Raw genomic sequence first — 49,247 nt, forward strand, 5'->3', positions numbered from 1 at the left:
TTGTAGGTTCCGGGCATAGCCGCTACCTTGCCGCCTACCGCAAAGCTGCCCTGTCTGTGTATGATAAGAGGACCAGCCTGATCCGCTGTCTGGCTCAATGCTCCGGTCATGCCGACTTGCAACGACAGCAGCAGAAGTAGAGCGAGCTTAGTAAGACGTGTTTTCACGATATCCATCCCCATGGCGCTATGTGGGAAGGGTACGCCAGCAACCATGGGCTGATTAGGTGGCGAAAATCGCATGAAGCCATTAGCAAGGCTTATTAATCAAAAATCGTTTATCGGAATGTGATCTGAAACTCGCGATTTTCGAGGCGGATGTCATGCGTGAACGCTTGAAAGTACTTCGTCTGCAGCTCTCAAGCCGCTTTGAAACGCTCCATGCGCCGTAGAAAAGTCCCTCGGATCGGTGGCCTCGCCTGCGAAGAAAATCCGTCCATCGAATGAACGGGCTAACTGGCGACGAGCATCGCTCTGACCAGGGAGCGCGTGGCTGTAGGCACCGCCGACCGATGGAGTGGATGTCCAGTTCGAACACACAAGCGGGCGAAGGTTATTCCTTACTTCAAAACCAAAGAGATGCGCGAGTTCGCCGATCGCACCAGCAAACGCAATGTCTGGCCCAGCATCCACCGCCTCCTTGGCAGAGGCTCCGCCGAGGAAGCATTCGATAACAGGCCAGCCGAAAGGTCGGATGTAGTAGGCTCCGGTCCTTGCGTCTCGCGGATCACCTAGCACGAGCGTTTCTGCCTCGAATGGGCTGCTGCCTGAGACTTCGAGAAACAGTTTTTCGTTGTAGCCGAGCGGAAGGGACGCCGCAGCGTTCCGCCACGGATCGAGGCCCGAGGGCCACCTGATGGTGTCGCCCGCGAGAATGTTTGTCGAACAAGTCACCACGACCCGTTCCGCATTGATGGTCCCGAATGCCGTTGTCAAACCGACTTTGCGATCGGCAACCGAAACCGCCTCCACGGGTGTCGCGAGAAAGAGTTCGGCCTTAGCGGGAATAGCAGAACTGACCAGGGTGCCATACCCTTCGCGGATCCGGTAGTCGATGTGGCTGGACGCTTCATCGTAGGAGAGGTAGTCGCGGACGGAAATACGTTCCAACCCGTCGCCGCTCGTGAAGCCGCTCAGAGCCTCAATATAGCCGGTCCATTCGCCGTCTTCCAAAGCGTCTGAAGCAGAGTCACTTTCGGGCGAGCGCTCGGAAATGCGTTGGTACCAAGCCGTGTAGGCACCCCGCGCGGCCTGTTGCTCAGGTGGAGAGAAGCCGAGGTTGCGAAACTGAGTTCCCCAAGCGGGAGGGCTCCGATCAACAGATAGTCCTGCCTCCACCGCGATCTCGGTCCACGGGTTTCGATCCGCCGAATGGAGCCATCCGCATCCAAGATCAAGCCGTAGCCCTGCGGCCAAACTTGTGTAAGCCCGTCCTCCGCTTCGAGGCAGAGCCTCCAGGATAGTGACCGACAGACCAGCCCCTGAAAGTCTTCGAGCGGCTGCGACCCCTGCCGCTCCGGCACCCAAAATAATCACGTCGGCGTCTTGAACCATGCTCTATCCTTCCGCGTCGGCGGCGCAGCATCAGGGTACCGCCTCAATTCAATGAAGGCATTCTAGTGGAACACCAGGCATTCGTTTAGGTATCGAATAGTGCTTGTGGCCATGTCTGGAATTCATGAATGTGGTTCGCCCGGCTCAGTCTTTGAAACGAAGCGCGTCCACCACCAATGCGAAAGCGGGAGAGGCATGGCGTCGGTTCGGATAGTACAGGTGGTATCCTGGAAACGGCGGACACCAGTCCTCTAGCACCCTGATCAACTCGCCCTTTTCGAGATGGTCCACGACCTGGTCTTCAGGAATGTACGTAAGGCCGAGGCCGCGCAGTGCCGCGTCCCGCCGCATCGCGAGATTGTTGAATACCAGCTGCCCCTCCACCCGCACCCGGAGTTCGCGCCCGTCCTTTTCGAACTCCCATGCGAATATGTTGCCATGTGTCGGGAGCCGCATGTTGATGCAGTTGTGTTCCGTCAGGTCCTGAGGCGTTTCCGGCCAGAGGTGCTCCCGGAAGTAAGAAGGGGCCCCGACGACCGCCATTCGCATTTCCGGGCTGATGCGGACGGCGATCATATCCTTGGCGACCTGCTCTCCCAAGCGAACGCCCGCGTCGAAACGTTCTGCGACGATGTCAGTGAGGCCGTAGTCGACGATGATTTCGACCGTAACATCGGGGTTATCAGGCAGGATTTTCTCCAGTGCGGGCGCAAGAACCGAGATCGCTGCATGCTCGCCGGTGGTGATACGGATGGTGCCCGTCGGCCTATCGCGCATTTCGCCCAATGCCGCGATCTCAGCCTGAATTTCCTCGAAACGTGGGCCTGCTGTCTCCAGAAGACGCTGCCCTGCCTCTGTGGGCGACACACGCCGCGTGGTTCTTGTCAAAAGTCTGATGCCCAGCCTCTCCTCCAGTCCGCGGATGGTTTGGCTCAATGCTGACTGGGAAACGCCGAGTTTGACAGCGGCTTTCGTAAAGCTTTCCTCACGGGCGACGGTGACGAAGGCAACGAGGTCGTTGAAGTTTTCCTGCGGCATTCATTAGCGGTCCTTATAGCTTCATCCCGATTACTGCATCTAATCGGAAGGATCGACAAGGGCTAAGTTTCCATCATCAGCGCAGCCTCGCTGGGAGGACGGCTCTGCAAATCGCCAGATGGAAACAGCCATGCCAGACGTTCGACCAGCCGCCTCCAATCCAAATAAATCCGCCATTCTCGCGATCATATTGATTAGCTACGTGATGATTGTCCTGGATCTCTCCGTGGTGCTCACGGGCCTGCCCAAAATTCATCACGAACTCGGTTTCTCGGATGCAAGCCTCGCGTGGGTGCAGAGCGCCTATACCCTGGCGTTCGGTGGCTTCCTCCTCCTTGGGGCACGAGCTGGCGATATTCTTGGCCGACGCCGCATGTTCATTGTCGGGATGGCGATCTTTACGGTCGCCTCGGTTGCCATCGGTGCCTCGCAGTCGTCCCCATGGATGTTGTCCTGGCGTGCGATCCAGGGACTAGGCTCTTCAATCGTCGCTCCCTCCACACTTGCGCTGCTGCAAACGAACTTCGAGGATGGCGAGGAACGGACACGCGCGGTATCCTATTACAGCGCGGCCGCAGGAGTTTCCGCAACGGTCGGCCTCATTGCGGGCGGCCTGCTGGCCGATTGGCTGTCCTGGCGCGTGGGCTTTTTGATCAACCTGCCGATCGGGATCGCAATGATCTTCGCTTCGCGCACCTACATCACTGAGACAGAGCAACGTCCCGGCAAACTGGACGCCCCTGGTGCCATAGCGTCGACGCTCGGCATGAGCGGACTGGTCTACGGTTTCATACGGTCGGCCCAGCATGGTTGGGACCTGGTAACGTTCGCTTTGATTATCGCAGCTACCGTATTGCTGACGCTCTTCGTCCGCATCGAAAACCACGCCGCGCAGCCGATCCTGCCGCTCCGCCTGTTTGCCGACGCGGAGCGCTCGGGAGCTTACGCGGCGCGTGTCCTTTACCTCGGAGCGATGGTCGGTTTTTTCTTCTTCACGACGCTATACCTTCAGGAAGTCGCGGGCTTCCGCCCTGCGCTCACCGGCCTCGCCTTCGTGCCGGCGACGATGCTTCACGTTCCCTTTGCCATCGTCGTGCCTCGCCTCATACGCCGCTTCGGCCGCAATGCGATCCTCCTTGTCGGAATGGTCATCGGGATCGTCGCGATGGCATGGCTCAGCCGTGCGGGCGTCGGATCGAACTACTGGACGACAGTGGCGTTGCCAATGGTGCTGATCGGCGTGAGCCAGGGCCTCACTCTCAGCCCGTTGACATCGTCGGGCGTCGCCAGGGTTTCCACCGAAGATGCAGGTGCTGCGTCCGGCGCTGTCAACGTCGCTCACCAAATGGGAAGCTCGGTCGGCCTGAGCGTTCTGATCGCGATTGCCGCGGTGGGGTCGGTCGGCCTGACAGGTACCGAACTAACCGCATACCGGGCTTCTCATGCGTTCGACGCCGGTACGGTGATGCTGATATTCGCGCTGGTCGTGGCTGTGACCACCATCGTGCCGGCCGCATCTCGTCAACAGTCTGACGCCCACGAAGCTGAATCCTTGGCCGCCGAGAGCGCGGCATAACTCAAGGAGATAAGCGAATGAATTTCCCGCACATCTGGCCGCCCGTGTCGGCAAGCAACCATAGGAGATGAACATGAAGATCAGGAAGATTGGAGACCTCGAAGTTTCCGCCCTCGGGCTCGGCTGCATGAGCATGAGTTCGGCTTACGGTCCGCCCGCTGACAAGGCCGAGATGATCAAGTTGATCCGTTTCTCCCACGAACGAGGCGTCACCCTTTTCGATACCGCCGAAGCCTATGGACCGTTCGTCAACGAAGAGCTGGTCGGAGAAGCGATCGCGCCGATCCGGGAACAGGTCGTCGTGGCGACGAAATTCGGTTTCGATATCAACATGGAAACAGGCGAGCGTAGCGGGGGTACAAACAGTCGTCCCGAGCACATCAGGGCCGTCGCCGAGGCAAGCCTCAAAAGGCTCAAGACAGACCGGATCGACCTCTTCTACCAGCATCGCGTTGACCCGGCCGTCCCGATCGAGGACGTCGCTGGAGCGATCAAGGACCTCGTCACCGTCGGCAAGGTGAAGCACTTCGGCCTCTCCGAGGCAGGCGTCAACACCATTCGCCGCGCACACGCTGTTCATCCGGTGACGGCAGTCCAGAGCGAGTATTCCTTGTTCTGGCGAGGCCCCGAAGCAGAGTTGCTTCCGACACTCGAAGAACTTGGAATAGGCTTCGTGCCGTTCAGCCCGCTGGGCGCTGGTTTCCTGACCGGCAAGATCGACGAGAACACCAAGTTCGATGCCAGCGACTTCCGCAACCTCGTGCCGCGCTTCACGCCGGAGGCTCGCAAGGCGAACCTCGCTCTCGTAGACCTGCTCAAGGCAATTGCGGACAGGAAGAATGGAACGCCAGCCCAGATCGCACTGGCTTGGCTGCTTGCTCAGAAGTCCTGGATCGTCCCCATCCCGGGGACGACGAAACAGCATCGGCTTGAGGAAAACCTTGGCGCAGTCGAACTCGAACTCGATGCGACCGATCTCCATGAAATCGAGGCCGCGCTGTCCAAGATTGAAGTCGTCGGCGAGCGGCTGCCTGAAGCCGTCCTCAAGATGACCGGTCTCTAAGGTTGGAGTTTCCGATGTCCCGGTTCGAATTCGATGCGATCGGCACCTCCTGCGAAATCGACACGCCGACGCCGCTGTGTCACCAGACCCGGCGGCAAATCCTCGAACTCGTCGAACGGTTCGACAGGAACTATTCGAGGTTCCGCGACGACTCGTTGATCACGAAGATCGCCGAGGCTGAGCACGGCGGCACGTTCGTTTTTCCGGCTGGGGCCGCGCAGATGTTCGACCTCTACGACCGGCTTCACAAGATAACCGGAGGCGGCCTCGATCCCCTCGTCGGACGCGATCTGGAGCTTCTGGGCTACGATCGTCGATACTCGCTTGTGCCGCAGCCAGCGGAAGTGTCGACTTATGCAAGCAAGCGCACGAGCTGGGGCAGCGACGTTTTCCGCCAGGGCTCGACGCTGATCACTCGAAGTCCGCTTTTGATCGACCTTGGCGCGGTAGGCAAAGGCCATCTCGTCGACCTGATCTCAGGTGTTTTGGGGGTGAGAGGCCTCGAAGACTTTGTCGTCGATGGCAGCGGCGACATGCTGCATCGCGGAGAAGCGGCGCTCGGTGTCGGACTTGAGCATCCGTTTGATCCTACGAAGGTGGTGGGCGTCGCCCACCTCCGAGACGCCTCGCTTTGCGCCTCGGCGGTCAATCGCCGGAAATGGGGAGACAACCTTCATCATATCTTGGATGCCAGGACCGGAAGGCCCGTGAAGGACGTGGTTGCTACATGGGTCGTTGCGAAGGATGCCGCGACGGCAGACGGGCTGGCCACGGCGCTTTTCGTCGTTCCTGCCTCCCGGCTGGTGCCAAGCTTCGACTTCTCCTTCGTTCGGATGTTCGCCGATGGCCGTGCTGAGGTGTCCGACAATTTCGACGGCGAAGCCTTCACCTGAGAAAGGAACAAAATGCCCCGCGAGATCAGAAACGCGCTCGTCGCTTCGGCGCTAACCCTGATGGTGTCCTCGACGGCAGAGGCCCAAGGCGGCAAGCCCCGTCAGTATGCAGACGGCGTCTACACAGCGACCGGGACATACGGCGGCCAGCCGTCGCATATAACCGTAAAGGTGACCCTGACTGATGGCGTGATCACCGCGGTGGAGGTCACTCCCCATGCATATGTGCCGGAATCGTTGGAACTCCAGCGACGCTTTGCGGCGGCGGTTCCAAAGGTCGTCATAGGGCGACCGATCGATCAAGTGAACGTTGGCAAGTTGGCGGGTTCAAGCGGAACTTCGCGCGGATTCAACGACGCCATAGGCCAGATCAAGCGCCAGGCGGCTCGTCGGTGACGGCCCTCCGCTTAGCACCCCCGCAGTCAAGAAAATCAGAGGAGTGTAAAGATGACTACGAGGCACGGAATTGAACTCAACCGCAGAGGCTTGCTGCTGACAGCGGGTACGTTGGCCGTGGCCGCCAATCTCGGGGTAGCCAATGCTCAGGCGACGACCAAGCAAAATGCCTCAGACACAACGTCCGTCACCGAAATCGGACGGCGAAAGCTCGGCTCCCTGGAGGTATCCAGCGTGGGTCTTGGCGTTCAAAACATGAGCCGGACCTACCAGCAAACAATTCCAACGCGTGCCGAAATGCATAACATCATAAGGGCCGCTTTCGACCGGGGCCTGACTTTCTACGATGCAGCAGAGGCCTATGGCCCACATGAGGTCGAAAGGATACTCGGCGAAGGCGTTCAACCGTTCCGGGATCAGGTTGTTATCGCGTCCAAATTCGGCTGGAACATCGATCTCGAGACTGGAGAACGGCTTCCGGGCCTCAACAGCCGTCCCGAACATATCAAGTCGGCCGTCGAGGGAATGCTCAAGCGCCTGCAAACCGACCGCATTGATCTCCTCTATCAACACCGCGTCGACCCGCAGGTGCCGATTGAAGATGTGGCAGGAGCCGTGAATGACTTGATGAAGCAGGGGAAAGTCGTGCACTGGGGCCTTTCCGAGATGGGTCTCAACACGCTTAGGCGCGCCCACGCAGCGCTGCCTCTGACCGCGGTTCAGAGCGAATACTCGATGCTGTGGCGGGGGCCTGAAAAGGGCGCGATCCCAGTGTGCGAGGAACTGGGCGTCGGATTCGTCCCTTGGAGCCCTCTCGGCGTTGGTTTCCTCAACGGCGCGATCGACGCTCGTACACGGTTCGCTCAGGGTGATATCCGCGGCATCGAAGGGCGCTTCGCGCCTGAGAACCTGCCGACCAACCTTGCGCTCGTGGGACTCCTAAAGACGTGGGCGGACCGGAAACAATCACGCCTCGGACAGATCGCGCTCGCTTGGCTGCTGGCTCAGAAACCGTGGATCGTCCCGATCCCCGGCACGACGCAGATGGCTCACATGACGGAGAACATCGACGCGACTGGCATCACTTTTACACCCTACGAGATCGCGGAGTTGAATGCCTCCCTCGCGGCCATCCAAATCAAGGGTGCGAGGCTTCCGGACGCCGTTCAGGCATTCTCGGATGTCGAAGCTCCTGCGAAGTCCTAATCCTCGGAACCTTCGGATTACGACCATCCCGCCCGAAGCCCTTTGTCAGCTTTGGGCTCGGAAGGCGACAACAGCCTCGTCCGCAGAGCGCCAAAGGCTGTCACGAAGGCCCTACGATGTATTCGACAAGGCGGGGTGCTTCCTCGGCGATCGCCAATATTATGCCTGACTTGCGCGTAGAGGCGAAATCCAACCCGGCGAAGTAAAGGCCCGGCAGGGTGGCCACGCCATCCTCGTGGACCGGCTGTCCCGCGGCATCGAGCGCACCGGGAAGCCTCATCCAACTGAAATCGCCCTTGAAGCCTGTGCACCACACCACGGTCGTTATGCCGGACCGGGAGAGATCAAGCGAAGCGATCGTCGGGTTCGGCTGTTGCATCGCGACCGTCTCCGCCGGGTCGGGTTCCGAAACGGGTGCATCGATTCCAGCGCGGCTGACATATTCGTCGATATGGCGTTTGATGTTATTGGAGGCTTCATCCGCAAAGCGAACATTCGCTTCGAGATCGTCGGCGAACGAGAGGCGGTCGCCATCCTCGACGCCAGTCAATCGCCCAAGAAGCACGACACCTTGGGCGCTGAGCGCTTGAAGGCTTATCGTGTGCACCGACCCAAGCACACCTCGAGGCGGGATGCGTCCCGCAAGTCTAATGACCTCCTCCCGTCGCACGTCGAGAAACCCACATTCGAGGAGCCAGACCATGATGTCGCGGCCTCGGTAGCGCCGCGGGAGCCGTCCGACACGACTGGTGGCAAGGAAGACTGTTCGGCCTGCTTCCGCCAACTCCTCCGCGATCTGGACACCCGACTGGCCACTTCCGACCACCAGCACCGCGCCGTCGGCAAGATCCGCAGCGCTGCGGTAGCCGGAGGCGTCGATCTGGCGAAGGACGGGCGGTAACGCAGCGGCCCAAACTGGGCGCACCGGACAATTCAGGCTGCCGCTTGCAACGATCACGTTCCGCGCTAAAAGCATGCCGCGTGAAGTGGTCAGCCGATACGCGTCATTCTCGTGCCTGAGTTCGCACACCGCAGTATCCGGTTCGATCGGGAGCGCGTTGCGCCTGGCGAAGTCCTCGAGGAGAGCGACGAACTGGTCGCGCGTCAGGGCACCGGATGGATCCTCACCGTCATAGCAGTCGCCTGGCATGACGGTCTGCACGTTTGGGGTGTTCATCCGAAAGGAATCCCATCGCTGCGTGCGCCAGGTCTCTCCTATGCGGCCCCGCTCCAGGACGCTATGGCGCAAGCCCCTTCGTGCCAGCCAATAGCTGACGCCGAGGCCCGCCCAGCCGGCTCCGACGACGACAGCATCGAGAACATCGGCACTACCATTCATTTGCTGCGGTGATCTCATGATCGGCATCCCCAGCCATCCCCGCGCGGCATTAAGCCTTGTTCACGACAATTAGTCCAGCGTGGCGGATCTCCACCCGACTGGCCGAGCGCACTCGATTTCGCCAGCCCCAGTCACCGCATGAAACTGCGCCACAGCGCGCTCGCCAAACCGGAAGGCAAGGTCGCCTGATGCGACGCAGTTCACTTCGTCGCTGGTGCGGATGGCCGTGCAAAAAGCGATGTGAAACTCGCGCCGAAGTTTGCTCGACTACCCAATTATTTCCTCGCCACCGCCTTTGCAGGATTGGCCTGTCGGCTAGCATTGGGTGGTCGGGTCTGACTGGTGCGCCGGGTTCAACGGCGGCTTTGGGCCCAATAGCGGAAGAGGCCTTGGCCGGCAAGCGCCCAATTCCGGTCATTGAAACTCTTATCTGTGCTACGTTTCAATTACATCACGGGGCGGCCGGCTTTGTGACGCAAATCGGGGTTGGTAAATAGAGACTCTCCCTCAATCGCGGAATAGCTCTCTCAATCCATTGCAGGAATCAAGTGTTTCGTGTCCGCGCTACCCAGCCTTGCAAATGCCAGCCAAGTCGCTTGCGGTAAACCGGCACATCTGGTCACGAGCGGGATTTTGCGGACGAAGAGAACACGGCATGGATCGCGGCGTCCTTGACGGTATCTTGTCTGCAGGTGCCCTAGTTGCGGCTGTGACCCGTGTCCACAGAGTAACTGGCAACGTTGCTCAGGACTTTCGAGGTGAAGTCAAATTCCCTCTCCGATCCGTGCAGAGGAAGGCGGCGGAGGACCGGGAGCGAATTGTCAGCGGAAGCTGTTCGCGTCGCAACCGCGGCGTCGCAAGTCCCTGAAGAGAGTGGCGACCCCTGCAGGAATCGAACCTGCGACAACCTGCTTAGAAGGCAGGTGCTCTATCCAGCTGAGCTAAGGGGCCGCGTGACCCGGGCTTCATGCCCTGGTCAAATCATCGCGTATGAAAGCGGATCAATGCGTCCAAGGCTGAGTCCGCGTATAGCGGAAATTATCAGGGTAAGCCACAGTCTGGCGTTGCGGATCCTTCGGGGCGATGACCCGATACTCGATGCCGTTGCGCTTCGCGTAAGCTTCAGCGAGTTCCTGCGTTTCGAAGGTCAGCTTCAGCTGCTGGCGCATGTCCGAGGAAGACGTGTAACCCATGATCGGATCGATGGTACGCGGCGTCTCCTGATCGAACTCAAGAACCCAAATATTTGTCTTTGCCTTGCCGGACTGCATCGCGGTCTTGGCTGGGCGGTAGATCTTGGCAGACATTGCTGCAACGCCTCCGAATTAGCGGGCTTTCGCACTCGAAACTTCACTCTGCCCCATATCCGAGGCTTCTCTTCATCCAAACCATCGCACAAAGAGATGAGTTTTGCTTACCGACGAATCCCTTTCTTTTCAAGAAAAAAGCCAAGGCGGCGGAGCGCTGGATCTCCGATCGTTTTCCGGCAGCCCTCCTCTTTTCGCGATCACTCGATAACTCGTGCTCATATCAATCACTCCGCACAGCAAGCTGAACGATGGGGTGCTTAAACCAAGCATGGGGATACGCGATTTATGTATTGCGGGCGCGAGGCGAACCGTGTATTGCCCTCCCTCGTCGGCACGGAGTGTAGCGCAGTCTGGTAGCGCATCTGGTTTGGGACCAGAGGGTCGGGAGTTCGAATCTCTCCACTCCGACCATTTTTCCCCATTATTCCACGGGCTAGTCCATGACGGCGCTCATTGGCGCCACCGGATCCGCCACCGTTTCCGGCCAATTTCTCCGGCATCGTACGCGCCGAGATGGATATCCGTGCACGAGGCCGGGCACGCAGTCGCGGCGCACGCGCTGTCGCCGTCACAGCGGATCGAACTGTCGATGCGAAAGAGCTACCGGATATTCGACACAAATGTGATTGCGCATGGCGCGACGCGCTCCGAAGAAGACGTGGAGGACATTGTTACCGGCAAGGAGCTTCGGAGCCAAGGAAACGTTGCTGGTCGGGCGGTCGATTGGTTTCTCGGGCTTTCGTGGGAGTGATCTCGAGGTCGCCACGTGGATCGCGGTCCGGATGGTTTGCTCCTATGGAAGGAGCAAGCACTAGATATTCTTAAATGTCGAGGCATGGTCATCGACTGTAGACGTCTCGAGACCCCCCGCACTCCGAAATGAAATCGCACTCAACACGAGCTCTCTCACTTGTTTCGACGAACCGGCGACTCTCTTAGGCGTGACCGGCGGGGTCGGCAGCGCGAGTTTTGGCGAGAGCGACTCCCGGCCCACCATCCGACGTCGCCTCGATGAACACAACACCGTGCCCCTCCAGGGCGGCCCGCACCCGCGACGCGACTCCCCCAGGACCTTGCCCTCGCACTTTTCCAAGCGGACGACGACGGCGGCGCCTACCTGCGTCCGCGCAGCAGGACGCTCCTCGACCTGGCGACGACTGTACGGCTCTCTACGCCCTGCGGTTCGGGCCAAGCGGACAGGCGGCTGCCCGTGGCGTTACCCTTGTCAAATAATCAAATGAATTGTATATTTCGTATAATTTGAAGGAGCGCCACGATGGAAAAATTCTCCACGGTAGAATTGCTGCGCGATATTAAGACCGTGACCATGGCGGCAGATCGCCAGCCGGTCGCTATTACTCAACATCGCAAGGCCCGCTACGTCCTCATGACCTACGACGATTTTGAGGCCATGAAGCAAAAAGGCGATCCGCGCAGGGCTTATGGCCCCAATGAGGCCCCCCCTGAACTGGCAGCGTTGATCGGTCCGGAACTGGACCGACTGATAGAGGAAGGAAGCGAGACCAATGGCTGATACTCCGGCCAATGGTTCGATCATCCGCTATCCTTATCTCTGGACATGGCAGCGCGACAAGGGAGAAACTGAGGGGCGGAAGGCACGCCCGGTTTGCATGGTTCTAGCAATCCCGAAAGGCAATCAGACAAACCTGATCTTATTGGCTATCTCAGGCACCCCGCCCCGCTCCGATCAAACCGCCTTGGAGATTCCCCAGCTTGAATGCCGCCGCGCTGGAATCCGTGAGTGGAAGGATGCGTGGATTACCGTCTCTGAATTCAATCATGACATAGCCGAGCAGTCCTTTTACTACGACCCGAGTGCAGAGGTTTTGGGATCGTTCAGCAAGGGATTTCTTGCGAAGATCGCAGCCGCTTTCAAGCCCTTCCTTGCTCAGCCGAGTGCGCGGGTCAGTCGAACCGATTGAGGGGAGGCCCGCCCTTTTGCGATGCCTTCCATGGGATGTCGTGACGGATAAGCTTCATCGTCCGAGCAGCGAGCGCACGGACGAGTTTAGGATTGATCGACGTGAGCGCTGACTGGCTCTTCAGCGCCTTGAAGATGCAATCGAACTCATTCGTGTGAATTGCACGAATCCTAAACTCCAAAGGAACGTTCCCCGCGACGACCATTGTGGTGACGCGCTCGCGTGCCGTCGGCGAGAAAGGTTCCCAGGTATGGGATCACTTGGTCGGGCTGTGATTGTCGCGCAGCGTCAATCCCTCGCTGCAGCGGCATCTCCAGGTGACTGAGCACGAATCGAGAGTTTCTGGGCCTCAAGCGCTACGAAATCGGAAAGCAGCTTGACACGTGACGGCACGGTCCGACCAAGCGCGTGAACAGCACTGAAGCGCATCGGCTTGAGCGCTCCCGAGGGTGTCACATCAATCAATATTCCCGAATCCAAGTCGTCTGCCACCACACAACGCATGAGCAAGGCTACTCCGAGGCCGTGCCGCGCTGCCGAATGTAGAGCGATGCCGCTGTCGCAGTCTATTCGCCCGGTTGGGAGGATCTTGGACCCGTCGGCAAAGGCGATGTGTGCCGTTCGGCCGCCAACGGAGTACCGCGCAAAGGGCATGCTCTGAAAGTCATGGATTGTCCTCGGCACGCCCCATTTTGATAGAAGCGACGGAGCTGCAACCAGAACCATGTCGAGATCCGCGAGATGCCGAACAACCAGATCGGGTTGCACGACCTCCCCGACCCTGAAGACGACATCGTAATCGTCCCGGATGATGTCGACGAACCTGTCTGTCAACCCGATGTCCAGCGTTAGGTCAGGGTATTCCTCGGCAAACTTGGTGAAGATCGCCCCGAGAAACAGCTCTGACATTTCGACGGGCATACTGAATCGCAATCGTCCGGTTAGTCCGCTGCTACTTGATAGCCCATCGTCCGATGCATCGAGTTCCCGCAGCAGTGGACCGATCCGCTCGAACAGCATCTGCCCGTCGGGGGTCAGCGTAAGGGCGCGTGTCGACCTGAGAAAAAGACGGGATCCGACCAGCTTTTCCAACCGACCGACGCTCTTCGAAATGGCGGAGGGTGATGTTTTCAGATCCCGAGCAGCCGCACTGAACGATCCAACTTCGACCGTGCGCACGAACGCGATCAATCCCGACATCTCATTCAGCAAATGGGTCACCTGAATCTCCGAGGAAAAGGTTTTGTGCCGACGACACGGCTAAAATCCATACAGGCAGCAGCATACGTTCGCCCTGTCAACATGGAGAACGAAAATGCCTAGTCTCAAAGATAAGATCGCGGTCATTACCGGCGGCAATAGTGGCATCGGCAAAGCGACTGCCATGCTCTTCGCCCAAGAAGGCGCTCAAGTCATCATTACAGGGAGAAGGAAGGATGTCGTCGATCAGGCAGCCAAGGATATCGGCAATGGAGCCATTGGCGTCATCGGCGACGTAGCGAGCAGGGGCCATCATCATGACCTTGCAGAAGACATCCGCCGGCGTTTTGGCGCACTTGATATCTACATGGCGAACGCCGGAGTGATCAATCTCTTGCCCTCCGACGAAGTCACGGAGGACGAGTACGACCAACACTTTGCGATTAACACCCGCGGCGTATTCTTCGGCGTTCAGGCCATCTCGCCGCTTATTCGGATCGGGGGCACCATTATCCTGACAAGTTCGCTCGCGGCGACGAGGATACTTCCAAATCACACGTTGTATGCAGGTACGAAGGCGGCGATCGCAGCGTTCGCTCGCAACTGGGCTGTCGAGTTCAAGTCCCGAAAGATCCGCGTGAACGTCCTCAGTCCGGGGCCCGTAGAAACTGAAATTCTAGGCAAACTAGGCGTGTCGGAAGAAAATCGGCCGGAGATGATCGACCAGCTATCGAAAGCAATACCAGCCGGCCGTTTGGGTCGCCCCGACGAGCTGGCAAAAGCAGCTCTGTTTCTCGCCTCTGATGCAGCAAGCTTCGTAAATGGTGTCGAGCTCCACGTCGATGGTGGGATGGGGCTCGTGTGACAACAAGGCAGTGAACGCGCTCCGATCCTGAGTTCTGCCCTACTTCGAGAAGCTGGTGTGCGAACCCTGTCGCTCAGGGGCAGCACCGGCTTCAAAGTCCCTTGTTGCGGGTGAGATTATGATGTGCCCAACTAGAACGCTCGTATATCTACCGCTGCAATAGCGTCCGCGTAAATGCTGGAGACTATGGGTGTCGAACTAGACCTTAGATTTCGAGTGCAGATTCTGGACTGGCTCGCGGCCGGGATTCGGTACCAGCCGCGGGGGGAAAAGGTCTTCGCGGAGCTCTGTGCCCGCATCGTTGCATGTGGGATTCCTCTTAGCAGAGCGACGCTGCATCTTCGGGTCCACCATCCGCAGTGGCTGGGCACGCGGATGACCTGGATGCGCGGCCAGCCCGATGCCAGCGTTCAGACGATCGCCTATGACGTCGAGGCAACCGACGTATTTCTACGCAGCCCATTTCGGGTGGCGATCGATAGCGGAAAGCGTGTTCGGCAGAAGCTCCAGATCAACGGCCCGCATATTTTTGCAGTATACGAGGAGCTGAAACACGACGGCCATACCGACTACGTGGCTTGGCCCCTCGATCACACGCAAGGTCGCCGCCACCTCATTACCTTCGCTACCGATCGTCCCGATGGTTTTTCGGATCAGGAATTGGCGCTCCTCGACACGCTGATGCCGTGGTACTCGCTCGTCACCGAAGTACGGGTAAAGGACCAACTGGCTCGAACGCTGTTGGAGACTTACGTGGGTGCGCACGCCTCCGACGAGATACTGCACGGCGCCATAACGCGTGGCAGTCGAGAGACGATCATTGCAGCCATCCTGATCTGTGATCTGCGAAACTTCACTCGTCTGTCTGACAGTCTTCCGCGTGACGAACTGATCGAAATCTTAAACAGGTACTTCGATGTCGTCGCGGAGCCGATTGAACGTCACGGCGGCGAGATACTGAAATTCATCGGAGACGGCCTCCTAGCGGTATTTCCAATGGATGGCACGGATGCCTGCCAGCATCTGCTCGCGGCGGTGCAGGAAGGATATCAAAGCGCGTCCTGCTTGCGACGAACTGCCGAACTGGTCCGCTTTGGCACCGGCATCCACCTCGGTGAAGTCATGTACGGGAACATCGGCTCCAAAAAGCGTCTCGATTTCACCGTGATCGGATCCGCGGTGAATCTGGCCTTCAAACTCGAGGCGCTCACCAAAACACTAGATCGTCCAGTCCTGCTCTCGGGAGATTTCGTACAAGCAGCCGCATGCTTTGATCAAACCGACTACCTGGGTCCGCAAAGGGTCTCCGGCTTCGATGTTCCGATCGGTGTTCACGCGTTGCGGTTGAACGCCTCTCAAATGCCTTGCTGATCCCAACGGTACTCCTTGAGGAACGCTGGGGCAGCCAGAAAACACGTCTTTGTTCTGGATCACGACATGACGACCCGGACGAAGATAGCGGACGTCCTCGCCGCAAACTCGATCAAAGTTAGCCTGGTCTCAGAAGAACGCCAACTTCGAAGGTTGGTCGCGATGGAAATCGCGGATGCGATGATTGTAGAAGTTAATTCATCGGAGGCTCTCGCCACGGTGCGGAATCTGGCTTCGCTGACCCATACACCGATCATCGTTACTAGCGCCGATTTGCGCGATGAAGACGACAAGGTTCGAGGATTGGAGGCTGGCGCTGTAGACTATCTCGTCAAGCCCTTTGGGTACCGCGAATTCATGGCTAGGCTGACTGTGGCGATGCGCGATAGGACGTCGCCGCTTCCGGCACGCGATCGACGCAGTTATCGCTTTGATGACTACAAGCTATCCGTTCGGCAGCGTTGCTTGATACGGTTGGACGGAAGCGATGTGAAATTGACCACCGCTGAATTCAACCTCTTGATCGCGTTCCTCAATGCGTTGGCCGCAGGATGAAACCGGAAAAATCCCTGCGTTCATCGTCTCCATCGTGTCCGGTTGACACAGCTCACTTGAGTTAGCCGTTCGAAGCATCGCTAACATCCCAAAGGCCTGTGGAACTCGATCATGAAGTTCGGTGTTTCGGCGTCTCTCTACCAAAGATGGCCTCCTTCCGCAGGCGGAAGCTGTCGGCGAAGCGCGACCTGGCGACCGGCCACCATGAAATAGTTTCTCCAGCGTGGCGCGCGGGTAATGTTGTAAAAGCAGCTCGGCCGCCGTCGCAAACTCGCCGAAGAGAATGGTCAGACGATGCTCTTCGTTTTCAATGCGATAGGCTCTTGCAGGACCGTCGGATGCAGATCCTGTCGGTCTTGCTCGCGACAGCGATGAATTCCACGTTTCCGCCAATTCCCTTCCCCGCTGATGACCGCCGCGAGCAGTAAGAGCGCGCTGGAAACGCCGGTAGCATACTTAGGTTTGGATTGACGCCAATACTCCCATAGGTCGATGATCGTTCCTCTTGAACGTAGGGATCGAAGGCGCGGTCTCGGCCCGACTACCTGTGCTTGGTTCGGCAAGTGCGATTTTGCCTTTGGCCGGTGAGCATGCCTCCAATGGAGCAAAGAAGCTCTACATCACATGGAAATGCTTCAAATGCTGGTTGCCATCGTAGACGACGACGCAGTGGTTCGGGAATCATTGCTCGATCTGCTCGAGGTGTCCGGTTATTCCGTCGTGACATTCGCGTCTGCTGCCGATTTTCTGGAATCGCCCCGGATCCCCGAAATGCGATGTCTTCTCCTCGACATTTCAATGCCAGGCATGAGCGGCATCGACCTCTATAAGGAACTGAACCGGCGAAAGATCGCGATACCCGTCGTATTCATGACAGGCCATGCGCAAGAGGCGCTGATCAACGAAGCGAAACGGGCAGGAATCTGCTTGTTCAAGCCTTTTGCTGGCGCGGAACTTCGAAGGGCGATCGAAACCGCTATTGAGATCTAGCGCATGTACGAAGCTTCAAATGTGGGCGGCGTAATCTGCACGACGGATCCTTAAGCTTCTTGGCCCTCGACCGGCAAATCAAAGATGAACTTCGCTCCGGTCGGATCATTCTTCTCCACCCAGAGCCTGCCGCCGTGCGCTTCGACGATTGATCGGCATATTGCCAGACCCATCCCCATCCCCTGCCCCTTTGTGGTGTAGAATGGTTCGAATATTCGCTCTGGATCTTCGACGCCCGGCCCGGTGTCGGATATTTCCGTGTAAATCCGCTCGCTGTCGCGTCGTACGCTCAATTGGAGCATCCCGCGATCTGCAGCAAGGTCCATTGCTTCCAATGCATTCCGGATGAGATTGACGAAGACCTGCTGTATCTGGATAGGATCGAAGAACAACGGCGGAAGATCTTGCTCAATTCGGCATTCCATCCGTACGCCCCGTCGCGTGGCTTCTTCAGCCATCAGATCGCGGGCCTCCACCGCCACAGCGTCAAGCGCCTGTGTCCTGCGCGCCTCCGGGGTATGCTTGAAAAGGGCACGGATTCGACCGACCACCTCTGTTGCGGTATTTGCGCTGCGAACGACGCGTTCGAGGGCTTTCTGTGCCCGTTCTACGTTTGGAGGGTCGCCGCTGAGCCATTGCTGGCAGGCATCTGAACTCGATACCATGGCCGCCAGAGGTTGGCCTATTTCGTGCGCGATCGATGCGGTGAGTTCGGCCAAGCTCGCCGCTTCGCTGGCCTTTGCGAGATTTCTTTGTGCGACCCTAAGCTCTTCTTGTGCGCGAAGCCAATCGTCTATGTCGATACATACGCCGTTCCACTGCACGATATCGCCGTCGGCGTTGCGCATCGCCAAGGCCCGCGTCTCCATCCATCGGTACTCGCCGTCGAACCGGCGCAATCGATGCCTCATCGTGTACGGCTCGCCGGTCGGGAGCGACTGGCTGTATTTGTGTTTGACGGCGGCTAGCTCGTCCGGATGGATAATGGCGTCCAGGGTCACATCCAGGCGGTGCTTGCCGATCTCGTCCTTATCTTCGATTTCGAATCCCAGATACTCGCTCAGCTTGTGACTACGATAGATCGGCGCACCGTCAGGCGCTAGGCAGTAGATCAACGCCGGCAGCGTCTCGACGAGTTGATGGAGCGAATGCTCACTATCACGCAACGACTGTTGAGTTCGCATCTCGTCATCGACATCGATGGATAGGCCATACCATTCCACTATCGCATCATCGGCATCGCGCAGCGCCTCAAACCGATCGTCCGTCCACCGAAATAAGCCATCCTTTCCGCGTCGGCGATATCTCATAGAAAATGCTTCGCCTGACCGAATGCACCGAATTGCCTGATCTCTCACTTGTCCGACATCGTCGGGATGGATCAAATCCAATGCCGCTTTGGCGAACTCAGCGAGGTCCGTCTTCGTCAATCCTGCTTGTTCCAGAAATCGCTTGCTGACGTAGGAGAGTGCTCCTTCAGGCGTCCAACTGCAGATGTTTACCGGCAGCGCGTCGATCAGTCGTTGCAAGTGCCATTCGGATCGCTTGAGAGCTTCCTCTGTACGAACCTGGTCGTTGACGTCGTGACAGAGGCCGCACCACTGGACGATGCGGCCGTCGTGGTCCCGCATGGATTCCGCTCGGCTGGACATCCATCTGTAAACCCCGTCAAAACGACGCAGGCGGTATCTCATGAAGAAGCTTTCTCCCGTGACAAGGCTCTGATTCAGAGTGCTTCCGAATTCAGCCGCGTCGTCGGGATGAATTGCCATCTCGATCATGGCGTCCAGTCGGCTCAGACCGGGCCTTTCGATGTCTGTGACGTTTCGGCCGAGATAGTCGATCATTCTCCGGTTGAAGAAGATCGGCTCGCCCTCAGGTGTCAGACGCCACAAGTGGCCGGGAACCGTGTCGACGAGTTGCGAAAGTTCAAGCTCCCGGCCGTGCAACGTCTCAACGGTTGCCCGGAAGCTGTCGATGTCGATCGACGTGCCATACCATCCGAGAATCTCGCCGGTGCGATCCCGCACAGCCCTTCCGGAGCTTCGAACCCAACCGTAGCCGGCCCGGCGTCGGATACGAAACTCACTGTCGAAGGGTTGTCCGGAATGAATGGAGTGACGCCATTCTCCGGCAACGCGTTCATAGTCATCGGGATAGAGCAGTTGCTTCCAAGCGACCTCTCCCTCGCTCCACCAAGCGTTCAACTCGTCTGGCGTCTTGCCTAGAGCGGCTTGTAAGGCAGGTGAGAGGTAAATCCACCTGCCGCTCGCATCGAATGCCCAACCGACACCGGTCAAGTTTTCGACGGTCTTTGCGGCCTCGATAGGCGAATTGCCAGCTGTGACAGTATCAGGCGTCATCGGTTGCTCTCCATCCGGAGCTTCGCTGTGATCGCTCGACATGTTTTACGCCCGCGCCGCGCGTCAGTCCAACGTAGGCACACGATTGGCTGACGACGCACAAGTTCCTTCCGCAACGGAAGGCCATCGACCGCGGGCATCCTTCGACAGGTCCAGGACAGGAAACGATGGGATCGCAAGGGGGCATCGAGGCGGCTGTCACCGATCAAACGTACGTATAGCTTTTGCGCCAACGTGGAGATGCTAGCGTTGCGGCCGGTGTTTCGGCACTGGAACAGGACTTAGCAATAGGAGTTCGGAATGAACGTCAATTCAATAACCACGACATCCGAAAAGGCCGGGCATGGCTACGTGACATCGATGGACGGAACCCGCATCTTCTACAAGGACTGGGGGCCGAAGGAGGCGCAGCCGATCGTGTTCCATCATGGGTGGCCCCTCAGCGGCGACGACTGGGACGCCCAGATGCTCTTCTTTCTGGGAAAAGGCTACCGTGTTATCGCCCACGATCGTCGCGGACACGGCCGATCGGAACAGGTCGGCGGCGGCCATGATATGGATCATTACGCTGCCGATGTTGCCGCCGTCGTGGAACATCTGGACTTGCGGAACGCTGTTCATATCGGTCATTCGACGGGCGGAGGCGAAGCTACCCGCTATGTCGCCCGCTATGGCAAAGGCCGCGTTCTGAAGCTGGTACTCATCGGCGCAGTGCCGCCCATCATGGTGAAGACACCCGACAATCCAGGCGGACTTCCGACCGAGGCATTCGACGGATACCGTGCTGCGCTGGCGTCGAACAGAGCCCAGTTCTATTACGACGTAGCCAGCGGGCCTTTCTACGGTTTCAATCGGCCCGCCACCGTTGCCTCTGAGCCGATTATCCAGAATTGGGTGAGACAAGGCATGATGGGCGCGGCAAACGCTCACTACCTGGGTATCAAGGCTTTCTCGGAAACCGACTTTACGGAAGATCTGAAAACGATCGAGGTTCCGACTCTCGTTCTCCATGGTGATGACGATCAGGTCGTCCCGATTGAAGATTCCGCCCCTCTCTCCGCCAAACTTCTGAAGAACGCGACACTGAAGATCTACAAGGGACTGCCGCACGGGATGGTGACGACCCATGCAGATATCATCAATCTCGATCTGCTGAGATTCATTGCCGTATAAAAATAATGCGGAGGGTGCTTCATGCATCCTCCGCGCCATTCGGTTCAGCCCGCGCTTTGCGGGCGCCCTCAGTTCCTTTGCAGTTTTTCGGCCTTGCGAACCAGATCGGCAATGGAACGGCTCTGCATTTTGCGCATCACGCTCATCCGATGCAGCTTCACGGTCATTTCGCTGATCCCGAGCTGATAGGCGACCTGCTTGTTCATAAGCCCGCTGACGACGCCGAGCATCACTTGCTGCTCTCGCGGGGTCAGCTTATCGACCAGCGTCCGAATCTGCTCGCGTTCGGTTTCAACTTTGCGTCTCTCGCCGTCCAGGCGAATGGCGTGGTCTACAGCGTCGAGCAGATCCCGCGTAACGAACGGTTTGGTGAGGAAATCGGTAGCGCCGGCTTTCATCGCCCTGACGCTGGCCGGAACGTCGGCATGGGCCGTCAGGAAAATGACCGGCATCTTACTTCCGAGCGAGATCAACTGGCTCTGGACATCGAGGCCGGTGCCTCCGGGCATTCGAAGGTCGACAACGATACAGCCAGGGGCGGTCGTATCGGCCGTGCTCATGAACTCAGGTCCACTGGAGTAAGCGGAAGCCCGCCTATTCGTTACCATGAAGAGGTCGAGAAGAGCGTCTCGCATGTGCTTGTCATCATCGATGACATAGACAATAGGTTCGGCGGATAAATCCTGTTTCGTATCTAGCTTTTCCATGATCGATCCTCCACTCGCTGCGGCGCCCTCTCTTATGAGGGGCGGAATGACGTCGATGCCAAGTGGGTGCCGCCGCTGGGTCTGATTATCACGAACGCCAAGCCTAGTGATGATAAACCTTGGTTTACTTGCTCTCCAGCGCCTGACCCATGCATGCGTGCAGCGGCAGCGACAGCGGAACTGTTCATCACCCGACCAACTCCGAAAAAGGAGTGACGTGCCGCGGTCCAATGGCGGTGTTCTCCGTCAGGATCTCTCCGGTTTCCAGTTCCAGCGCCGGCACGTATCCTTTCGGGGTGACGGTACCGAAATCGCGCCGCCTGCTGTCAGTTTCGTTGCGAGGTCGACGCGCTCAATCTCTAAATCGACATCGGCTTCCCTCAACGCGATGTGGTCTGCCAGGCTGCATGCCACAGGAGAGTAGTAGAGCTTCATCGGACGGTTCCTTTGTTGTTCGGTGAACGTGACGGGGCACGATTCAAGAACCGAGCGGCCTTGCTAGGATCCGTCCACGACGTCATTGAATTCCGGGTGCGTCTGCAGGAAGTTCTGCATGAACGAGCACCGGATCACGGCCTTTTGGCCTCTTTCCCGGAGATTATCGAAGACGCCTTTGACGAGGGCGGCACCAATGCCCGTCCCTCGAATTCCGGAACCTCGACGTGGACGAAGACAAGTCGTTCGCCGTCCACCTCATAGTATGCCGCGGCCAACACTCCTGCATGTATCTGGCGCTCAAACCGATGCATTTCAGGGTTGTCTCTCACCTTGGAATCCATCGTTTTTTCCTTCCGAGCTGGTCGTATAGGGGCGCCGGGCCACGACCGTCTGGGGCTGCAGAGCGAGGATACAGTCCGATGAGCGCGGCCGTAATCCAAACGTAAGTTTACTTGCTCGCCATTCTCTCCCGCCGTACCTAGGCCGCGGGCGGACAGCTGGCTTCCGGGGGCGCGTGCGCCGAATGGCCGACAGGGTGGCGCAGACAGACCGGTCGAGAAGCACGCACGTGTTCGGCCGAAAATCAGCGGAGAAGATGATTATTAGACAAGTTCGACGTGGCGGCGTCGCTTTTTGAGATCGAGGCCGATGGGATGCGGCACGGTAGGTTTCGTCGCGCATCCGAGCCGTTTTTCACGACTAAGACGACAGGACTGCGGACTTGGCCTGACAATCGTGAGCCACTTCGCCAATGAAGCCGGAGGAAGCTTCCATCTCGATAGCGAGCTCGGCTTCGGGGCGCGCAACGTGTCGCTGCCGGTAGTCTGAAGCGAGCAGCTTAAATCGACGTCTACCCCAAGTCACACGGGTTTGATGGTGACTTCGATTCACTCCCCCATAAAGTTTTGGGGCTGCACTTCTCACCAGAGGGGCTATAAACTCAGCATCCAGTGCGCCCTTAATTATGTAGAATCGTGAGCGGGGCCAGGAAATCTGCCAGCAAACCAGCAACGGTGGATGGAGTGGTCGACAACGCGGAGGATCGTATGTCGAGTAGACAGGCGCGAACGAGGACGATGTCCACTTCAACGGACTCGGGCGGCGGCACCTCAGATTTGACGGTGCAGCTCGCTGAGAGCATACCGGCGCATCTTTGGTCTGCTGATCCGCTTGGCAGGTTCACCTATATGAACCAGAGCATGCAAGCATACTTCGGCACGACACTTGATGAGGTCGCATTCTTCTTGCGAGGAGACCAATTCGGATGGCGGCGATATATTCATCCCGACGATCATGAGAGCGTTGCGGCGAAATGGGGGCACAGCCTAGAGACGGGGGCGCACTTCGACAGCGAGCACCGCCTGCGTCGGGACGACGGCGAATATCGTTGGTTTCGAGCATCGGGCAGACCGTCGTACGATGACCGAGGTTTTATCAACGCATGGTTTGGGCAGACGATCGACATCGAAGAGCAGAGGCGCGCCGAGGAGGATCTGCGCAATCGGACGGCCGAGCTGTCATTGCTGGTCGATATGGTCCCGAGCAACTTGTGGCGACTTACACCAGACGGGACTACCACACTGGTGAACAAGCGCATGGCTGACTTTCTCGGTCTGGAAATCTTGGACCAGGCAACTCTCGAGACCGTGATGGATACAATCTTCCATCCGGACGACGCAGCACCCGTAGGGAATGAGTTGGGGCGTTGCCTGATGACGGGCGAAAGCTTCGCCATGAGGTATCGACTCCTTCGGGCTGACGGCATGTACAGGTGGATGTCGGGCCGCGCTGAGCCGATGCGCGACAAGGATGGGCACATCGTCACGTGGTTCGGCCTCTGCCACGAGATTCATGATCAGGTGCAAGCGGAAGACGCCTTGCGGCGCTCGGCCGCGAAGCTAGCCCATGCGACCCAAGCTGCAAACCTGGCCGAACTGTCCGCCTCTATCGCGCACGAGGTCAATCAGCCTTTGGCGGCGATTGCGGCCGATTCAGACGCCTGCACTCGTTGGCTTTGCGTCGATCCTCCGAACGTGGAGCGGGCAAAGCTCGCTGCCGAACGCATTACGACGGCGGCGGTATCCGCAGGGGATGTCGTCCGGCGGATCCGCGCCCTGTTCCAACACATTTCGCAACCTCGAACGCTTGAAAACGCAAACCTCCTCATAGAGGAAGTCTGCCGCCTCATGGCCGACGAAGTTGGCGCGAACGCCGTTCGGATCACAACGGATCTGGATCCGAATCCTCCGATGATCGCCCTTGATCGCGTACAGATACAACAGGTTCTGATGAACCTCATCCGGAATGGTATCCAGGCGATGGATAAGACGGAGGATAGCGCGCGTTCACTGGATATACGCTCATGTCGCGATGGGTCCGGCGCTGTGCGAATTGAGGTTCGAGACGCCGGGAGTGGGTTCAGCGAGATCGATCGTGTCTTCGAGCCGTTCTTCACGACCAAAAAGGATGGCATGGGGATGGGGCTCGCGATCTGTCGTTCGATCGTGGAGTCCCATGGAGGCCAATTCCGGATGACCAACAACGACGCCAGGGGCGCGACCGTTGCCTTCACCCTTTCGATGGCAGAAGATCTGTCGCCCGGGCCTCAAGGCGGGCTCGGCTGATGACGATCATCGCAAGAATCCAGGCGACAGCCGTCATCGCGACGCAAACCGCACCAAGGCTCGTATAGCCGCTCGCCGCGATCACAACGCCGCCCAAGACAGGGCCGGCTGCGAAACCCAACAAGTACGCTGATCCCGCCGCTGCTGCCCAACGCCCGCTACGGTCGATAGCCGCGGCAAGGCCGAAGAGGTAGGGCATCGAGAAGTAGTAAAGGATAACCGATCCCACGAGGGCGATCACATAAGCTGTGGAATTTTGCCAGAGGCACAGCACCAGGGCGATAAGCGCATAGCCGAGACAGAACGCGGAAATGGGCATCGCCCTTCCCAAGCGAACGTTCAGCGCCGTGGCCGCTGCCGCGCCGATGAGACCGACGAACGAGGCGATGGTCAACGCGTATCCGACTGCGGTGGTCTCCATTCCTGCACGCTCGCCCAAGGGAGCGCTGAAAGCGTAAAGAGCGGCGGACACTGCAACGAAGAGGAGGATAGCGCCTAAGAGCAATGTGCCGACCAGAGGTGAAATGGCCTCAGCATCCGACGCAGCTTCCTCTTCCTTGAACGGCCGGGTATCCGGAACAAGGAGAAGCAGCGGAGCAAGTGCGAGGGTAACTCCGCCCATCAACGCAAAGACACCCCTATGCGCAAATGCGGCTGTTAGTTCGCCACCTATGCTGAAGAGTGGGACACTTCCAAGGGCCCAGACCAGTTGGAAGAAACCGAAAACCTTTTCGGGATTGCGGCAGTGGGAGGCGACGATGGTCAATGACATCGCATAAAGCGCTCCTTCTCCGACGCCTGCAAGGGTCCGCAGCAAAATCAAGGCGGTCCATCCGCCAGCAATGATCGAAGCTCCTTGAGCCAGCAACATCAACCCTACAGCCGCAATGCAGACACGCCGGTAGGAGAACCGGGGCAAAACGGGAGCGATCAAGATCGCGGTGAAAGCGAGCGCAAGAAGTTCCACGGAGGTGACGATGCCCGCGTCGCGCTCTGACAACGACAAACCGTCCATCAACCCGGCAATAACAAACGGCGACATTTGGGCGAACAGTCCGCCGATCACCTGGGCGGCAATGACGCCGACAACGAGGGCCGCCGGGTCGCGCGCCGCAGACGGGTTTGAGATATTGATCATGAAACGATTGCCATGCCGCCGGTCTACGAGTGAGACCAGCAAATGTACGCGTTCGCGTTCGGCAGGTAAATCGTATTAAGGTCGCATGTCCGCCTAAGTCCGAGGCGCGGTCGTCCGCGCCCCGTCCCTAGCTATTCAAACTCAGGCAGCAGCTTTCGCGCGCTGCGCGAACCAGGTCTTGACGTCCAACCGTCCGAGCTTGGCGGTGCCCAGCGGGACCAGGGATTGGTCGTCGACGAGTGAGCCGAAATACCTGGCTTCCTTGTCGACCACGACGGTCCGAGCGTCATGGGTGGCGGTAAGATAGCCGGTCAGGAAGTCGCTCATCGGCTTCTTGTCCGGACCTGCGATCTCGATTGTCTGGTTTGCCGCAGTACCAGTCGCAGCCTCCGCGACGAAGCCGGCGACGTCGTCCGCCGCGATCGGCTGGAACGCTCCAGGTGAAACGTGGACAGTCTTGTCGACCGTTGCGCTGTCGGCGATGCCGCCCAGGAACTCCATAAACTGCGTCGACCTGACGATCGTGTAGGGAACGCCGCCCTTCTTGACAATGTCTTCCTGAGCGACCTTCCCAGGGAAGTAGCCGTTGTCGGGTGATCTCTCGATGCCGACGATGGAAAGCGCGACGTGATGGCGAACACCCGCCGCCTTCTCGGCATTGATGAGATTGGAGGTCGATTGTTTGAAGAACGAAAGCACGTCGGCCGGCGCGAATGAGGGCGAGTTAGCCAGATCGATCACCACCGCCGCACCGGCAAGTGCGCCGGAAAGCCCCTCGCCCGTTAGAGTGTTTACTCCGGTGGACGGAGAGGCCTGCACGACCTCATGTCCCTGGTTTCTCAGGAGAGCGGCAACTTTTGTTCCAATGAGGCCCGAGCCTCCGATGATGACGATTTTCATGTTTTCGACCTTTCGCTTCGTGATCCTTCGCGGATCATCCGGTTTTCGTAATCGGGTAGCGGCGAAGGGCTGCCGTGGCCCCCGCCGCATCGCAGCGACAACCTTAGTTGTCGGGATACACCAGCTTGGTTTCATCGGTGTCGACTACAAAGACTGCGAGAAGCTTCGCAGGCTCGGTTTCGCTGGCATTGGCGCTCACCTGGTGATGGTCGCCGGGGACTTCCATCCAGTTTTCACCATTCTTGTAGACCTTCACCTCGCCACCGTTGACCTGGCTTTTGATTGAGCCCTCGATAACGGTTGCATAGATGAAGGCGCTCTTGGGGTGCATGTGCGAGGGATTGTAGCCACCGGGGCCATACTCGACCAGAACGCCGCGCATGCTCTTGCCGGGGACGTTCGGAAGCTTGTGGTCGAACACCACGGTAACATTGGCATTGTGCGATTTATCCGCGGCCGCGGCGGGAACCGCGATCATAGCCGCGCATAGCAAACCGATTGCCAGCGTTCGCATGGATTATCTCCTTCTCGAGATGATTGATTACGCGCAGATCGTAGGCGATGCCCGCATCGGATGGATAGCTATACGAAGGTTAGCCGTGTCGCCTGAACGTCACTTCGAACCTTGCGGATGGACCGCATCGAAGATGCGTACGAGATCTGCGACAGACCGGGCGTCAAGCTTCTTCATCATCCGACCACGGTGCAGTTTGACCATGATCTCGCTTATTCCCATCTCGTAGGCGATCTGCTTGTTCATCAGACCCTTGGACACGAATCCGAACACTTCCGCTTCTCGCGGCGTCAGGCTGGCAATGCTGTCTTGGGCATGAAGCAACGACGCATATTTGCCGCGCAGTTCGGCGTTGCGATCCAAAGCGAGTTTCGTTGCCTTGATCAGACTTTCCGAGCTGAACGGTTTCAATAGATAGTCGAAAGCGCCGGCCTTCATGGCGGATACGCTTGTCGCAACGCTGGCGTTTCCCGTCATGAAAATGATCGGAAGCGGGTGTCCGAGACCTGTCAGTTTTTCCTGAAGCTCTAAGCCTGTCATCCCAGGCATTCTAATGTCGAGGAGGATGCAGCCGGGCAGCGTCAGATCGGCGTGCTCGAGGAAATCAATGGCACTCTCGAACGCAGCCGCCCGCTGTCCTATCGAGTCAAAGAAATTGAGAAGCGACGCTCGCAAGTGAGCGTCATCGTCGATGATGTGAACCGTGGCGAGCGGGTGCTTCGAACTGCCAGTTTCAGGCATATGGGCCTCCCGATCGTTGCGCCGAGAGCAACAATCGCACCGAAAGACTATGTCAGGTCATGCAGCATTCGCATCCAATGACGCCGTCCTGTCAATGGATTTAGCTTCCCAAGGTGGTGAGCGAAGCGATTAAGTTCAGGTGTTCACATGGTTCCGATGTATCTGGAACATCGACCTTATTCGGTTGAGTAGGTCCAGACGCCGACGCTCATGCTGGATCGACGGCGCCGTCGATCTCTCTCCTATCCGCTCCCTGTGAGCCAGGTTCGCGGCCAGGTCTTCGGCAAGCTCCGGCCGATCCCGCAGCAGCGCAGCAAAGGCGTCCTTGTCGATCTCGTACACGATGACGCGCGTGACAGCTTGCAGCGTGTGGTTTTCCTCCATACCGGCAAGCGATCCCTGTTCGCCGAAAAAGTCTCCGGGTGCCAACCTGGCGATTTCGTCGTTATCCTTCTTCATTGCCACGATGCCTGCCTGCACAATCATGAGTGTCGCGAGTGCCTTGCCCTCCCGGACGATTTCGGTGCCGGGGGCAAGTATTCGTCGGGTTGCGGAGGTTGCGAGAGCGACGCGCTCGTCACTGCTCAAGACAGAGAAGATGGGGATGGCCTCGATAAGGCCGAGCGCTGTTGGGGCCGTAGGCTGCACCTCAAGTCGAGCGTTGCATCCCGCGAACACGGAGCTTTCCAGTGGCGTCGCCAGTTGCAAGCCGTTGGCCCTGCAATGACGATAAACGAGATCGATGACTTCGCTGCGGGCCTCGCCGCGCTGCGCCGGGCTCGTGACGCGGAACTGCAATTCGGCGGTGACTGCGCTGGCGTCGATACCGACGAGCACGACGTTCGGACGGGGTTGCTTCACGATCATGTTGCTGCTGTCGAGCACTGTGCGCATCACCTCCATGATTGTTCGAGGCATCCGCGTCGGAGCCACCCTCACCCGCAGCGTGATTTGATGGTTCTCGTCGGGCTGGCTGACATTGGTAAGGCCCAATTTGGCGAGAACGCTGTTTGGCAGGACAACGACATTGTGAGCGCCGGTAAGGAGGTAGGTCGAGCGCCAGTTGCTGGCCATCACCCTTCCCTCGGTACCGTCGCTCAACTCGATCCAGTCGCCGATCACGTACGGACGACCAAGCGTTAGTGCGATGCCCGAGAACACGTCACCGAGGGTGTTTTGCAACGCCAGTCCGAGGATGATGGCGATGACCCCGGACGTCGCCATTAACGTTCCGATCGGGACGCCAAAGACGAAGGCCAGGATCGAAAGCAACACGCCGAGGTACACGACGGCCACGATCAGGTCCTGGATCAGCCTCGCCTCTCGCGGACGATGATCGAGGACGATGTAGATCCGTACGAAACCGATTACGGCCCAGGACAAATGGACCCACCAGAGGATCTTCGCCGAAACAAGCAGCGCGTTCGCCCCGTCGAGGCTGCCAGGCTCGTAATGGAAGGGAAAGGCATGAGCGTAGGCCAGAACCGCCGTCATCACCGCAAAGAACGCGATCTGCACGATAAGCCGGGCGGTTGGGCGAGACGGGCCTTGCACATGCCATACTACAATCCCGGCGACGCCCAGGACACTGATAGCCAGCGGCAACAATGGAACTTCGTGACCCATATCAAATCTCGCGAGGAAATTCCCACCATACGCACGGCCTGCTGGGGAGGCTATCAAACGAAGGTTTGCCCCTATGGTCTTCCGGGCCCGCTGCCTGAGGCTGTCGATCACTGATGGCATGCGAGGAAGGTGCGAAGTCAATCGTCCCCTAAAGGTTTGGCTTTGGTGCGATCAATTACCTCTTGTGCCGCGCGTGCTTCGATCGCCATGGCTCGGTATCGCTCAAAGTACTGCAAGCCGATGTCGGTTACCGAGAAACGGCGGGTCGAACGGTCAATCAGCCGGACATCCAATCTTTCTTCCAATGCGGAGATCCGACGGCAGAACGTAGACCGCGGCGTGCCAAGTTCCCGTTCGGCGGCAGCGAAACCTCTTGAACAACCAACGGCGACAAATAGCCGGAGATCGTTCCAATCTCGCATACGATTTCTCCGACTTCAGACCCATTGGTCCGGTGACGGTCCACAGCCTGAGTATCCAAATCATTCGTTGGGTGTTTCGTCAGGAACCGAAATGGGAAGCGTGACCCGAAAATTCGCGCCTTTGACGCCATTGGCCACGCTGATCGTGCCGCCATGGTCATCGACGATGGATCGACATATCGCCAGGCCAATCCCCATGCTGTCCGTTTTCGTCGAGAAGAAGCCATTGAAGATCCGATCAAGATGCCCGGAAGGAATGCCTCCGCCGGTATCGCGTACAGACAGGGTCATGGTTCCTCGTTCGTCGATCGAAGTTTCGACGAAGATCTCTCGCATTTCTGGGGCGGAGACGGAGATGGCTTGTATACTGTTGAGCAACAGGTTTACGACCACCTGCTGGAGCTGGATGCGGTCACCCAAGACAATAGGAAGCCGATCATCGAGCCATGATGAAACGGCAATGGCTTGGACCTGACTTTCAGCCGCCACGATAGCCAAAGCCTCTTCGACAACGGCATTGACCTCGACTTGCTGTCGCACAGGATCCCGCTTGACGGTCATGTCCTGGATACGGCTGATCACCTGGTTGGCTCGGCGCGAGTTCTCCATGATTCTTGCCATGATCGCCTTCACCTTGGCAATGTTCGGCTCGTCGCGATCCAGCCACCGTGTTCCGGTGTCTGCATCGGTGACGATCACCGACAGGGGTTGCCGCACCTCGTGCGCAATCGTCGTGACCAGCTCACCAAGCGTCGAAACACGAGCCGCATGCGCGAAATCCGATTCGACTTTGCGGAGCTGCCGCTCGGCTCTGCGCTGTGCCGTGACATCGACCATCATGATCAGCGCGAGGTCCGGGTTGTCAGGTGTTTGAGGGAACGTCACGAAGAGCAGGACATCGAGGAGCCGGCCATCGAAAGCGCGGAGTTTCATCTCCTCGATATAATTGCAGCCCTCGTTGAAGCGGGCCGCGATGATGCGCGTGGCGGTTTCCGGGCTAGCGGAAAACAGATATCGAACAGGCCCCAGGAGTTCTCCTTTCCCGGAAGCATTCAGCAGCCTGATCGCGCTGTCGTTGACGCCCGTCACGAGGACCGACTCCTTGGCCAGCTCCACGCACCCCGGCGTTTCTTTGCAATGACCAACGATATCGCCAACTCCCGACGCTTTCAGTCCTTCAAAGGCCTCGATCATCATCCGCGCATCTATCTGCCAGAGTGGGAGCGGCACGTTGTTGATCAGATTACGATAGCGCGTTTCGCTGCCCTTCAGCTCCCGATAGACCTGAGGGTCGATCTGCAGGCAAGGCTCGCTGGTGGCTTCGGGAGTGGCGGCGAGACGACCGCTTTCGACGATGCTGAGGATCGCCCCTGCCTGATCACGATGTACCTGGACGCCTAGCCGCAGCTCAACGAATTCGCCGGCCGCGGTCTTTCTACGAGCCCTGCCCTGCCATAGGCTCTTTGCGACGACCGCAGACCAATCGACGCCGTCTTCGCCGACGAACTCAGCCAGCCGCCTGCCGATAACTTCGGTTTCCGCCCATCCGTAGGTAGTTTGCGAGGCCAAATTCCAATGGAGGATCCTGCGATCCGCATTGTAAACGATGACGCGCTCGCTCGTCATATCGGCTACCGACGCCTGGAGCGGATCGACTGGTGTTGCCGACTTGGAGTTTGGCGCGTGATCCATGATACCTCACGATCTGGATGGGCGGCCACCCAGGTAGAAGGCGATGCCGCTCAATCGGTTATCGGCGCAAGCCAGATCCGACCGTCGCGCGACTACGCTTCGGCGTCTGACTGCTTGGGTGACAGGTACGGTACTATACCGTACCTGTCAAATGGCCCACAAACTCACAAGTTATCGCTAGGACGTCTCAATCGGTCATTTCCTGCTGACCGCGCCGTGAAGAAATGTCTCGACTGCCTGGCTCACCACAATGACGAGATCCCTCCCACTCGGAATTGGCCCCCCTAGCAGGGCAGCGAAGTGGATCTGCCCCCGGACGAGAGCCAGAAACTGCCCTGCAGCCAGTTTGGGGTTACCGATCGGCTCCGCAGGTTGGCGCTGGTTCTGTTCTTCAAAATAGTCCGCCAAGAGTTGCGAAACGCGGTTCGTCGAGTCTTGTAGAAATCGTTCCCCGAGTTTCGGTAGATGTGGCGCTTCAGAGCTGACGGCGCGGAACAGCGACAAGCCGTCCGGCGAAATGACGGTGCGCAGATAGCCTTCTCCAAAAGTCATCAAGGTTTGACGAAGGTCGCGATTATGCTTGACCTTAAGCCCTTCCATCGTGCGGTCAGCGACACCTGTCACCACCGCAAAAAACAGTTCGTCTTTGCTCGGGAAATACCTGTAAAGGGTCCTTTTGGAGCCGCCGATGATCGCTATTACATCGTCCATCGACGTCCGGGAGAACCCTTTCTCGAAAAAGACCGAGGCGGAGGCGGCGATGATCTCCTCTCGCCTGCTTTCCTCTTTTGGTGACAGTGCATTATGGGCAGGCGTTTTCAAAAGAACTCTCTGAAAAAGGAAGTGCGGTACCGTTCAGTACCACACGATCGCAAGCAGACCAAGCCGTTGACCGGCCTAGTAGCGACGGCTTTCGGGAATTTGGACGATCACTCGAGGCGGCGTCGGAACAGCCAAGACGCCGCACCCAGCGTCACGATGGCAATCGCCACGAGGGGCAACGTCTGCCGCACCACTTCGGACAACGGAATGTCCTTCAGGAATATGCCTTTCACGATGACGAGAAAGTACCGCAACGGATTGACGACCGTGATCGGTTGTAGCCAATCCGGCATGTTTTCGATGGGTGTCGCGAAGCCGGATAGAAGCGTCGCGGGGACAAGAAAGAGAAATGCGCCGAGGATCGCCTGTTGCTGGGTCATCGACAGCGCGGAGATGAAAAGACCGATCCCTGCGATCGAGGCGAGATAGAACAGCGAACTTGCGTAAAGCAGGATGAGCGATCCGCGCAACGGAACCGCGAAGATGAAGACAGCCGCGAGAATGTAGACGGTCATGTGAAAGAGCCCGATCAGCATCGGCGGGGTGAGCTTGCCGATCACGATCTCATGCGTGCGGAGCGGAGAGACCATCAACTGGTCGAAGGTGCCGAGCTCCCGCTCGCGCGCAATGGACAGCGCGGTCACAATCAGTCCGATCAGAAGCGCGATGTTGGCAATGAGATTGGGTACCATGAACCACTGATAGATCAGGTTTGGATTGAACCAATAGCGCGGTACGGTTTCTATCACTGTCGCCGCCTTCCGCTGGCCCGCCGGTGTCTCGGCTGCCAGGCCGAGCACGATCTGGGTGATGTAGCCGGAAACGATCTGGGCAGCATTCGAGCGACGTCCGTCCAACAGAACCTGCAGATCCGCGGGCTCACCGGCTTCGATAGCACGAGAGAAATCCGGGCCGACGGTTATGGCGGCCGTCACCCTCTGGCGGTCGATCGCCTCGCGTACCGCCTGCGGACTGTCCGTGAGCATGACCTGCCTGAAACGTGGCGACCCCTGGATACGTGCGACAAGCTCCTCGCTCCAATGTCCTGCATCTCGATTGAGCAGCATCACGTCGACATTGCGAACCTCCAGCGTCGCCGCATAGGAGAACACCACGAGCTGCACGATTGGCGGCCCGATCAGAATGGCACGGCCCTTCGGGTCACGAAGCACCGCCAGCAACTCCTTCACCACAAGGGCTATCAGTCTCGACCACCACATCTCAGGCAATCCCTTTGCGCGTGCTGCGGGCAGCGAGGATGAAAAAGACAGAGCCGATCAGGAACATTGCTCCGATGGAGCGAAAGAACATCGGCCATATGTCACCGGCCAGGAAAACCGTCTGCAGACAAGGGATCAGATAGCGGGTGGGCACCACGAAGGTGATCCACTGGATGACTTGTGGCATCGAATTGATCTCGAACAGAAACCCGGACAGCAAGAAGGACGGCAGGAACGCCGTTATCAGCGCCATCTGCGAGGCCAGGAACTGGTTCTTCGTCACTGCCGAGATCAGCAGCCCCTGCCCCAGCGCCGGAACGAGGAAGACTGCAGACAGCAGGTAGAGCGCGCCTATGGAGCCGCGAAACGGGACGCCGAAAACGAACACCGCGAGAAGGACACACAGCGTCATCGATGCGAGCGCGAGCGCGAAATATGGAAGGATCTTGCCAGCGAGGAGTTCGATCGCCGTAACAGGGGTCGCCATGATCGCCTCCATCGTGCCGCGCTCCCACTCGCGGGCGACAACCAGCGACGTCAGCAAGGTCCCGACAAGCGTCATGATGATCGCGATGGAGCCGGGAACGAGAAAGGAGCGGCTCGTCAATTCAGGATTGAACCAGAAACGCTGTTCGACCTTGATAGGCGGTCCATCAGCCGCAGTCTCCGACTGTCGAAGCTGCCGCCACGTCGCGACCGCCCCCTGGACGTAGTTCTGCACGAAATTCGCCGTGTTTGGATCGGAGCCGTCGACGATCACCTGGATCTGAGGATGGGTTACGGCCGTATATTTGTCCGTAAAATCAGCCGGGATGACGATGATGCCTCGAATCCGCGCGAGGACCAGATCTTCCTCGAATTCGCGGCGGTCGCGTCCCGTCGTCACCGAAAAATAGCGCGAAGCCTGGAAGCTCGCTGCAAGATCGCTGGTGACGGGCGTCACATCCTCGATGACGACCCCGACGCGCGTCTCCTTCGTGTCTAGGGAGATGCCGTAGCCGAACAGGAAGAGCAGGATCAGCGGCAGCACGAAGGCGATCAGAATGCTGCTCGGATCTCTGATGACCTGAAGGCTTTCCTTTCGAACAAGCGCGACAAATCGAAGGGCGCGGCCCGATTGCGGTGCGTTGCGGTGGCCGGTCATTTGGCGTCCCTCGTTTCCGAGCCTTGCACGAGTGCGATGAAGGCGTCTTCCATCGTCGGATCGGGGTTTTCCGCCGTGACGACGCTGGCCTTGAGCTCGTCCGGGGAGCCGAGAGCGATCGATCGGCCGCGATAGATCAGGGAGATGCGGTCGCAGTATTCGGCTTCGTCCATGAAATGCGTCGTGACGAGGACGGTCACGCCTTTTTCGACCAGACCGTTGATATGGGTCCAGAACTCGCGCCGGGTAATCGGATCGACACCCGAGGTGGGTTCGTCGAGAAACAGGGCCTGCGGTTCGTGCATCACCGCACATGCAAGCGCCAGCCGCTGCTTTAAACCGAGCGGAAGGTCTTTTGCCGACATCGACAGGCGCGGTCCGAAGTCGAAAATCGACGTCATCAACTCGATACGCTCACGCTTCTTGCTACCTGTGAGACCGTAAACCCCCGCGAAGAACTGAAGGTTCTGCCGAACGCTCAGATCGCCGTACAGAGAGAACTTCTGCGCCATGTATCCCAGACGGTTGCGCGCCTGCGCGGCATCACGGCGCAGATCGAAGCCCGCCACACGTCCCTCGCCGCCCGTTGGCTTCAACAGACCGCAGAGCATCTTGAAGGTGGTTGATTTGCCGGCACCGTTCGGTCCAAGCAGCCCGAATATCTCACCGCTCGGAATGTCGAAGGTGATGTTGTCGGCTGCGGTAAAGTCGCCGAAGCGCTTGACCAGTCCTTTGGCTTCGATGACCGGCCCCTCTCGCCTGGCGACCAGGGAAGCCTGAGCCTCCGCGAGCCTGGAGCGTCCGCCCGGCCCTCCACCCAGCATGTCCACAAAGGCGTCTTCGAAGCGGCGCGCGGCAGGGCCCACTTTGGCGTCGCCACTGGCCGCAAATCGCGCTTCACGACCCGGCGTCGTTACCAGCCTTATCGCCTCGCCCTGGATCCCGCCATCGACAATGCCGTCTTCATCGAGCAGCTTTGCCAGCATCGTGCGCCTTCGCCCGGAGACGCCGGTCACCCTGAACACGCGACCCTTAACCCGATCAGTCATTTGCTGCGGCTTGCCCGAGAACAGCAGCTTGCCCTCGTTCAGCAGTAGAACGCGATCACAGGCCTCCGCTTCATCGAGATAGGCGGTCGACCAGACGACGCCCACGCCCTCCTTGATCAGGTCTTCGACCATCTTCCAGAGGTCGCGCCGGGAGATAGGATCGACGCCGACGCCAGGCTCGTCGAGAAGCAACAAGCGAGGCTTCTTCAAGAGAGCGCAAGCAAGACCGAGTTTCTGCTTCATTCCTCCGGAGAGCTTTCCGGACAGGCGTGTGGAAAAACGCTTCAGGTCGGTAAATGTGAGCAGTTCGTCGAAAATGCTCGCCCTGTCCTGCTTCGCAAGACCGCGCAAGTCGGCATAGAGCTCGAGGTTTTCATGGACCGAGAGGTCCTCATACAGGCCGAAGCGCTGCGGCATGTAGCCGATGGCCGCCTGGATGTCGGCCGAGCGTTCGCGCGTGCCGAAGCCCAGAACTTCGACCCCTCCGCTGTCCGGCACCATCAGGCCGGTCATCAAGCGGATCAGGGTCGTCTTTCCAGCACCGTCCGGCCCCACCAGCCCTGTGATCTCACCGCCACGAATGGAGCCAGACACCTGGTCGAGCGCCGGCTTTCCCTGCCCGAAGCGCTTGGTCACACCGTCGAGGCGGACGAAGTCGGCAGCAAGGGTGGTTTCGGCTACGACGTTCATTTCGTCGCCGCCTTGATTTCCGGCAAGCGAAGCGTCACAGGCATGCCCTGGCGAAGATCCTTGCCGGGCGCGTCGATGACGACGCGCAGTCGATAGACGAGATCGGTACGTAGCTCGGGTGTCTCCACGGACTTCGGAGTGAATTCCGCGACTGGAGAAATGAAGCCGATCGTTCCATCGTAGGTCTTATCAGGATCGGTATCGGACGCGATTTTGACCTTCATCCCCGGATAGATCCGGCCGAGATCGACTTCGCCGATGTAGCTACGCACCCAGACAGGCGCTGTCAGGGACAGGACGTACACCGGATCGGATGACGATACGATTGCGCCCGGCTCCTTGATGCGCGACAGGATGACGCCGTCATTGGGTGCGCGCAGCTCGGTATCCGATAGAGAAGTTCTGGCCGTGAGAAGTGCGGCCTCCGCTGCTTTCACCTGTGCAGCGGCAGTGGCGATGTCTTCGACGCGACTACCCTCTTGCAGGAAGGCAAGCGCCTGCTTCGTCATATCCGAACGCGCTGCCGCCATCGCTCTCGCTGCAGTTGCCTCGTCCAGTCCGGCCTCGGAAATGGTCCCTTGCGGCCGTAGTCGCCGCGCCCGGTCGTAGGCCAAACTTGCCTTTTCGAGGTCCGCCACGCTTGCGTCATGAGTGGCCTGTGCCTGCGCGATCTCGGTCTGACGTGGGCCAACGACCAGTTTCTCGTGCGTCGCGCGCAGGGCGGCGACGTTCGCTTCCCCCGAGCTAACGGCATGATCGTACGTATCCTTGTCGAGGCGCGCCAGAATATCGCCGCGCTTTATGACATCGCCTTCATCGACCATCGCTTCCTCGATGCGACCATTTACGCGGAACGCAAGCGAGACCTGGCGGATGTCGATGTTGCCGTAGAGGACCAGTTCCTCGTCAGCGTTACGCGCAATCCCTAGGGCCGCGGGCACGTCGTACTTCCAGGCGGCAGCTCCCAAGGCGGCCAACACGATCACGATCGGTATGGCTTTGTTCATTTCTTTCTCCTGTGGCGAAGCCGATGACGCAACTCGCAAAAGCTCGTCGCAGCTTTATCCCGACCTTCCGGAGGATGAGGTCCCCAAGCGTCTATCCATAGGACGAGGCATGGTTTTCGCGTCGGGAGTGCAACGGGTACTTAGCTCCCGAAGCGATCTCCCCTGCTAGCCCAACGTTGGTTTACGTTGACGCGGTCTGGCCCAGAAAACGGATTGTAGGCACGTCCCAAAACCCATTTGACGCCAAAGATTGTTGCGGTTGTAGCATCGGAACGTCATGCACGCAGCGCGATCCTGCGATTGGCGAACGGCATGGGCGAAGCTCGACCCTACCGGCTCACTGGACGAAACCGAGCTTCGCGAGGGTCTTTTGAGACTCCTTACCGGTCAGTGTAGGTAACCTTGACGCCAACTATGCCGAGCGTCTCCGGACAAAACAGACGTCCGGCTGATCCGCGTACCGTATGGGTTGCCGATCGCGCATCCGTTGAGCGAGCGGCAGGCCGGACAGTCGGCCTCCGTACTGGCAGTCGAGACCGGTTGAAGGGAGGCCTTCTCTATTCCGCAATCGTGAATAGCTCGATCGGATCGGCAAAACCCTTCAGGCGGTGAAATTTGGTGGAGACAATGTTGTCGGCCCCGGAGCTACGGCGGAACGTGTCAGACATGAGAACCGACTTTCCGAGCCCCCCGCAGGCAGTCTGTATCCTGCTGAGCAGATTGACGTCCGAACCGATGACCGTGAAATCCAGCCTCCGTCCGGAGCCGATGTTCCCATAGCTCACCTTGCCATAGTGCAATCCCACTGTTGCATCGACGCGGGCACCGTTCTGTTCGAATCCGGCAAGATTGGCGAAGATCTCAGCGGTTGCTGCCAACGCGTGTCGACACGCAACCACAGCGTCGGATGTCGGGAAGAATGCGAGTGCCGCATCCCCCATGAACTTCAGCACTTCCCCGCCGTTGCCCGTGATCGCAGGGATCACCGCATCGAAGTAGGCGTTGAGCAGTTCCCGCACCTTTTCGTCAGGCAGGCGATTCGAGAGTTCGGTGAATCCCTTCATGTCGCAAAGCAGAAGTGCTGCCTGCATCGTCTCGATCTCGCCCTGCCGGATTTTGCCGGCGAGGATTCGTTGAGCCGTCATCGGCCCGATGTATGTATCGAGCAGGGACAGCTCGGCGTGACGCATGACCCGCATTTCGCAGGTATTGCGCAACGAAGGCAGGATCCGCTCGATGACACGGATTTCGGACAGCGTGAAGCCGCCTGGCCGCTTCGTCCCAAATCCCGCCGCACTCACCGGCCCATCGACATTGCACAGCGGCGCGATCATGAGCTGGACGAGGTTCCGTCCCGCGAAGACGTCGATATGCTGCCATGGGGAGTCTCTGTCGCCCGCATCGACGATCATCGGCTCACGTGTCTCCATCGCCTTGACCAGTGCACTGGAGGCGAACTCGACCTTGATCCCGTGATCCCTGTCATGGATTTCGACGGGTTCGGATGGAGCCCATGCGACCGTTCGGCCGAGGATCTCGGGATGAAGGGTCATCAGATGGAGCGTAAGTCTGTCGATCGGGAGGCCGATCTGTCGTAGCCTGAGACCCAGACCCGCAACCAAGCCGGCTTCGTCGATCGAATGGCACTCGTCGCCGGCGAGCCATTCCAGGACGGCAAGGATGGAGCCAGGATCGACATTGGGCCCGACGCTCCCGCGGTGTCTCCGGGAAATCGGTTCTCGTGTGATCGTGTTCATGGTGATCTCCTTGAGAATTGCTGTTCAGTGTGCGCCGCCACCAGACATCTGGCCGCTTGGTTTTTTGAGGAGAAGCGTTGCGAATAAAGCGACGACGAGGCCCACGCCAAGCAGAAAGAACGCATCGCTGAAGGCCATGATGTTGGCCTGCTTACGCACGCTGGACGCAATGGCGACAATGGCTTTGTGAGTAGCCGTGGCCTGGTCGCTGACGCCGTGATTCATGAAGTAATTTGTCAGTTTGGCGACGCGATTTCGCGTGGCTTCTTCGAAGATGCTGATCGAGTTCGTGAGGATATTGGAATGGAACTGCTCACGCTTCGATATGAAGGTCTGAAGCGAGGCGATTCCAACCGCGCCACCGAGGTTGCGCATCATGTTGAACAACGCCGATGCGGAGCCTGCATTCTCCTGTTCGATGCCAGCAGTCGCAACGACCGAGAGCGGCGCGAAGACAAGGGCTTGCCCGATGGCACGGATGACATTCGGCCAGAAAAGCTGGTCGGCCGCATAGTCTCCGGTCATGTGGACGTTCATGAAATTCGAGGCAGCGAAGAGGGCGAAGCCAATGGCGATCAGCAACCGGACGTCGATCAGCTTCATCAGCTTGGGAACGAGCGGAATGAGAATTAGCTGCGGGATACCGGTCCAGGCAAGCACCATGCCGATCTGTTCTGAATTGTAGCCCTGGATTCTCGCCAGATAGATCGGCAGCACGAACGCAGACCCATAGAGCGCGATGCCGAGCATAGTATTCGCCAAGATGCCGAAGCCGAAGTTACGGCGCGCGAGGAGCCTCAGATTCAGAAGCGGGTTAGCGGTCTTGAACTCGATGATCAGGAAAAGCGTCAGAGAGACTGCGGCGACGATCGAGAGCTTGACGATGAACTCGGATCCGAACCAATCTTCCTTGTTGCCCTCCTCCAGCACCGTTTGAAGGGCGGCAAGGCCGATCGCCAAGGTGGCGATGCCGGGCCAGTCCCCTTTGGCAAGCAGGCCTAGATTCATAGGAGCTTCGTCTAGCGAGGCCCAGAGCAGAGCGACCATCAGCAAGCCGGGGACGAGGTTCACGTAGAAGATGAATTCCCAGCCGTAATTCTCTGTCAGATATCCGCCAATGGTCGGCCCGATCGCTGGAGCGAACGTGGCCGAAAGCGCAAAGAGTGCCAGTCCGATCGGTTGCTTCGGTTTCGGCAGCAACGTGATGATAATCGTGAAGGCCATGGGGATCAGGACACCCCCAGCAAAGCCCTGGATGGCACGGAGCACGATCATCTGTTCGAGGTTTGTGGCGAACGCACAAGCAACGGAAAAGACCAGGAACAGGAGGGCGTTGGTCAGGAGATACTTCCGGAGGGAGAAGACCTGAGCGAGCCAGCCGCTGAGGGGGATGACCACGATTTCCGCAATGAGATATGAAGTCGAGATCCAGCCGCCGTCATCCTTGCCGGCACCGATCGCACCCTGAATGTCGGCGAGCGACGCGTTGACGATCTGGATATTGAGGACGGCCATGAATGCGCCCAAGGTCGATCCGACGACCGCGCACCACATCCGGAGAGGGCTCATCCCGGTTTTGGCGGATTGAGACGATGCAGCTTGCGGCGGCTCTTTGTTGTTCGCTACGAGCTTGAGTGTAGCCATGACATTGCTCCTTCCGCAGTTGCGGAATCGTCACCACGGTATTTCTGTGATCGGAGAAGAGAGACGGTTACCCGCCAGCGCCCCGTTACTTCGCTTCCGAGAGCCGCGCGAGTCTTGTGTTGATTTCCGGCTCTACGGACATTCCGGACCGGAGCTGAGCCGCGCGGGCTTCGTCATCGATGATGATCTTCACCGGGATTCGCTGGACGATCTTCGTGAAGTTGCCCGTCGCATTGTCCGGGGGAAGCAGGGAGAACTCGAGGCCGCTCGCTGGCGAGACGCTGTCCACGTGCCCTTTCACTTCGAGGCCTGGAAAGCTATCCACCTTGATGTCCACCGGCTGCCTCGCCCGAACGTAGGTGAGTTGCGTTTCCTTGAAGTTGGCAACGACATAGACTGAATGCAGGGGCACCACCGCCATCAACTGCGTGCCAGCGGTGACATACTGTCCAACGCGGATCGAGCGTGCGCCGACTGTTCCGTCGACCGCTGCGACGATACTCGTGTAAGAGAGGTTCAGTTCGGCCTGTTGTGCGGCTGCGGCGGCTCGTTCCCGTTGAGCGACCGCCTGGTCGCGCTGGCTCTTGAGAACCGGCACCCTGTCGTGCGCGGCGATCAACGCAGCCTGGTCGCGTTGGACTGCGGCGGTCGCCTGATCCATCAGAGAGCGGCTCTGTTCCGCACGCGACTGCGTCCCCGCCCCGGTGCTGATCAGGCGCGTATTCCTCTGGGCCTCGGACTTTGCAAAGACAAGCGAAGCATTCGATGCATCGACCGACGCCTGAGCCTGACCGATGACTGATCTCTGCAGTTCGATCTGCGCGTCGATATTCGTGATCGCAGCCTCCGACGCCTTCACGTCGGCCCGCGCCTGATTCAGTGCCACCTGGAAGTCACGATCGTCGATCCGCGCAAGAACCTGCCCTGCAGTTACGGCGTCGTTGTCATTAACGAGCACCTCCTTGACGTAGCCGGCCACCTTCGGAGCAACCGTCGTGTAGTCTGCCTTTACATAGGCGTTATCGGTGGACTCGATAAATCGGCCGACGGTCCAGTAGTGGTGGCCGAAGTGGACGCCATACGCCCCTCCGGCTAGCAGGACCAAGGCAAGCACACCCTTCTTGACGGCAGATTTCCGGCGGGGAGCGGCAACAGGCGTGGACGCGACCTGTTCGGCGGGTGTTGCTGCGGGATCGTCTCCGTTTATGCCGGGATCCGTGGACTCGAATTCTTCCTTACGGGGTAGTTCAACCATTGCCATCTCCTGCGATCATCGCTCGCGAGCAATCTCTCACGTCCTAAGTGCCCTATGTCGCAGCAATTTATAATTCCTCTCTCACTTTAAAGATTATCCGCTCAGAGTGGATAATCCTCGGATCTCTTGTGCTCGGCCGAGGTTGAGGACGCGCGCCACTTTTTGATTTTCGTTGATCACGGGCTCGGACGAATTTGGGCGCGAGGCCGAACCAGACTGATGAAAAGGGCCGTCGTCTAAAGGCTGGCTGATCTCGAACAGATGCACCCGCGCTGCCGGAGAACAAGCCGGCGCGGCGCGGGCGCGAGATGATCCGATCTGCTAGCGGTACTGAAAACCGAGGTCTAAGTCGGCGAGGATACAGGCGATGAGGCAGCGATCGAATGGCTGTTCAAACGCATGCAGTCGTCTAGTTCGGCCCTAACCCAACAAGCGGTCAGTAGTCCCAGAAGACTGGCACCCAACGAAAGTGGTCGCCGGTGACCGCCACATGGCCGACGGACGGGAACGGTAGATGAGTGGCCACCAGCAGTTCACCGTTCGCCGCCAACTCCCGCAAGAGACGCACCCGGACGCGGGCTGCCTCCTCGGGGTCATGTTCGAAGCCGTTGTACCAGTCGGGGTGTTCGAACCCGACCGCGAACACGGCGTCGCCGGCGAAGGTCAGTCGTTCGCCGCCGGACGCCAGGCGGACCACGCTGTGCCCTGGAGTGTGGCCGCCGGTGCGATGGACGACTACCCCCGGTGCCACCTCGTGTTCCTCATCGAATAGCCGTAGCTGACCACGGTACTCCTTCGAGAACTGCTTGGCGGCCGCCCGAAGCGCGTCCGGGAACCCCGGCGGCATGGAGACGTGAGAAAAATCGGGAGCCTCCCAGAACTTGATTTCGGCGGCCGCCACGTGGATGCGCAGGTCCGGACGCAGGCTGTCCTTCACCCCGTCGATGAGCAGCCCGCCAATGTGGTCCATGTGCATGTGGGTAAGCACCACGTCGGTCACGGACGCAAGATCGATGCCGGCTGCCTCCAGCCGCTTGATCAACTGCCCGGCCCGCGGCAAGTTCAGGTCCGGGTCCAACCCTAGCCCAGCGTCGATGAGTATGGTCTGCTCGCCGCTGCGCACCACGACCACGTTCAGCGCCCAATCATAAGCGTCCGGCGGCAGGAACATGTCGTCCAGCCAGGCGGCCCGGTCCGCGGCGTCGGCATTGTGTCCCAACATCTTGGTTGGCAGCGGCAGCACCCCGTCGCTGACCACCAGGACATCGATTTCGCCGATCCGCAGCGCGTAGCGCGATGGAACCAACTCGCCAGTTCCTGGCTTGCCGAGATGAAAGGTGTTTTCCAAGCTGCTATTTGTCTGCTGCGGATTCATACGGGGTGTTGTTTCGGCCTGCGACATGACGCGCTCCTGTTTTGCGTGAAGACTAGCCTGTCACTCTCCACCCGGTAGGACGCGGATGTCACATACCGTCATGGATCCGGCGCTCGAACCTATGTTTCCGAAAGTGTCACTTTCGAGCGCTCCTTGGTGGCGGCTCCAGCAACCCTACAACCACCCTCAAACGCCTGTAATCCAAACTTAGGTTTGGGATTGGCCGCTAGCCGCAGGCGCTGGGCAAGACTAATTAGCTCTTCTTGACGGCAACGTTATCAAGGACCGCGTGCAGGCCCTTCGCCAACTTCTGCGCGTCGTCATTTGCCTAGAAATGCATGAAGAACAGCCGCGGCTCCTCGTTGAGCATGTGGCTATGCAACGCCGTTACCTCTATGCCGTTCTTTTGCATTGTCTTGATGACCGGATTGACCTCCGTTGCGGCCAATACGAAATCACCGGTGATCGCCGCTTTGCCGCCGCCTGTCGGTTGGAAGTTGATCGCGATCACCGAACCCATCGATTCTGGCACTTCCATGCCGAGTTCCTTAACCGGTCCAGCGCGCTGGATGCTGAACTGGTAGACCCCGCCATTGGCCTTGCCCCTGTATCCAATAGCCTCGTCGACGGCCGCCGTGTCGAGATCGATCTGCTGGGTGGTCGCTTGCGGCTGCGACGCCGATGAGGGGGCGCTTTCCATCGGCGCCTTGCTCAGAGCAAGGGCGGCATGAAGCGTCGTGGCGATGGTGACGGGATCACCCTGCGCGAAGACATGCATATAGAGCGTCATCGGTTCTGCGCGCAGCGAGTGATTGTGCACCGCCGTAATCTCAATCCCACCGTCTTCGAGTTTCTTCATGACCGGGTTCACCTCGTCCTGCGTGAGAACGATGTCACCCATCAGCATTGCCTGCTTCCCCGTCGGTTCGAACCACCCGCTAAGCGCAAAGCCTGGATTCAGCGCTACGCCATTGAGAGATACCTTCAGGTCGGTCCGGGGCAGGCCAACCCGGTAGACGCCGCCGGGCTGCGACGAGCCCGCTTTGCCGAGCGCCTTTCCGACATTGCTCCAATCAGGATCGGCAGCCAACGACGGAGTGGCGACAGCGGCGGCTGCAATTCGAACTGCGAGGCGGGTCAAGTTGCGCATGCGATATTCCTTCCATTGAAGATCGTATTCGTCGGCCGATTGGGCTCGAGGCGGTGGACACCACGTGGGGTTACTTTGCCGGGCCTCTTTTCTGCGTTTCTCGGAGGGAGCAGGAGGCGTCAATCAAAGTTGCTTCGCGCCCGGCCGCGAGCATTGACGTCACGCGGACGCCGGCTTCAGCACCTCGTGATCGTCGGAAGTCATGTCCCGCAGCCCCATTGAAATTGCCAGAAGTCCCGCCGATTGCGGCGTGAGATCGTGCCGATCGGTGTCGGCGCCCCGCACCATCGCGGCAATCGTCACGATGGCGTGGTCGCGGTCGAGGTCGTATTTCGAGACGAGAGTATCGAAGCTACCGCCGTCGCCGACATGCGTGAATTCGACATCCGGCACATCATAGGGTGTCGCCCCGGTCTCATTGGCGATCCGGATCACCTGGTCAGGCGGGACAAACAGGAATTCGGGCTCCTTCGTCGATGAACCGGGCAATCAGCCAGGGACATGCTATACGGTCGATGACCGGGCGTTCGCGGGTAACCCATTTCATGACAGCGGGCGCCGCGGCGAGATGAAATGTTGGCGTTTTCGCTCGCCCCGCTATCGAGCTCTGCCGTCGACGCGACTACGCGCTCACCAAGGTCCGAGAACGCCGCCGCAAAGATCCGCCCCCTGAAGGACGGTGGTCATCGGACCGGGAGAGACGGTGAAGCTTGAGCCCATCGGGACCACATAATGTTCGTGAAGCCGTCGAGCGGCCTGCGGAGGGGGAGAAGTTCGCCGGGACCCTGGTGTTCGAGAAGGCCGGAGTGGTCGACGTCGAATTCGCCGTGCAGGCCATGGGCGAGCAGCCGCAGAAGACTGAAGACCACGTGGGTCGTAAGAACTAATAGAAACCCTCGTAGCACAAGTTCAGCCGATCAGGATGAGTTGCTTGAGAGTCCGCTTCTGTCTGTGGGATTTGTTGGCTTCTGTCAGCTAGGCGGATAGACCGTGGCAAAAGATCAAGGTTGCCAGGCCGCTCGGACCCGAACTGGTTCTGCAAGCATTTTCATCCCTAGCGCCCTATGGCGTGACCAGCGTTGCCGACGCCTACCGTGAGAGGTGGTTTGGCGATGGCGAGTGACGGCAACGGATTGGCGAAAACCCTAACCGCAATGGAGCGCGCACGCCGCGCCCCGCGTGAAGCCCTGTTGCGGGTCCTGAAGAAATCCGGTGAGGAGCTAGCCGCCGCTCAGAGAGCGCTTGCGGAAAGCTCGAAAGAGACCGGCGCTGTGATCGAGAGCATCACCCTCAGCCTGCCCGGTCAGTCAACGCCGCCCTGTGGATAAGTGGAACGGCGTTACAAAACGACGACCGTCACAACGTTACAAAAATTCCATTACTCACTGCTTTAATTTATATTTTTCAATTTCGAATCTCTCCACTCCGATCATCTTTCCCTAAATTCACGGCATGACCAACGATCGCGGCCTGGCCTCCGAGCGAGAATTGCTGCGGCTTTTTGCCTCCCCGCTAAAGCACATGTTCTTGGCTCGCTCCGGAGCAGCAATGGTACTAACGCGCGAAAATTGCGCAGAAACCCGTTGTTAAGGCGGCATAAGGTATCATTCACCATATTCAGCTGCACTTTGTTAACTCTACGGGGAGTCTCAGTATGTCGTTCTTGCGGATTTCACTCACTCTCGTCGTGACCGCACTTGCCCTGCCGGTTTGCGCCGCGGACCTTGCACTCGATGTCCCAGAGATGCCCGTTGCACCTGCCCCAGTTTTCAGCTGGACCGGACCCTATGCTGGCCTGCGCGGCGGCATAGGTTTCCTGAACAGCGATTTCAGCATACCCGGCGCCAGTTCTTCCGAGGATTTCAACGGCGGCCTGGTCGGCGGCTTCGTCGGCGCGAACTATCAGATGGATACCATCGTCGTCGGTATTGAGGGCGATCTTTCCTACAATTGGAACAAGAAGGATCTGATTGTCTTTGGCACGCCAACAGAGGCAGGTACAGATCTCTCCGGCTCAGTCGTCGGCCACGTCGGCTATGCCGTCGACCGCGCCCTGATCTTCGCCACAGCGGGCTGGGCCACCACGCGTGCCACCATCGATACGCCTGCCGGCGATGCGGACAAGACCTTCAACGGCTGGACGGTCGGTGCAGGCCTCGACTACGCCTTTACCGACAACCTCTTCGGTCGGGCAGAATATCGCTACAACGATTACAGCGACGAAGAGATCCAGGGAACCGACGTCGATCTCGACGAGCAAATCGTTTCGGCGGGCATCGGCGTCAAGTTCTAGCCGCCACCCAGGCTGCAGAGATTACACGGCAAAGAACAGGCGCTCCGATGGGCGCCCTTCTACTTCTTCCTTGTGGTCGTTGCGCTCATCGCCTTGTCGCCGGGCTTAATGCCGAGCTTGGCTGTCACGCCGGCATTGAGTTCGATCACGTACTTCACCTCCGTCATCGAATCGATGATGTCTCGTGAGTACGGCACCGCGTTCTGCTTTATGCTGCGGACCGTGCCCGTCGAATCGACAAACAGCATATCGAGCGGCAGGATGGTGTTGTCCATCCACATCTGCACCCGCCGCGAAACGCCGAAATCGAAGATCATGCCGGCGTCTTCGGCCATCTCCTTGCGATACATGAGGCCACGCTGGCGCTGTTCGTTGGTGTCGGCGATCTCGACGATGAAGTTCAGTCGCTTGCCGGAAGCCGTCTGAATGATCAACGGTTCCTTGTCAAAGGTCATCGGCTCTTGGGAAAGAGCCGGACGGGCAATGATGAAAAAAAGCGCCGCAAGGGCGCTTCTGATCCAATGGGCGGGCATACGCATCAGTGCGCGCGGCTCACCGGGCTCGGCACGTCTGGATGGATCTCGGCAGCCATCAAGCCCTTGTCGCCATCGCCGTAACGCACGAGCACAACCTGACCCGGGCGCAACTCGGTGAGACCGAACCGGCGCAACGTTTCCATGTGGACGAAAATGTCTTCCGTGCCTTCGCCGCGCGTCAGGAAGCCGAAGCCCTTGGTGCGGTTGAACCACTTGACCAGCGCGCGCTCAAGCCCGCTCGTCGCCGTCACCTGCACATGCGTGCGAACCGGCGGCAGCATCGAAGGATGTACGGCCGTCGACTGATCCATGGAGAGAATCTTGAATGCCTGATAGCCGCGTTCACGGCGCTGGATCAGCGCGACGATCCGTGTACCTTCGAGAATTGTCTGGTAGCCGTCTCGGCGCAGGCAGGTCACATGAAGAAGGACATCCTGCATGCCGTTGTCCGGGACAATGAAACCGAAGCCCTTGGCCACGTCGAACCACTTGACGACGCCAGTGATTTCAATGAGGTCGACCGCTTCCCCCGCGAGTTGATCGAGGTCGGTGAATTCCTTCGATGAAATCCTGTCAGCCATGTCGCCAGCCCCTCAATACGCGTCACACTGTTACGGTTAACTGATTCTTGAGATCAAGATTAACATGTTGGTAACGGATTAGCGCAAGTCCTACTTTTCGATTATTCCCAATTGCCGATCATACCCCGCTGTCTTGCCCGAAGCTGGTGTTCCGCCACATAAGAATCCAACGCCCCGCATTAGAGAGGAAATAGAATGCGTTATCTCCACACCATGGTCCGCGTGAAAGATCTGGACGCCTCCCTGCATTTTTACACCACGCTCTTCGGCCTCGAAGAAGTCAGGCGCACAGAGAACGAGAAGGGCCGCTTCACTCTCGTCTTTCTTGCAGCTCCCGGCGACAAGGCCGAGGCCGGCGCCAAGGGCGCGCCCTGCCTGGAATTGACCTACAACTGGGATACCGAAGACTATACCGGCGGGCGCAATTTCGGTCATCTCGCCTATGAGGTCGACGACATCTATGCCATCTGCCAGAAGCTCATGGACAGCGGCATCACGATCAACCGGCCGCCGCGCGACGGCCACATGGCCTTCGTGCGCTCGCCGGACGGTATCTCGATCGAGATTCTGCAGAAAGGTGGCAGCCTCCCGACGGCCGAACCTTGGGCTTCGATGGGCAATACCGGCGCCTGGTAAGCCGAGGCTTTTGCGAGGCTTGCGGCTTTTGCGATTTCGGACCTGCGTGTCCGCATCGCGCTTGCCGCAGGCTAATGGCGCAGGCACTCTCCAGCCGACTCAAGGCGAACGACGCGATTTTGGCGCGGCTTTCGCCATCCTCTGGAGAATGCTCGCGTGCTCGCTGTTGAAAAGCGGTTACCTTTCGGACCTGCCCTGCTGATCGCCACATCGGCGACGCTGCTGCTCACCGGCTGCATGTCGGACAAGAAGGCTGCCGATGCCGCGGCCGTCGTCGCCCCAGTCGAACCGGCAGCAGTAGCGCAGCAAGCCGCCGCAACCACGCCTGCCCAACCCGGCTATCGCGATCCCATGGTGGCGAATGTATCGGGCTCTCAGCCTGCGCAGGCTCTGAACGCGCAGCCTATGGCAGCAGGATCGGCCGTTTCTGCTCCCGCCAATATCGGCGGCTT

The 49,247-nt window shown here is 58.9% G+C and carries 48 protein-coding genes, 2 tRNA genes and 1 pseudogene (1 of these 51 only partly in view); 19 read left to right on the forward strand and 32 right to left on the reverse strand.

Translation table 11 applies throughout. The annotated features are described in order from the left end of the window. From PMI09_RS02355 to PMI09_RS02365, 3 genes are all read right to left on the reverse strand, one after another. Positions 1-110, reverse strand: the 5' end (the start) of a protein-coding gene (locus tag PMI09_RS02355) for an alpha/beta hydrolase (RefSeq protein ID WP_202801591.1). It extends 916 nt beyond the left edge of the window; only the first 110 of its 1,026 coding nucleotides appear in the window; the start codon lies at positions 108-110; the stop codon falls past the left edge of the window. 210 nt (positions 111-320) lie between these two features. Beyond that, positions 321-1,553, reverse strand: coding sequence for a flavin monoamine oxidase family protein (locus tag PMI09_RS02360; RefSeq protein ID WP_007788484.1), 1,233 nt, complete (start codon positions 1,551-1,553; stop codon positions 321-323). A 144-nt stretch (positions 1,554-1,697) separates the two neighbouring features. Next, positions 1,698-2,591, reverse strand: a complete 894-nt coding sequence (locus PMI09_RS02365) for a LysR family transcriptional regulator (protein ID WP_007788485.1) — start codon at positions 2,589-2,591, stop codon at positions 1,698-1,700. Positions 2,592-2,721: 130 nt separating this feature from the next. Between PMI09_RS02365 and PMI09_RS02370 the strand changes: the two genes are divergently transcribed. From PMI09_RS02370 to PMI09_RS02390, 5 genes are all read left to right on the forward strand, one after another. Then, positions 2,722-4,167: an MFS transporter gene (locus PMI09_RS02370; protein ID WP_007788487.1), complete on the forward strand. Its 1,446-nt coding sequence runs from the start codon at positions 2,722-2,724 to the stop codon at positions 4,165-4,167. A gap of 73 nt (positions 4,168-4,240) precedes the next feature. Further along, a complete protein-coding gene (locus PMI09_RS02375) occupies positions 4,241-5,230 on the forward strand; it encodes an aldo/keto reductase (RefSeq protein WP_007788498.1) in 990 nt (329 codons plus the stop codon). A 14-nt stretch (positions 5,231-5,244) separates the two neighbouring features. Then, positions 5,245-6,123, forward strand: coding sequence for an FAD:protein FMN transferase (locus tag PMI09_RS02380; protein WP_007788500.1), 879 nt, complete (start codon positions 5,245-5,247; stop codon positions 6,121-6,123). Positions 6,124-6,135: 12 nt separating this feature from the next. After that, positions 6,136-6,519 (forward strand): FMN-binding protein, encoded by a 384-nt coding sequence (locus tag PMI09_RS02385; RefSeq protein ID WP_007788501.1) that lies wholly within the window; start codon positions 6,136-6,138, stop codon positions 6,517-6,519. A 51-nt stretch (positions 6,520-6,570) separates the two neighbouring features. Then, positions 6,571-7,725 (forward strand): aldo/keto reductase, encoded by a 1,155-nt coding sequence (locus PMI09_RS02390; RefSeq protein WP_007788502.1) that lies wholly within the window; start codon positions 6,571-6,573, stop codon positions 7,723-7,725. A 100-nt stretch (positions 7,726-7,825) separates the two neighbouring features. Here the strand turns inward: PMI09_RS02390 and PMI09_RS02395 are convergent, their stop codons facing one another. From PMI09_RS02395 to PMI09_RS02405, 3 genes are all read right to left on the reverse strand, one after another. Beyond that, on the reverse strand, positions 7,826-9,082 hold the full coding sequence (locus PMI09_RS02395; protein ID WP_244423706.1) for a flavin-containing monooxygenase: 1,257 nt from the start codon (positions 9,080-9,082) through the stop codon (positions 7,826-7,828). An 856-nt stretch (positions 9,083-9,938) separates the two neighbouring features. After that, positions 9,939-10,015 (reverse strand) — tRNA-Arg (locus PMI09_RS02400). A gap of 50 nt (positions 10,016-10,065) precedes the next feature. Beyond that, positions 10,066-10,371, reverse strand: a complete 306-nt coding sequence (locus PMI09_RS02405) for an ETC complex I subunit (RefSeq protein WP_007788506.1) — start codon at positions 10,369-10,371, stop codon at positions 10,066-10,068. A gap of 337 nt (positions 10,372-10,708) precedes the next feature. Between PMI09_RS02405 and PMI09_RS02410 the strand changes: the two genes are divergently transcribed. The 4 genes from PMI09_RS02410 to PMI09_RS02425 all read left to right on the forward strand — a co-directional run bounded on the left by PMI09_RS02410 (position 10,709) and on the right by PMI09_RS02425 (position 12,317). Next, positions 10,709-10,785, forward strand: a tRNA-Pro gene (locus PMI09_RS02410). A 178-nt stretch (positions 10,786-10,963) separates the two neighbouring features. Then, the gene (locus tag PMI09_RS02415; protein WP_157213319.1) at positions 10,964-11,125 is read left to right on the forward strand and encodes a hypothetical protein; all 162 of its coding nucleotides are present in this window, start codon (positions 10,964-10,966) and stop codon (positions 11,123-11,125) included. A 525-nt stretch (positions 11,126-11,650) separates the two neighbouring features. Further along, a complete protein-coding gene (locus PMI09_RS02420; RefSeq protein WP_007788512.1) occupies positions 11,651-11,908 on the forward strand; it encodes a prevent-host-death protein in 258 nt (85 codons plus the stop codon). Then, entirely contained in the window at positions 11,901-12,317 is a 417-nt protein-coding gene (locus PMI09_RS02425; protein WP_007788514.1) for a hypothetical protein, read from the forward strand. The genes PMI09_RS02420 and PMI09_RS02425 overlap by 8 nt, the downstream gene beginning before the upstream one ends. Before the next feature lie 288 nt (positions 12,318-12,605). Here the strand turns inward: PMI09_RS02425 and PMI09_RS02435 are convergent, their stop codons facing one another. Further along, a complete protein-coding gene (locus PMI09_RS02435; protein WP_007788519.1) occupies positions 12,606-13,538 on the reverse strand; it encodes a LysR family transcriptional regulator in 933 nt (310 codons plus the stop codon). A 94-nt stretch (positions 13,539-13,632) separates the two neighbouring features. On the opposite strand from PMI09_RS02435, the gene PMI09_RS02440 reads away from it, so the two are divergent. From PMI09_RS02440 to PMI09_RS02455, 4 genes are all read left to right on the forward strand, one after another. Continuing rightward, the gene (locus PMI09_RS02440; protein WP_007788521.1) at positions 13,633-14,382 is read left to right on the forward strand and encodes a glucose 1-dehydrogenase; all 750 of its coding nucleotides are present in this window, start codon (positions 13,633-13,635) and stop codon (positions 14,380-14,382) included. A gap of 216 nt (positions 14,383-14,598) precedes the next feature. Further along, the gene (locus tag PMI09_RS02445; protein WP_244423707.1) at positions 14,599-15,753 is read left to right on the forward strand and encodes an adenylate/guanylate cyclase domain-containing protein; all 1,155 of its coding nucleotides are present in this window, start codon (positions 14,599-14,601) and stop codon (positions 15,751-15,753) included. A 15-nt stretch (positions 15,754-15,768) separates the two neighbouring features. Beyond that, entirely contained in the window at positions 15,769-16,308 is a 540-nt protein-coding gene (locus PMI09_RS02450) for a response regulator (protein ID WP_274533070.1), read from the forward strand. A 624-nt stretch (positions 16,309-16,932) separates the two neighbouring features. Beyond that, entirely contained in the window at positions 16,933-17,298 is a 366-nt protein-coding gene (locus tag PMI09_RS02455; RefSeq protein WP_037081656.1) for a response regulator transcription factor, read from the forward strand. 50 nt (positions 17,299-17,348) lie between these two features. Here the strand turns inward: PMI09_RS02455 and PMI09_RS02460 are convergent, their stop codons facing one another. Next, positions 17,349-19,703: a PAS domain-containing protein gene (locus PMI09_RS02460; protein ID WP_338009954.1), complete on the reverse strand. Its 2,355-nt coding sequence runs from the start codon at positions 19,701-19,703 to the stop codon at positions 17,349-17,351. Positions 19,704-19,961: 258 nt separating this feature from the next. On the opposite strand from PMI09_RS02460, the gene PMI09_RS02465 reads away from it, so the two are divergent. After that, positions 19,962-20,834 (forward strand): alpha/beta fold hydrolase, encoded by an 873-nt coding sequence (locus PMI09_RS02465; protein ID WP_007788533.1) that lies wholly within the window; start codon positions 19,962-19,964, stop codon positions 20,832-20,834. A 68-nt stretch (positions 20,835-20,902) separates the two neighbouring features. Here the strand turns inward: PMI09_RS02465 and PMI09_RS02470 are convergent, their stop codons facing one another. From PMI09_RS02470 to PMI09_RS31965, 3 genes are all read right to left on the reverse strand, one after another. Continuing rightward, positions 20,903-21,541, reverse strand: coding sequence for a response regulator transcription factor (locus PMI09_RS02470; RefSeq protein ID WP_007788535.1), 639 nt, complete (start codon positions 21,539-21,541; stop codon positions 20,903-20,905). A gap of 498 nt (positions 21,542-22,039) precedes the next feature. Then, positions 22,040-22,174 carry an N-acetyltransferase gene (locus PMI09_RS32755; RefSeq protein ID WP_443216162.1) on the reverse strand — a complete coding sequence of 45 codons (135 nt, stop codon included), beginning with the start codon at positions 22,172-22,174 and terminating at the stop codon, positions 22,040-22,042. Beyond that, complete coding sequence (locus tag PMI09_RS31965) at positions 22,111-22,320, reverse strand: GNAT family N-acetyltransferase (protein WP_007788539.1); 210 nt, start codon at positions 22,318-22,320, stop codon at positions 22,111-22,113. The genes PMI09_RS32755 and PMI09_RS31965 overlap by 64 nt, the downstream gene beginning before the upstream one ends. A gap of 735 nt (positions 22,321-23,055) precedes the next feature. Here PMI09_RS31965 and PMI09_RS02485 point away from each other — a divergent pair. Then, the gene (locus PMI09_RS02485) at positions 23,056-24,603 is read left to right on the forward strand and encodes a PAS domain-containing sensor histidine kinase (protein ID WP_157213321.1); all 1,548 of its coding nucleotides are present in this window, start codon (positions 23,056-23,058) and stop codon (positions 24,601-24,603) included. On the opposite strand, the gene PMI09_RS02490 is transcribed toward PMI09_RS02485, so the two are convergent. The 19 genes from PMI09_RS02490 to PMI09_RS32760 form a co-directional block, all read right to left on the reverse strand. Continuing rightward, positions 24,548-25,741 carry an MFS transporter gene (locus PMI09_RS02490; protein WP_007788544.1) on the reverse strand — a complete coding sequence of 398 codons (1,194 nt, stop codon included), beginning with the start codon at positions 25,739-25,741 and terminating at the stop codon, positions 24,548-24,550. The genes PMI09_RS02485 and PMI09_RS02490 overlap by 56 nt on opposite strands. A 141-nt stretch (positions 25,742-25,882) precedes the next feature. After that, positions 25,883-26,641 carry an SDR family oxidoreductase gene (locus tag PMI09_RS02495; RefSeq protein ID WP_007788547.1) on the reverse strand — a complete coding sequence of 253 codons (759 nt, stop codon included), beginning with the start codon at positions 26,639-26,641 and terminating at the stop codon, positions 25,883-25,885. A 103-nt stretch (positions 26,642-26,744) separates the two neighbouring features. After that, positions 26,745-27,155: a cupin domain-containing protein gene (locus PMI09_RS02500; RefSeq protein WP_007788549.1), complete on the reverse strand. Its 411-nt coding sequence runs from the start codon at positions 27,153-27,155 to the stop codon at positions 26,745-26,747. A gap of 99 nt (positions 27,156-27,254) precedes the next feature. Beyond that, positions 27,255-27,896 carry a response regulator transcription factor gene (locus tag PMI09_RS02505; RefSeq protein WP_007788551.1) on the reverse strand — a complete coding sequence of 214 codons (642 nt, stop codon included), beginning with the start codon at positions 27,894-27,896 and terminating at the stop codon, positions 27,255-27,257. Positions 27,897-28,031: 135 nt separating this feature from the next. Further along, entirely contained in the window at positions 28,032-29,522 is a 1,491-nt protein-coding gene (locus tag PMI09_RS02510; protein ID WP_007788552.1) for a mechanosensitive ion channel family protein, read from the reverse strand. A 137-nt stretch (positions 29,523-29,659) separates the two neighbouring features. Then, positions 29,660-29,944 carry a LysR family transcriptional regulator gene (locus PMI09_RS02515; protein ID WP_037081660.1) on the reverse strand — a complete coding sequence of 95 codons (285 nt, stop codon included), beginning with the start codon at positions 29,942-29,944 and terminating at the stop codon, positions 29,660-29,662. 60 nt (positions 29,945-30,004) lie between these two features. Next, entirely contained in the window at positions 30,005-31,636 is a 1,632-nt protein-coding gene (locus PMI09_RS02520) for a PAS domain-containing sensor histidine kinase (protein ID WP_007788553.1), read from the reverse strand. A 195-nt stretch (positions 31,637-31,831) separates the two neighbouring features. After that, a complete protein-coding gene (locus tag PMI09_RS02525; protein WP_037081662.1) occupies positions 31,832-32,458 on the reverse strand; it encodes a TetR/AcrR family transcriptional regulator in 627 nt (208 codons plus the stop codon). 107 nt (positions 32,459-32,565) lie between these two features. Then, a complete protein-coding gene (locus tag PMI09_RS02530; RefSeq protein ID WP_007788555.1) occupies positions 32,566-33,678 on the reverse strand; it encodes an ABC transporter permease in 1,113 nt (370 codons plus the stop codon). 1 nt (position 33,679) lies between these two features. Further along, positions 33,680-34,822 (reverse strand): ABC transporter permease, encoded by a 1,143-nt coding sequence (locus PMI09_RS02535; RefSeq protein ID WP_007788556.1) that lies wholly within the window; start codon positions 34,820-34,822, stop codon positions 33,680-33,682. Then, a complete protein-coding gene (locus PMI09_RS02540) occupies positions 34,819-36,561 on the reverse strand; it encodes an ATP-binding cassette domain-containing protein (protein WP_007788557.1) in 1,743 nt (580 codons plus the stop codon). The genes PMI09_RS02535 and PMI09_RS02540 overlap by 4 nt, the downstream gene beginning before the upstream one ends. Next, the gene (hlyD, locus tag PMI09_RS02545; RefSeq protein WP_007788558.1) at positions 36,558-37,568 is read right to left on the reverse strand and encodes a secretion protein HlyD; all 1,011 of its coding nucleotides are present in this window, start codon (positions 37,566-37,568) and stop codon (positions 36,558-36,560) included. Before hlyD ends, PMI09_RS02540 begins: the two co-directional genes overlap by 4 nt. 557 nt (positions 37,569-38,125) lie before the next feature. Continuing rightward, a complete protein-coding gene (locus tag PMI09_RS02550) occupies positions 38,126-39,325 on the reverse strand; it encodes an adenylate/guanylate cyclase domain-containing protein (protein ID WP_007788560.1) in 1,200 nt (399 codons plus the stop codon). Positions 39,326-39,349: 24 nt separating this feature from the next. Beyond that, a complete protein-coding gene (locus PMI09_RS02555; RefSeq protein ID WP_007788561.1) occupies positions 39,350-40,969 on the reverse strand; it encodes an MDR family MFS transporter in 1,620 nt (539 codons plus the stop codon). Positions 40,970-41,054: 85 nt separating this feature from the next. Next, the gene (locus tag PMI09_RS02560; RefSeq protein WP_007788562.1) at positions 41,055-42,224 is read right to left on the reverse strand and encodes an HlyD family secretion protein; all 1,170 of its coding nucleotides are present in this window, start codon (positions 42,222-42,224) and stop codon (positions 41,055-41,057) included. Positions 42,225-42,660: 436 nt separating this feature from the next. Then, a complete protein-coding gene (locus PMI09_RS02565) occupies positions 42,661-43,626 on the reverse strand; it encodes an MBL fold metallo-hydrolase (RefSeq protein WP_007788563.1) in 966 nt (321 codons plus the stop codon). A gap of 301 nt (positions 43,627-43,927) precedes the next feature. After that, positions 43,928-44,749: a DUF1259 domain-containing protein gene (locus tag PMI09_RS02570; protein ID WP_007788564.1), complete on the reverse strand. Its 822-nt coding sequence runs from the start codon at positions 44,747-44,749 to the stop codon at positions 43,928-43,930. Between the two features lie 159 nt (positions 44,750-44,908). Next, positions 44,909-45,238: a chromate resistance protein ChrB domain-containing protein gene (locus PMI09_RS02575; protein ID WP_007788565.1), complete on the reverse strand. Its 330-nt coding sequence runs from the start codon at positions 45,236-45,238 to the stop codon at positions 44,909-44,911. Further along, entirely contained in the window at positions 45,189-45,296 is a 108-nt protein-coding gene (locus PMI09_RS32760; protein ID WP_443216160.1) for a chromate resistance protein ChrB domain-containing protein, read from the reverse strand. The genes PMI09_RS02575 and PMI09_RS32760 overlap by 50 nt, the downstream gene beginning before the upstream one ends. Positions 45,297-45,459: 163 nt before the next feature. On the opposite strand from PMI09_RS32760, the gene PMI09_RS31155 reads away from it, so the two are divergent. Together PMI09_RS31155 and PMI09_RS02590 are read left to right on the forward strand one after the other, a co-directional pair. Beyond that, a complete protein-coding gene (locus tag PMI09_RS31155; RefSeq protein ID WP_157213322.1) occupies positions 45,460-45,636 on the forward strand; it encodes a hypothetical protein in 177 nt (58 codons plus the stop codon). Positions 45,637-46,403: 767 nt separating this feature from the next. Continuing rightward, the gene (locus PMI09_RS02590) at positions 46,404-47,042 is read left to right on the forward strand and encodes an outer membrane protein (protein WP_007788567.1); all 639 of its coding nucleotides are present in this window, start codon (positions 46,404-46,406) and stop codon (positions 47,040-47,042) included. A 59-nt stretch (positions 47,043-47,101) separates the two neighbouring features. Here the strand turns inward: PMI09_RS02590 and PMI09_RS02595 are convergent, their stop codons facing one another. Both PMI09_RS02595 and PMI09_RS02600 read right to left on the reverse strand, forming a co-directional pair. Continuing rightward, positions 47,102-47,581, reverse strand: a complete 480-nt coding sequence (locus PMI09_RS02595) for a DUF192 domain-containing protein (protein ID WP_007788569.1) — start codon at positions 47,579-47,581, stop codon at positions 47,102-47,104. Next, positions 47,581-48,159, reverse strand: a complete 579-nt coding sequence (locus PMI09_RS02600) for a cold-shock protein (RefSeq protein ID WP_007535143.1) — start codon at positions 48,157-48,159, stop codon at positions 47,581-47,583. Before PMI09_RS02600 ends, PMI09_RS02595 begins: the two co-directional genes overlap by 1 nt. A gap of 195 nt (positions 48,160-48,354) precedes the next feature. On the opposite strand from PMI09_RS02600, the gene gloA reads away from it, so the two are divergent. Then, positions 48,355-48,795, forward strand: coding sequence for a lactoylglutathione lyase (gene gloA, locus PMI09_RS02605; protein WP_007788571.1), 441 nt, complete (start codon positions 48,355-48,357; stop codon positions 48,793-48,795). A 156-nt stretch (positions 48,796-48,951) separates the two neighbouring features. Then, positions 48,952-49,247, forward strand: a pseudogene (locus PMI09_RS02610) (peptidase M15A); the annotation flags it as partial.

Source organism: Rhizobium sp. CF122 (genome assembly GCF_000282035.1).
Lineage (GTDB): Bacteria > Pseudomonadota > Alphaproteobacteria > Rhizobiales > Rhizobiaceae > Rhizobium.

Coding starts and splice junctions, on each gene's coding strand:
- PMI09_RS02360 (WP_007788484.1), bottom strand. CDS start 1,553: ATGGTTCAAGACGCCGACGTGATTATTTTGGGTGCCGGAGCGGCAGGG.
- PMI09_RS02365 (WP_007788485.1), bottom strand. CDS start 2,591: ATGCCGCAGGAAAACTTCAACGACCTCGTTGCCTTCGTCACCGTCGCC.
- PMI09_RS02370 (WP_007788487.1), top strand. CDS start 2,722: ATGCCAGACGTTCGACCAGCCGCCTCCAATCCAAATAAATCCGCCATT.
- PMI09_RS02375 (WP_007788498.1), top strand. CDS start 4,241: ATGAAGATCAGGAAGATTGGAGACCTCGAAGTTTCCGCCCTCGGGCTC.
- PMI09_RS02380 (WP_007788500.1), top strand. CDS start 5,245: ATGTCCCGGTTCGAATTCGATGCGATCGGCACCTCCTGCGAAATCGAC.
- PMI09_RS02385 (WP_007788501.1), top strand. CDS start 6,136: ATGCCCCGCGAGATCAGAAACGCGCTCGTCGCTTCGGCGCTAACCCTG.
- PMI09_RS02390 (WP_007788502.1), top strand. CDS start 6,571: ATGACTACGAGGCACGGAATTGAACTCAACCGCAGAGGCTTGCTGCTG.
- PMI09_RS02395 (WP_244423706.1), bottom strand. CDS start 9,082: ATGAGATCACCGCAGCAAATGAATGGTAGTGCCGATGTTCTCGATGCT.
- PMI09_RS02405 (WP_007788506.1), bottom strand. CDS start 10,371: ATGTCTGCCAAGATCTACCGCCCAGCCAAGACCGCGATGCAGTCCGGC.
- PMI09_RS02415 (WP_157213319.1), top strand. CDS start 10,964: ATGCGAAAGAGCTACCGGATATTCGACACAAATGTGATTGCGCATGGC.
- PMI09_RS02420 (WP_007788512.1), top strand. CDS start 11,651: ATGGAAAAATTCTCCACGGTAGAATTGCTGCGCGATATTAAGACCGTG.
- PMI09_RS02425 (WP_007788514.1), top strand. CDS start 11,901: ATGGCTGATACTCCGGCCAATGGTTCGATCATCCGCTATCCTTATCTC.
- PMI09_RS02440 (WP_007788521.1), top strand. CDS start 13,633: ATGCCTAGTCTCAAAGATAAGATCGCGGTCATTACCGGCGGCAATAGT.
- PMI09_RS02455 (WP_037081656.1), top strand. CDS start 16,933: ATGGAAATGCTTCAAATGCTGGTTGCCATCGTAGACGACGACGCAGTG.
- PMI09_RS02460 (WP_338009954.1), bottom strand. CDS start 19,703: ATGTCGAGCGATCACAGCGAAGCTCCGGATGGAGAGCAACCGATGACG.
- PMI09_RS02465 (WP_007788533.1), top strand. CDS start 19,962: ATGAACGTCAATTCAATAACCACGACATCCGAAAAGGCCGGGCATGGC.
- PMI09_RS02470 (WP_007788535.1), bottom strand. CDS start 21,541: ATGGAAAAGCTAGATACGAAACAGGATTTATCCGCCGAACCTATTGTC.
- PMI09_RS31965 (WP_007788539.1), bottom strand. CDS start 22,320: ATGGATTCCAAGGTGAGAGACAACCCTGAAATGCATCGGTTTGAGCGC.
- PMI09_RS02485 (WP_157213321.1), top strand. CDS start 23,056: ATGTCCACTTCAACGGACTCGGGCGGCGGCACCTCAGATTTGACGGTG.
- PMI09_RS02490 (WP_007788544.1), bottom strand. CDS start 25,741: ATGATCAATATCTCAAACCCGTCTGCGGCGCGCGACCCGGCGGCCCTC.
- PMI09_RS02495 (WP_007788547.1), bottom strand. CDS start 26,641: ATGAAAATCGTCATCATCGGAGGCTCGGGCCTCATTGGAACAAAAGTT.
- PMI09_RS02500 (WP_007788549.1), bottom strand. CDS start 27,155: ATGCGAACGCTGGCAATCGGTTTGCTATGCGCGGCTATGATCGCGGTT.
- PMI09_RS02505 (WP_007788551.1), bottom strand. CDS start 27,896: ATGCCTGAAACTGGCAGTTCGAAGCACCCGCTCGCCACGGTTCACATC.
- PMI09_RS02510 (WP_007788552.1), bottom strand. CDS start 29,522: ATGGGTCACGAAGTTCCATTGTTGCCGCTGGCTATCAGTGTCCTGGGC.
- PMI09_RS02515 (WP_037081660.1), bottom strand. CDS start 29,944: ATGCGAGATTGGAACGATCTCCGGCTATTTGTCGCCGTTGGTTGTTCA.
- PMI09_RS02520 (WP_007788553.1), bottom strand. CDS start 31,636: ATGGATCACGCGCCAAACTCCAAGTCGGCAACACCAGTCGATCCGCTC.
- PMI09_RS02530 (WP_007788555.1), bottom strand. CDS start 33,678: ATGTGGTGGTCGAGACTGATAGCCCTTGTGGTGAAGGAGTTGCTGGCG.
- PMI09_RS02535 (WP_007788556.1), bottom strand. CDS start 34,822: ATGACCGGCCACCGCAACGCACCGCAATCGGGCCGCGCCCTTCGATTT.
- PMI09_RS02540 (WP_007788557.1), bottom strand. CDS start 36,561: ATGAACGTCGTAGCCGAAACCACCCTTGCTGCCGACTTCGTCCGCCTC.
- hlyD (WP_007788558.1), bottom strand. CDS start 37,568: ATGAACAAAGCCATACCGATCGTGATCGTGTTGGCCGCCTTGGGAGCT.
- PMI09_RS02550 (WP_007788560.1), bottom strand. CDS start 39,325: ATGAACACGATCACACGAGAACCGATTTCCCGGAGACACCGCGGGAGC.
- PMI09_RS02555 (WP_007788561.1), bottom strand. CDS start 40,969: ATGGCTACACTCAAGCTCGTAGCGAACAACAAAGAGCCGCCGCAAGCT.
- PMI09_RS02560 (WP_007788562.1), bottom strand. CDS start 42,224: ATGGTTGAACTACCCCGTAAGGAAGAATTCGAGTCCACGGATCCCGGC.
- PMI09_RS02565 (WP_007788563.1), bottom strand. CDS start 43,626: ATGTCGCAGGCCGAAACAACACCCCGTATGAATCCGCAGCAGACAAAT.
- PMI09_RS02570 (WP_007788564.1), bottom strand. CDS start 44,749: ATGCGCAACTTGACCCGCCTCGCAGTTCGAATTGCAGCCGCCGCTGTC.
- PMI09_RS32760 (WP_443216160.1), bottom strand. CDS start 45,296: ATGAAATGGGTTACCCGCGAACGCCCGGTCATCGACCGTATAGCATGT.
- PMI09_RS02590 (WP_007788567.1), top strand. CDS start 46,404: ATGTCGTTCTTGCGGATTTCACTCACTCTCGTCGTGACCGCACTTGCC.
- PMI09_RS02595 (WP_007788569.1), bottom strand. CDS start 47,581: ATGCGTATGCCCGCCCATTGGATCAGAAGCGCCCTTGCGGCGCTTTTT.
- PMI09_RS02600 (WP_007535143.1), bottom strand. CDS start 48,159: ATGGCTGACAGGATTTCATCGAAGGAATTCACCGACCTCGATCAACTC.
- gloA (WP_007788571.1), top strand. CDS start 48,355: ATGCGTTATCTCCACACCATGGTCCGCGTGAAAGATCTGGACGCCTCC.